The organism is Psychrobacter sp. AOP3-A1-26 (assembly GCF_052378235.1).
GTDB lineage: Bacteria > Pseudomonadota > Gammaproteobacteria > Pseudomonadales > Moraxellaceae > Psychrobacter.
In genome coordinates this window covers 1-55,579 of record NZ_JBQSXN010000002.1, presented here as the reverse complement: position 1 = coordinate 55,579, position 55,579 = coordinate 1, and the positions used below count along the sequence as shown (strand labels likewise).

The window sequence follows — 55,579 nt, the reverse complement described above, 5'->3', positions numbered from 1 at the left end:
GTGCTATCCAGCTCTTTTAAACGCTGCTGATATGCCTCAAACTGCATTTGCCAAAATATGGCGCTATGTACCTCAACCTCATGCGTATTTTGATGCGGCACGAAGTCCAGCCATTTGGTCAAGACGTTAGGGCAGGCAAGCACATACGCCAAATCACGCACATAAGGTCGCTGGTAAGCTTCCCAAGGTGCGGCATCTATAAGGTGAGTAGAGAGGGGTTGCGCAATAGGCTCGGACATAGGTGAACCAGCATAAAGTAATAGAGTAAAGTATAAGTCATTTACCCTAGCGGCTTGTGTGGTAAAAGTCTATAGGCAATCTTAATCTAGATAATATTAGAAATAATCAATCCAAAAAAAAGCCAACCATTGAAAACAATGATTGGCTTTTCTGTATTACTACTATGTTTGGTCGGAACGGCAGGATTTGAACCTGCGACCACTACACCCCCAGTGTAGTGCGCTACCAGACTGCGCTACGCCCCGAATGACTGACTATTTTACGCAAAATTATGTATATTGCAAGGGCTATTTATTATAGCCAAAATCTACAATAGTATTTTACCTATAATAGTCAGCATAACCAATCAGCAATTGACCTTAACCCAATAGCTCTTTTAGGATTTGGTTGACTTGCTGAGGGTTGGCACTACCGCGACTGGCTTTCATCACTTGTCCGACTAGACCGTTAAAGGCTTTTTCTTTACCGCCGCGATACTCATCGACCATCGTTTGATTATTAGCGATGACTTCTTCAACGATAGCTTTAATCGCGCCAGTATCGGTTTCTTGTTTCAGTCCTTTTTCTTCGATGATTTTATCTGCCGCGTTATCAGCATCGCCGCCTTCGCGCTCATATAGCGCGCTAAAGACTTTTTTGGCTAACTTCCCAGACAGGGTATCATCTTTAATTCGCGCTAGCATGCCAGCCAGTTGCTTGGCACTGATAGGCGAGTCAACGATATCGGTATCGTCTTTATTCAGCGCACCAAGTAGGTCGCCCATGACCCAATTACCAGCCATTTTAGCATCTGCTTGCCCAACTTCTGCAACCACATCTTTAAAATAATCGGCAAGCTGACGGCTACCGGTCAAGATACGGGCGTCGTATTCTGATAGACCCAGCTCCTCTTCAAAACGAGCGCGGCGAGCAACCGGTAGCTCAGGCATCGCCGCTTTAATCTCATCAACCGTATGCTGCTCGATACGCACTGGCAGCAAGTCAGGGTCAGGGAAGTAGCGATAGTCGTTGGCGTCTTCTTTAGTACGCATAACACGAGTTTCGTCTTTATCAGGATCATAAAGCATGGTTGCTTGGATGACTTTACCACCGTCCTCGATGATATCGATTTGACGCTCGATTTCGCGATTGATGGCGCGTTCGATAAAGCGGAATGAGTTGAGGTTTTTTAGCTCAGTACGTGTACCCAGCTCGCTTCCAGGCTCACGTACAGAGACGTTACAATCACAGCGGAATGACCCTTCTGCCATCACCGCATCTGAGATGCCGAGCCAAGTAACCAGCTGATGAATAGCCTTGATGTAAGCAAGTGCTTCATGAGCGGAGCGCATATCAGGCTCGGAGACGATTTCGATTAGCGGCGTACCAGCACGGTTCAAATCCACGCCAGTCATACCATCGACAGCATCATGAACCGATTTACCAGCGTCTTCTTCTAAATGCGCGCGGGTGATACCCATACGTTTGGGGTATTCGTTTTTCTCACCTTCATTGACCACGACATCGATATAGCCTTCGCCTACGATAGGGTTGGCCATCTGGGTAATTTGATAGCCTTTAGGCAAATCAGGATAGAAGTAGTTTTTACGATCAAAGGTATTGAATAAACCCAGTTCGGCATTGACGCCGATACCGAACTTTAGCGCACGCTCTACCACGCCACTATTCAGCACTGGCAACACGCCAGGCAAACCCAAGTCAACGATACTGGCTTGGCTGTTTGGCTCGTGTCCAAAGTCAGTCGGTGCGCTGGAGAATATTTTACTTTCTGTATTAAGCTGGCAGTGAATCTCGATACCGATGACCACTTCATAACCATCGACGAACAGCTCTTTACGAACAGCGTGCTGGCGGACGGCATTGTTATCAGTAGTAGTTGCTGTGTTCATTATACCGTCTCCTTCGCGATGGTAGAGTGTTGCAAGTGGTGATCTGTCTGTTGCTGAAATAGGTGCGCGGTCGATAATAGCTTGCTTTCTTGCCAATATTGACCAATTAATTGCAAGCCAATAGGTAGACCTTCTGATGTTAAACCAACAGGCTGACTGAGCGCAGGTAGACCTGCTAAGTTAACCGCGATGGTATAAACGTCACCCAAATACATAGTCGCGGGGTCAAGATTCTCACTCAGCTTATAAGCAGCTGTTGGTGCCGTTGGACTAGCAATCACATCACAATTGGCAAAGGCTTCCTCGAAGTCTTTAATGATTAAGCGGCGTATTTTTTGTGCTTTGGTATAATAGGCATCGAAGTAACCCGCAGATAGCGCATAAGTACCTGTCAAGATACGGCGCTGTACTTCAGGGCCAAAGCCTTCAGAGCGTGAGCGGGTGTACAAGTCGATTAAGTCTTTTGGGTCTTCACAGCGATAGCCAAAACGCACGCCATCGAAGCGAGATAGGTTCGAAGAGGCTTCTGCTGGTGCCAACATATAGTAAGTGGCAAGGGTAATCTCAGGGTCGGTGATATTGACTTCTACAATCGTCGCACCAAGCTCTTCGTATTTTTTCAAAGCAGCACGTACGGCTTGTTCTACCTCAGCATCAAGCCCAATGCTAAAGTACTCTTTGGCAACACCAATACGTAAGCCAGCAAATGGCTTATCGCCAGCCGCCGCTTCTGCATCGTTTAGGTCTTGTACATAATCAGGCATATCATGGTTGATAGAGGTTGCATCACGTGGGTCATGACCGATCATTGGCTGCAACAGATAAGCGCAGTCTTTGGCGCTACGGCCCATACTGCCAGCCTGGTCAAGGCTTGACGCATAAGCAATCATACCAAAGCGAGAGACGCGACCATAAGTTGGCTTAATGCCGGTTAAGCCACAAAATGAGGCAGGTTGACGAATAGAGCCACCTGTATCACTACCCGTTGCAACTGGTATGAACCCTGCAGCGACGGCTGCTGCACTACCACCTGATGAGCCACCGGGGACGCGTTCTAGATTCCAAGGGTTCTGTACCGTGCCATAGTAAGAGCTGCTATTGTCTGAACCCATCGCAAACTCATCCATATTGAGTTTACCAAGACTAATCATGCCCGCTTTTTCGATGTTAGAGACGATAGTAGCGTTATAGGGTGAGACAAAATTGTGCAGCATTTTGGAGCCACAAGTCGTCAACACACCTTGGGTACAAAAAATATCTTTGTGCGCCATGGGGACACCAAGTAATGGGCGTTTATCGCCTTGCGCGCGCATCTCGTCTGCCGCTTGTGCTTGTGCTAATGCCGTCTCAGAAGTGTGAGTGATAAAGCTGTTAACTTTGCTGTCTAGCGCGTTGATACGCTTGATGTAGTGTTCGGTTAATTCCGCGCTGCTAAATTGTTGGTCTTGCAAGCCTGTAATAAGCTGCTGGGTACTCAATAAATGAAGTTCAGACATAAGGTGTCGTCCGTCAAAATGTTAATAGCATAAAATAAAATAAAGTTAAAAGATAGCGTCGGCAGCCTATTCAATCACTTGTGGTACTAGATACAGTCCTTCTTCAACAGCAGGCGCGACTGATTGATTGCGCTCACGATTGATATCGTGCTTGGCAATATCAGCCCGCAATTCTTGGCAAGCTTCATGAATATTGGCTAACGGTTTGATATCGGTGGTATCCACATTGCCAAGGGTATGCATCAGTTTTAATACTTTACTGATGTCATCGGCATAGCTATCGGCAGTGCTTTCATCGACACCCAAACGCGCAAGGTTGGCAACTTCTAGGATTTCTTCGCGGCTGACATTGCTGTCAGACGTTGATGGTTGCTGAGACATGATTTCTCCAGTGCAGGACAGTTTTTGTTAGAGTGGAATATGGTCAAAATAGGCAAATATTAAAATAAACCAAAATAAGATGTGTATACAGTGGCTTTATTATAAAGCATCTCACTGAAGATTACAGAGCATGACGCTGGATTGCTGCACAATCTTTACTCGAAGCGGCTTTGCAAAGTTGACCAGACAGTTATGGGTTAACCATCAATTGCGCCCCGTTGAGTGACAAAATACGTTACAGTGGGCATTCGCTGCTAAGCAAAAATATCGCCTGGCTGTAACGCCTTGTTAGTTGTTGAATTAAATGATGTTTCGTTAAATGAATTGAGATTGTTTACCATTTTAAATTTTGTAACAACTTTTAGCGCTTAAGCGTAAAATTCTAGCTAACTGGTGCAAATATCTGTGTTTTTTTTGAGCCAAATCGGTATAATTTAGCTCAGTTTTTTCATTTCATCATTATTGCTTCGGTTTGACTTGTTGCGATGATAAACTCTCGCCACAGGTAATGTCTAACGACGACCTGCTCAACACTGATGAGTAACCCCTCAGTCACTCTCATTCGCCTCATTCGTAAGACGCTGGATATATTAGTCATGAACCTGTTTGGATTTTTATCAAATAATATCGCAATCGACCTCGGTACTGCGAACACCCTTATTTTTATTCCTGGTAAAGGCGTGGTGCTCGACGAGCCTACGGTGGTCGCGCTACGAAGCAATCGTACCCAGAACCCTACCGTTGCAGCTGTAGGTGTGGATGCCAAGCAAATGCTAGGCCGTACACCTGCCAATATCACCGCTATTCGTCCCTTAAAAGACGGCGTGATTGCGGACTTTGAAGTGACGCAAAAAATGCTGAAACACTTCATTGCTAAGGTAAAAGCCAAGCGTTTTATGGCGCAGCCTAACGTGGTGGTTTGTGTGCCTTGCAAGTCTACTTTGGTTGAGCGCAAAGCGATTCGTGAAGCGGTGTCGTCAGCAGGCGCAAGCAAAGTACTACTATTAGAGGAACCGATGGCAGCAGCGATTGGTGCTGGCATGCCCGTTCATGAAGCCAGCGGCTCGATGGTGGTTGATATCGGTGGTGGTACGACTGAAATAGCGGTTATTGCGTTGTCAGGTTGCGTTTATGCCGAGTCGATTCGTATCGGTGGCGATATGTTTGACGAAGCCATCATTACTCATGTCCGCCGTACCCATGGTTGCGTGATTGGTGAAACCACCGCTGAACGTATCAAACAAGAAGTCGGTTCTGCATTAAATGAGGACAGTCAATTAGAAGTCGAAGTTCGTGGTCGTAGTATGGCAGAAGGCGTGCCAAAAACCTTTATTGTCAATTCAGAAGAAGTGCAAAAAGCCTTGAGCGACCCACTAAGCGGTATTGTTAGTGCCGTAAAAGCCGCCCTTGAGCAGACGCCGCCAGAATTGTCATCAGACATCGCTGAGCGCGGTATCGTATTGACCGGCGGCGGGGCATTATTACGCGATTTAGACAAGCTGGTTTCAAGAGAAACGGGTTTGCCTGTGACTGTGGCAGAAGAGCCATTAACGTGCGTGAGCCGCGGCGGTGGTATTGCCCTTGATTTTATCAATAACAAGAGTTTGAACATGATTTTTGTTTAATTGATTTTGGTTAAGCATTTTCAATATGATGGTGCGTAATTATTATTGGCATCAACGATTAGGCGAAAAATATAAAATTAAAGGTAGCCGGTTGCGCTGCCTTTAATTGCCTTAATAAATGCCAAAATTTATTACTGGTTACCGCTTACTTTATCATCCCTGAGTTGACGACTTATGACCCCAAGTATTTTTGCGCGCCAACCATTAGCACTACGCAAGGCCGCTATTGTATTGATAGTAGCTTTGATACTGATGTGGTTCGATAGCAAAAACTCAGAGTGGTTTAACCCAATACGTAATACCAGTCATGCCGCCATGCAGCCTATTTATGAGCTGTCGTTGTTACCGAGTTACGCCACGCATTGGGCCAGTGGTAGCATGCAGTCCAAAGAAGCGCTACGCCGTGAAAACATGCAGCTAAAGTCGCAACTTATCCACGCTCAAGCCAAGCTGCAGCAGCAGGATTATATCTTGGCACAAAACGCCCGCCTACAAGGTATCTTATCAACGGCCAAGCCTGAACAGTTTGATTTAAATTTGGCACAGGTAATTGGTACAGATACCAACTTACTGAGACAGATTGTGGTGCTGAATAAAGGCGCACAAGATGGGGCACAGGTCGGACAGACGGTTATCGATGAGGACGGTATTTTAGGACAGATTATCAATGTTTATCCCAATACCAGTCGTTTATTATTGATTACCGATGAACAGCAATCCGTGGCCGTTACCGTCAAGCGTACGGGGCAGCGCGCTATTGTTACCGGTCAAGGTATTCCAACCTCACTTAGTCTCAATTATGTCTTTAAAACCTCAGACGTGCGCGTGGGTGATGAGCTGGTGTCATCGGGTTTGGGTGGACGCATACCAGCAGGCTATCGCGTTGGCCAAATCGCTCATATTGAGGACACTCAAGCCGATAACTTTAGAAGTATCGAAGTGACGCCTGCCGCGAACTTTATTGATAACGCTTATGTGCTGATACTACAAGATAAGCTAGTCAATAAAAACAACAGTGTTATCAATGAGCGTTGATGGTGTGGCAGCTCGCTTAAATTTATACTTATGAGCTAGCTGTTTATCAATGCCTTTTCCGCTACGATGTTCAATCTATCGAACCCCAATCAACACGTTAATAGCTCTCGCTAGACACTTCCTAAGGTAAGTACTCATGTCGCATCCTGATTCTGACAATATAACGGTACTGTTGGTTGTTGCGATTATTCTTAGCTTCGTCGCCGCCTCATCGCTCAATGTCTATCCATTAAGCCCTAGCATGGCAACACTACGCCCTATGGTTATGATAATGGTGCTGATTTTTTGGTTGCTATTTCAGCCACGCTACGTTGGTATCTTTACCGCATTCACCATTGGTCTTATTGCGGATCTACTGATGGATACCCATTTAGGGCAGCAAGCCTTTGCTGCAGTGGTCGTGGCACTGGTTATCAGGATAGCCAGTATCTATATTAAGCAATTAAATACGATTAGTGCATGGTTGATAGCGAGTTTAGGCCTGATAGTTTTTCAGTTGAATCTGTGGATATTACAGATGTTTGTTCAAAATGTCTTTTTTGCAAAATCCGCCTTATCATTAATAATGAGTATCATAAGCTGGCCACTGGTATTACTGGCTTTACGCAAGTTTGCACGTTAATAAAAAGTACCATTACCCGTCGTAGATTCAATCTCAAGAAGATATTAGGCAGTTCTACATAAAACTGATACGTTCGTAGCACTTGTATCGGTTTTAAAGAGAGTCAATTATAGTACGATTGCTTATAAAAGCTCTCAAAGAGAAGCACACTATAAATTTACACAATAAGAGAGTAACGATGGATATCCTTTTAGCCTCTGGTTCACCGCGTCGTCGTGAATTGCTAACAAGAGCGCAGTTAGATTTTAGTACCCTAAGCGTAGACATCGATGAAACGCCACACGACAACGAATCGCCCAAAAACTATATTGAACGTATGGTCGCTGCCAAAGCAGATGCGGCAGTACAACACATCAACCAAACCCTCAAAACTGACCAAGACAATTTTGCCCAACCGCTTATCATTTTGACCTCTGATACCATTGGCGTGCTACCAGATGGTAAGACTGTATTGGTCAAGCCGATCGACCGCGAGCATGCGTATAGCATGTGGCAGCAAATGTCTGATAGTGTCCATGAAGTATGGACGGCAGTGCAGGCCACGCAAGTATCATTATTCCCTAAGCCTTCTAATAACTCAACGCTGGCTAACGGCTCAAATGATGAGCAAGCGTTTCAAGTGGTTAATCAGCAGCAAATTACTGAGCGCACAGAAGTGACCTTTATCCCATTAACTATGGAGATGATGAGTGATTATTGGGATAGCGGCGAGCCTGCTGATAAAGCGGGCGGTTACGGTATCCAAGGCTTAGGTGCTGCATGGGTCAGCCGTATCAATGGCAGTTATACCAATGTCGTTGGTTTACCGCTTTCGCAAACACTAGCACTCATTAAAAAAGTCACAGAAAATAGGGCGTGTTGAACATTGCTTAAGGGTTACTGGCTACGTTATTGCACATTAAGTTGCTGCACATAATGACACGGTAGGGTGATGGGCAAGAGCAAGTCGCATTTGTTACACTGTCATAATAATAGACAATGACCGTCTAACCAAAAAAGCTGAGAGATAAGAGAAAAATATTATGTCCGAAGAGCTGCTGATTAATATTAGTCCAATGGAATCCCGTGTTGCAGTTTTAGACAATGGTATCTTGGGTGAGATTTATATTGAACGTCACCATAAATTGGGGCTGGTTGGTAATATCTACTTAGGTACAGTCGTACGTGTCCTTCCTGGGATGCAGGCCGCCTTCGTTGATATCGGTCAATCGCGTACCGCATTCTTACACGTCAATGATATGCAGCGCCAGCCTCGTCCAGTCGCAGAAAACAAAACCGTGGCAAATACCAGTAAAGAAGCAGATGCAGATAACCATAAAGCGGGCACTATTATAGAAGATAGTTTGGCAGTGACGCCACCCGTTATCAGTACCCAGAGTACGGACGTTATCCCTGTTTCTAAGACCCTCATTCAACACCGCTTGCACGAGAGCCAACGCATTTTGGTGCAGGTTACCAAGGATCAGTTGGGTAGCAAAGGGGCGCGCTTAACCACCAATATATCGCTGCCATCTCGCTATTTGGTTTATTTGCCATCCAGTGAGCATATCGGTATCTCGCAGCGTATTGATGGCGACGAGGAACGTACTCGTTTAAAAAGTGAGCTTAGTAGCTTGATGCAAACCGTTAACCTAAAAGGTGGGCTTATTGCCCGTACCGCTGCTGAGCGTGTCCCTGTGAATAAGCTGGAAGAAGATATTTATTATCTATTGCAGCTGTGGCGTACCATTTGCGCGCGCCGCCAAGAGATTAACCACCATCAAAGCTCAGAGCTTATTTATCAAGAGTTATCACTACCACTGCGCTCTATTCGTGACTTGGTGCATGCCGATACCGAAAAAGTCGTGATCGATAATACCCAAATCTATGAGCAAGTCAGATATTTCGCCAAAGAATTTGTCCCTTTTATCTATGATCGCATCGTGCATTACACCGCTGAGCAATCCTTGTTTGATGTACACCGCGTCGAGGACGATTTACGTGATGCCCTAAAACGCCGTGTAGATTTAAAATCAGGGGGTTACCTGATTATTGATCAAACTGAGGCGATGACGACTATTGATGTCAACACAGGCTCTTTCGTCGGGGGGCGTTCATTAGAGGATACGGTTTATAAGACCAATCTTGAGGCCACTCATGCCATCGCCCGTCAGTTACGTCTGCGCAATCTGGGTGGCATTATTATCCTAGATTTTATTGATATGCTGGAGCAGCAGCATAAAGATGATGTGCTCGAGAGCCTGCAATCGCAGCTGACCCAAGATTATGCTAAGACTAAGATTACCCAAGTCAGTGAGCTGGGCTTGGTAGAGATGACCCGCAAACGTACACGTGAATCGCTCGGGCAGCAACTTTGTGAGCCGTGCTCAACTTGCCAAGGACGCGGTTTCGTCAAAACAGCTGAAACGGTTTGCTTTGAGATATTCCGTGAAATCATGCGCTGCGCCCGTACTTATAACTCTCCCAAGAAATTTACCGTCGTCGCTCATGCAGCGGTCATTGATTTACTGTTGACGACAGAATCGGATACGGTGGCAGACTTAGAGTACTTATTAGGTAGGGTGATTACTTTTGATGTAGAAAACTTATATACCCAAGAGCAGTACGACATTGTTTTGGATTAATGTTGTTTTAGACTGATGTTCTCATTATTATTTATGGCTATAGACTCAGTTATCGCAAATAACACAAATAAATAGCGTCATTCAACCATGATGTTTATAAAGAGTAATATCTTGAATCACCATAGATATTACTCTTGCAATGAATGAAATTCTATGTATAATATACACCACTGAATTATATATGCGCAGCCAATCAAACAGCTGGCGCTATGACAGCTAGAGCATCGTTTCTAGCACTATTTCATTATGCCTTTGCTGACATCCTATAATGGAAGGGTCGGCGGGGCTTTAAACTATTTTGCTTTTGGCACGCTATAAGTTCCGATAAAGAACTCATTCTGGTTAAGAACAGAAGGCCGCTTAAAGTGAATATTTAACCAAACGGCTTTTGCTCATATCTTTGCGAAGCAAAGATGACAAAGGCCCATATTAGGAGCTTGCTGGCATGGCTAACCAGAGAATCCGTATCCGTCTTAAGTCTTTTGATCATCGTCTAATCGATCAATCTGCACAAGAGATCGTTGATACTGCAAAGCGCACTGGTGCGCAAATTTGTGGTCCTGTACCGTTGCCGACTCGCATTGAGCGCTTCAACGTTCTAACCTCACCACACGTTAATAAAGACGCTCGTGACCAGTACGAAATCCGTACTCACAAGCGTATGGTTGATATCGTTCAGCCTACTGACAAGACTGTGGATGCGCTAATGAAGCTAGATTTAGCGGCGGGTGTTGACGTTCAAATTGCTTTGGGTTAATGCACATCACACACCCAACCCATTAATATAAGATATAAAGAGGTCTAAAATGGCGATCGGTTTAGTCGGTAAAAAATGCGGCATGACCCGTGTCTTCACTGAAACAGGCGCATCTATCCCTGTAACAGTGGTTGAGGTCGATGCAAACCGCATTACTCAAGTAAAAAATACTGATGTAGATGGTTATCAAGCCATCCAAATTACCACAGGCACCCGTCGTGACAGCCGCGTAACAGCCGCACAAAAAGGTCACTTCGCTAAAGCTGGCGTTGCCGCTGGTCGTGGTGTTTGGGAATTTCGTGCCAATGAAAGCGATCTTGAAGGTCGTGAGATTGGTGGTGAAATCCTAGCTGACTTGTTCGAACAAGGTCAGATAGTTGATGTCACAGGACAAAGTAAAGGTAAAGGCTTTCAAGGCGGCGTAAAGCGTCACAACTTTAGCATGCAAGATGCCACCCATGGTAACTCAGTATCTCACCGTGCCCTTGGTTCAACTGGTCAGAACCAGTCACCAGGTAAAGTCTTCAAAGGCAAAAAAATGCCAGGTCAGATGGGTAACAAACGCGTTACCGTTCAAGGCCTAGAAGTGATATCGGTTGATGTTGAAAAAGGGTTAATTGTCATCAAGGGTGCTATCCCAGGTGCCACCGGTGGCGATGTCATCGTACGTCCGTCAGTCAAAGCCTAAGCAAGGGGATTAACGTGGATTTAAAAACAGTTACAGGTGCGGCGGTTGAGCTTTCTGATACGGCTTTCGGTCGTGAATTCAACGAAGCATTAGTGCATCAAGTCGTCACCGCATATCTTGCTGGTGCTCGCCAAGGTACACGTGCGCAAAAAACCCGTGCCGAAGTTTCTGGCGGTGGCATCAAGCCATGGCGCCAAAAAGGTACTGGTCGCGCTCGTGCAGGCTCTATTCGTAGCCCAATCTGGCGTTCTGGTGGTCGTGCATTCGCTGCAAAACCACAGGATTGGTCACAGAAAGTTAACCGCAAGATGTATCGCGGTGCAATGCAGTGTATCCTCGCCGAATTGATTCGCCAAGAGCGTTTGGTTTTGGTTGAAGAGTTGAGCGTTTCTGGACCAAAGACTAAAGAGCTGATTGCAAAGCTAAATGAGCTTAATGCACCTCGTGCACTAATCGTCACCAAAGAAGTTGACGAAAACTTATACTTAGCCGCTCGCAACATTCCACACGTCAATGTACTTGGTACAAACGAAGTGGATCCAGTGAGTTTGATCGCATATGATAAAGTGATCATGTCAGTTGAAGCTGCGAAACAATTTGAGGAAGCACTAGCATGAATAACGCAAGACTTTATCAGGTCTTAAGAGGACCTGTATTCTCAGAAAAATCTCAAATGCTTGGCGACTCACTTGGTGTGCAGGTATTTAAAATTGATTCTAATGCTACTAAGCTTGAAGTCAAAAAAGCAGTTGAGTTGATGTTTGAAGGTGTTGAAGTCATTAAAGTGAACACTTTGAATGTTAAAGGTAAGACAAAGCGTTTTGGTAAAAGCATCGGCCGTCGTAACGACTATAAGAAAGCCTATGTTACCTTAAAAGCTGGTCAAGATGTACAAATGGCTGATGCTGGTGAAGACGTAGTGAACACTACGGATTCTACTAGTGAAACAGCGAACAACGAATAAGGATTACACTCATGCCTATCGTAAAAGCAAAGCCAACATCACCAGGCCGTCGTTTTGTTGAAAAAGTGGTGCATCCACACCTTTACAAAGGTCGTCCTTATGCAGCGCTTCTCGAATCAAAAAGTAAGTCAGGTGGTCGTAACAATAATGGTCGCATAACTACCCGTCATGTTGGTGGTGGTCATAAGCATCATTATCGTATCATCGATTTTAAACGTACTAAAGACAATATCCCAGCAACGGTAGAGCGTATCGAATACGATCCTAACCGTACCGCTCATATTGCGTTACTTAAGTACGCTGACGGCGAGCGTCGCTATATCATTGCTGCTAAAAAGCAAGCAGTTGGCGATACCGTAATGTCAGGTGAAACCTCACCAATCCGTCCAGGTAACTGTTTACCGCTTAAAAACATCCCATTGGGTACTGTGATTCACAATATCGAGCTTAAAATCGGTAAAGGTGCACAGATGGCTCGTTCTGCGGGTGCTAGCGTTCAGTTGTTAGGTCGTGAAGGTATTTATGCTATTCTACGTTTGCGCTCTGGCGAAACTCGCCGCGTACACGTAAATTGCCGAGCTGTTATTGGTGAAGTATCTAATACTGAAAACAACTTGAAATCACTTGGTAAAGCCGGTGCTTCACGTTGGCGCGGTATTCGTCCTTCTGTTCGTGGTGTCGCTATGAACCCGATTGATCACCCACATGGTGGTGGTGAAGGTCGTAACAAAGGTCGCCATCCAACCAGCCCTTGGGGTCAGAAGTCTAAAGGACTTAAAACGCGTCATAATAAGCGTACTGACAGTATGATTATCCGTCGCCGTCGCGCCAAGAAGAAATAAAGGAAGAATTTCATGCCTCGTTCATTGAAAAAAGGTCCATTCATAGACGCGCATTTGTTTGCCAAAGTTGAGAATGCATTAGACACCAACTCACGCAAGCCCATTAAAACTTGGTCGCGCCGCTCGATGATTCTGCCCCAAATGGTTGGCCTAACTTTGTCTGTTCACAACGGCCGTACTCATGTACCGGTTATCGTAAGTGAGCAGATGGTTGGTCATAAACTAGGTGAATTTGCCCCGACTCGTACGTATCGTGGTCATGGCATTGACAGAAAAGCTAAGAGATAAGGTGCTTACCATGGAAGTAACTGCAAAATTACGCGGTGCCGCCATTTCGGCACAAAAAGTTAGACTCGTCGCTGATGAAGTTCGTGGCAAATCTATTGAGCGTGCTTTGGATATCCTAACGTATAGTAATAAAAAAGGCGCTGTATTTGTTAAGAAATGCCTTAACTCAGCCATCGCCAATGCCGAACATAACGACGGTTTAGATATTGATACCCTTAAAGTATCAACCATCTACGTTGATGAAGGCATTACGCTAAAACGTATCCTACCACGTGCCAAAGGTCGCGCTGATCGTATCAGCAAGCGTACTTGTCACATCACTATAAAGGTAGGAGAATAAGTTATGGGACAAAAAGTACATCCAATCGGAATTCGTCTTGGTGTTGTCAAAAAGCATAACGCAAACTGGTATGCTAACCCTAAACAATACTCAGAATACCTCATCAACGACATTCAAGTTCGTGAGTATCTACGCAAAAAACTAGATAAAGCTATGATCAGCAACATCATGATCGAGCGTCCTACTGGTGCTGCTAAGATTACCATCGCCACTGCGCGTCCTGGTATTGTTATCGGTAAAAAAGGCGAAGATATCGAAAGACTTCAAAAAGAATTGACCAAAATTATGGGCGTACCTGCTCAGGTCAACATTGAAGAAATCACGTCACCGGATCTTGATGCACGTTTAGTAGCAGACGGTATCGGTAGCCAGCTTGAGCGTCGTGTTATGTTCCGTCGTGCGATGAAGCGCGCGGTACAGAACAGCATGCGTTCTGGTGCTAAAGGTATCAAAGTTGAGCTGTCTGGCCGTCTTGGCGGTGCTGAGATTGCTCGTACTGAATGGTACCGTGAAGGTCGTGTGCCATTGCATACACTCCGCGCTGATATTGACTATGCGTCAATACGTGCAGAGACAACTTACGGCACTATCGGTGTAAAAGTTTGGATTTTCCGTGGCGAAATCCTTGACGGTATGAACAGTGTTTATAATCCCGTGAAGGAAGATAAGCCTCGTGCGCCAAAACGCCGTGGTCGTGGAAACGGAAACCGTCGAAACTCAGATAGAGGTTAAACTATGTTACAGCCAAAACGTACCAAGTTTCGTAAAATGCACAAAGGTCGTAACACTGGGCTAGCTCATCGTGGAAGCACCGTTGCATTCGGACAAATTGGTCTAAAATCGTTGACTCGTGGTCGTATGACTGCCCGTCAAATTGAAGCAGCACGTCGTACCATCACTCGTAAAATTAAGCGTGGCGGTAAGATTTGGATTCGTGTATTCCCAGACAAACCAATTACTAATAAACCACTCGAAGTACGTATGGGTAAAGGTAAAGGTCCTGTAGAATATTGGGTATGCGAAGTCAAACCTGGTAAAGTGCTATATGAAATCGAAGGGGTCTCAGAAGAGCTTGCTCGCGAAGCCTTAACGCTTGCTGCAGCAAAACTGCCCTTTAAAACTACCATTGTTAAGCGGACGATAATGTAATGAAGATCAGTGAATTACGTGATAAATCATTAGAAGAACTGACTCAGTTACTTGATGAAAAGCAACTTGATGCTTTCCGTATTCGTATGGCTAAAGCAACTGGTCAGTTGGGTAATACCCATGAAGTACGTGGCAATCGTCGTACGATTGCTCAGCTTCAGACTTTGATTAACGAGAAACAACGAGGCGACTCATGAGCGATAACAATCAAACAGCTAATGCTAGCGTATTGACAGGACGAGTTGTCAGCGACAAGATGGACAAGTCCATCACAGTTTTGATTGAGCGTCTGGTTCGTCATCCTTTGTATGGCAAGCAGCTTCGTCGTTCTACAAAAATCAAAGCTCATGATGAGAATAATGTTTGCCAACAAGGCGACCTTGTCCGCATCAAAGAAACGCGTCCAATCTCAAAAACCAAGTCTTGGACTTTGGTTGATGTGGTTGAAAAAGTAGAAAAAATCTAAGTAAATTGCATTAAAAGCCAGAAGCTGTTAAAATAGCCGCCTTTTTAAGGATGCTGATTGCGCCGAGCGTATATCACTCACATTAAGAGTTAGGTGCGGTTATTTATATTAAAATGCCGTCTACTCATACTGTGCTAGCGGCAGCAACTGGTTTTTATTGCTCATACGTGTGGAGTAACGCTATGATTCAGGTTGAGTCAATGCTGGAAGTTGCAGATAATAGCGGTGCAAGGCGAGTTCAGTGCATTAAAGTACTGGGTGGTTCTCATCGTCGTTATGCATCAGTTGGCGACATTATTAAAGTAACGGTTAAAGAAGCCATTCCGCGTGGTCGTGTTAAAAAAGGCGACGTGATGAATGCAGTAGTTGTACGTACCAAAAAAGGCGTTCGTCGCCCTGATGGTTCGGTATTACGTTTTGATGACAATGCTGCGGTATTGTTGAACCAAAACAAAGCACCGATTGCAACTCGTATTTTTGGACCGGTAACTCGTGAACTACGTGGTGATCAGTTTATGAAAATTGTATCACTAGCACCAGAAGTATTGTGAGGTAATCCATGTCAAAATTACGTAAAGGCGATACAGTTATCGTGATTGCTGGTAAAGATAAAGGCAAACAAGGTACTGTGCAAGCTGTAAAAAACGATCGTATTAAAGTAGAAGGCATTAACATTGTTACTAAACATCAGAAGCCAAATCAGGCGACTGGCGTTGAAGGTGGCATTATTAAGCAAGAAGCTTTTCTGCATATCTCAAATGTCGCAATCTTAAATGCGCAAACCCAAAAAGCAGACCGTATTACTTATCAATTCGGCGAAGACGGCAACAAACAACGCGTCTATCGTTCGAACGGTGAAGTAGTGGCGACTGCGTAAGACACTAAGGGTGTAATGGTAATGGCAAGATTAAAATCTTTATATAACGATGAACTAAAGCAGCAAATCAAAGAAGAGCTTGGTTTGGCGAATGTGATGCAAGTGCCTAAAATCACTAAAGTCACACTTAATATGGGTGTAGGCGGTGCGTCTCAAGACAAGAAATTGCTTGAAGGTGCAGTGGCTGATATGACTGCAATTGCTGGTCAAAAACCTGTCGTCACCAAAGCGCGTAAATCAGTTGCTGGTTTTAAGATTCGTGAAGAATGGCCAATTGGCTGTAAAGTAACGCTACGCGGTGAGCAAATGTACGAATTTTTAGATCGTCTCATTGCCATTGCAATTCCTCGTATTCGTGATTTCCGCGGTTTTTCACCTAAAGCCTTTGACGGACGTGGTAACTACTCATTGGGTATCAAAGAACAAATCGTATTCCCAGAAGTAGATTTTGACAAGATTGATCGTATCCGCGGTATGGATGTGACGATCACCACGTCAGCTGGTACTGATGAAGAAGGTCGTGCGTTGCTTAAAGCATTCGGCTTCCCATTTAAATAAGGTAAAGACGTTATGGCAAAGAAGAGCATGATTAACCGCGAATTAAAACGCGAAAAAATGGTTGCTAAATATGCTGAAAAGCGTATCAAGCTAAAAGAAACTATCAGTGATATGACTGCAAGTGACGAAACACGTATGGAAGCGATGCTAGAGCTACAAGCCCTACCACGCAACTCATCGCCAGTACGTCTGCGCAATCGTTGTGCTATCACAGGTCGTCCTCACGGTTACTTCCGCAAGTTTGGCTTATCACGCAATATGCTGCGTGAGCGTGTCATGCAAGGCGATGTGCCTGGTGTTCGTAAAGCAAGCTGGTAAGGAGTAACTATATGAGTATGCAAGATACCGTTGGGGATATGCTAACCCGTATTCGTAACGCACAAATGGCTAATAAAGTATCGGTAGCAATGCCGAGCTCTAAACTACGTAAATCAATCGCTGACTTATTGGTTAGTGAAGGTTATGTGGCTAGCGCTGTTGTGACTGAAGAAGACAACAACAAAGCAACCTTATCTATCGAACTAAAATACTTCGAAGGCAAAGCTGTCATCGAAACGATCCAACGTTTTAGCCGTCCTGGTTTACGCCAGCATCGCGGTAAAGACGCTATCCCTACTGTTAAGCAAGGTATGGGTGTTGCTATTGTATCAACCAGTCAAGGCATCATGAGTGATCGTGCTGCACGCGCTGCTGGTATCGGTGGTGAAATCGTCGCATTCGTTGCCTAATATCCGCAGTTATTGCGTTAGGTAATGAGACGATAAAGTCTATTTGAACCCCTTTGAGCTTAATTAAATCTATTATGATTTATAGTCAGTTCAAAGAAAGTTAAACACCTGAGATTGATTAGATTGGATGGTGTTTATTGGGGACAATTATGCTAAACTAGCAGGCTTTTTAGCCTGTTAGTTTTTTCGCTAATAAAAGCAAGTTAATTTTTTAAGGAATACTCCTATGTCTCGTGTGGCTAAAGCCCCAGTGACGCTGCCAAACGGCGTAAGCGTTACTTTGAACGATCGGCAGGTCGAAGTTAAAGGCAAGAATGGCAATATGTCTTTACGCCTGCATGAATTGGTCGAGCTGAAACAGGAAGATGATGCAATCGTTTTCTCACCTACAGTCGATTCAAAAGATGCCATGATGCACACTGGCACCATGCGCGCCCTGCTTAACAATTATGTTATCGGCGTGAGTGAAGGCTTTGAAAAACGTCTTCAGTTAATTGGTGTTGGTTATCGCGCTCAAGCTACTGGTAATAAAGTAACGTTGAACGTTGGTTACTCACATCCAGTAGAATATACGCTACCTGAAGGTGTATCAGCTGAAACCCCAACGCAAACTGAAATTGTTTTGAAATCAAACAATAAACAGCAGCTTGGTCAAGCAGCGGCTAATATCCGTGGTTTCCGCCCACCTGAGCCTTATAAAGGTAAAGGTATTCGTTATAGTGACGAGCATGTGATTCGCAAAGAAGCCAAGAAAAAATAAGGTGAGTTGAAATGTTTGATAAAAAAGCAGCTCGTCTACGTCGAGCTAAGAAAACCCGTGCACACATCCGTGTTTTAGGCGCTAATCGTCTAACGGTTAACCGCACACCGAAACACATCTATGCCCAGATTATCTCTCCGAACGGTGGTGAAGTGATTGCTCAGGCATCTACCTTAGACAGCAGCTTGCGCTCAGGCGCGACTGGTAACGCTGATGCAGCGACGTCTGTGGGCCAATTGATCGCAGAACGCGCAAAAGCAGCTGGTATTACAAAAGTTGCCTTTGACCGTAGTGGTTTTAAATATCATGGTCGAGTGAAAGCTTTAGCTGAAGCTGCTCGCGAAAACGGATTGGAGTTTTAATCATGGCTAGAAATGATAAAAATGATAAAAATGAACAGACTGACGGTCTAGTAGAACGCTTAGTTACCGTTGATCGCGTTGCAAAAGTTGTTAAAGGTGGTCGTATTTTCTCTTTCACTGCGTTGACCGTAGTGGGCGATGGCAATGGTCGTGTTGGTTTTGGTCGTGGTAAAGCGCGCGAAGTGCCAGCTGCTATCCAAAAAGCACTAGAAGCTGCCAAACGTAATATGATTACTGTTGAGCTAAATGATGCAACTTTGTATCATCCGATCAAAGCACGTCATGGTGCTAGTAAAGTTCTTATGCAGCCTGCATCTGAAGGTACTGGCGTAATCGCCGGTGGCGCAATGCGTGCGGTATTAGAAGTTGCTGGTGTCAAAGATGTTTTGACTAAATGTTATGGTTCTACCAATACTGCTAACGTTGTTCGTGCAACGTTTAACGGTTTACGTGATATGTCAACTCCAGAGAAGATGGCAGCGAAACGTGGTAAATCTGTAGACGAAATCTTGGGTTAACTTAAACTAGGTGAGTTACGATGAAAAAAATGAAAGTCACTCAATTTAAATCAGGTGCCCATCGCCTAAAGAGCCACAAAGCGAGCTTGAAAGGATTGGGTTTACGCCGTATTAATCATACTGTTGAAGTAGAAGATACTCCTTCAACCCGTGGTATGGTCAATCGCGTCAACTACATGGTAAAAGTGGAGGAAGCGTAATGGGACTTAGATTAAATGAATTATCACCAGGTGTTGGCGCAAAGAAAACTGCCCAACGTCGTGGTCGTGGTATCGGTTCAGGTCTTGGTAAGACTGGTGGTCGTGGTGTAAAAGGTCAGAAATCTCGTTCAGGTTCTAGCGTTCGCTCAGGATTTGAAGGCGGTCAAATGCCTTTATATCGTCGTCTACCAAAATTTGGTTTTACCAGTAAAATGGCGATGAAGACTGCTGAAGTCCGTTTGTCTGAACTGAATAAAATTGAAGGCGACGTGGTTAGCATTGAAACACTTAAAGCTGCCAATCTTATCCGTCATGATATGAAGCGTGCGCGTGTTATGCTATCTGGCGAAGTCACTAAAGCTTATACCTTTAAAGGTATCAAAGTGACTAAAGGTGCCAAGCAAGCAATCGAAGCTGCTGGTGGTAGCATCGAGGAGTAGTAACGTGTCAAAACAATCAATGTCATCGACTGGTATACCGCTCAATCCATTTGCATTCATCCGTAAATACGATGAATTATGGACGCGTTTATTATTTTTAATCGGCGCATTGATTGTTTATCGTTTAGGGTCACATATTCCAGTACCGGGTATCAATCCGGTTAACTTGGCTGATCTGTTTTCGCGCAACGAAAACACCATTCTAAGCATGTTTAACATGTTTTCGGGTGGTGCACTAGAGCGTATGTCCATCATGGCGCTTGGCATCATGCCATATATATCAGCATCCATTATCGTACAGATGATGTCTGCGGTATTACCATCGCTTGAAGCACTCAAAAAAGAGGGCGAAGCGGGACGACGTAAGCTAAATAAATATACCCGTCAAGGGACACTTGGTTTAGCGCTAGTGCAGTCATTAGGAATGTGTGCTGGCCTAATCAGCCAAAACCTTACTTTATCTTCTGGTCTTACCTTTTATATTCCAGCTGTTACTTCATTAGTAGCAGGTGCTATGTTCTTAATGTGGCTTGGTGAGCAAATTACAGAACGTGGTGTAGGTAATGGTATCTCAATGCTTATTTTTGCAAGCATTGTGGCTGGTACGCCAGGTATGATTTCGCAGTCTATCGAGCAGGTCAATCAAGGTCAGATGAACTTGATTGTATTGTTTATTTTTGTGCTACTAGGTATCGCGGTTACCGCAGGCATTGTTTATATTGAACGTGCTCAGCGCCGTGTCCCCGTAAACTATGCGCAAAAACAACAACAAGGTCGCAAAATATATGCTCAGCAGCAGTCACATCTGCCGTTGAAGCTGAACATGGCAGGGGTTATCCCAGCCATTTTTGCCAGCTCGTTATTGTTGTTTCCAGCAAGTTTAGGGCAGTGGGTTGGTCAATCAACTGATCCTACCTTTACACAGAAAATCTTACAAAATATGGCGTTGGTACTGTCACCAGGGCAACCGCTATATTTAGTACTGTTTGGCGCAATGATTATTTTCTTCTGTTACTTTTATACGGCATTGGTATTTAGTCCGCGCGAAGTAGCTGAGAACCTTAAACGTAGTGGTGCGTATATCCCAGGTATCCGCCCCGGACAACAAACTCAGCGTTACCTCGATCATGTATTAAACCGACTGACCTTTATTGGCGCGATGTATATGACGGTTATTTGTTTAATGCCAATGGTCGTCCAGTCATCGTTTGGTGTACCGTTTCAACTTGGTGGTACGTCGTTACTGATTATGGTGGTTGTGGTGATGGACTTCATCTCGCAAATTCAAGCGCATTTGATGACCCATCAATATCATGATCAGACGTTAATTCAATCGCCCACTCAACCTTAAATGAGCGGTACGATATCTCAAAGGAGTATGCTATGAAAGTTCAAGCATCAGTTAAAAAGATTTGTGGTAGCTGTAAAGTTGTGCGCCGTAAAGGCCGTGTACATATTATTTGTACTGCAGAACCTCGCCACAAGCAACGTCAAGGTTAATATTTAGTATCAAAAAATCTTAAGGTTTTTACTGCTATCTAATTTAACACTTGAAAAATGACGGCGGATGCGATATCATCCGCCACTTGCCGTAGTTTATACAAAATATTTTATAATAGCGTCAACGAATAGGCTTGCTACCAAGTCAAAGCAGAGATTTCAATTATAAAAGCTTTAGTATTGACAGCAACAAATCTGAAAAATAATGCCTTATCGATAGATAACGCTTATTTTTCTTTAATGGAGAGAAATCAATGGCTCGTATTGCCGGCGTAAACATTCCGGATAATAAGCATGCTGTTATTTCACTAACTTACATCTTTGGTGTAGGTCGTACCACTGCTCAGAAAATCTTAGAAGCAGTTGGCATTGCCCCTACTACTAAAGTTAGTCAGTTAGATGACACACAGTTAGATGCTATCCGTGCACAAGTTGCAAATTACATGACTGAGGGTGACCTTCGTCGTGAAGTATCAATGAATATTAAGCGTTTGGTTGATCTTGGTTGTTACCGTGGCATCCGCCATCGTCGTAACCTACCGGTTAGAGGTCAGAATACCAAGAACAACGCTCGTACTCGTAAGGGTCCGACACGCCCTCTCAAAAGATAATTAACTTAGGAAGCTAAAAGATGGCTAAAGACACTCGTAGTCGCAAGAAAGTGACTCGTCGTTCAGTATCGGAGGGCGTTGCCCATATCCATGCGTCTTTTAATAACACCATTGTTACGATTACCGATCGTCAAGGTAATGCACTGGCTTGGGCCACTTCAGGTGGACAAGGCTTCCGTGGTTCACGTAAATCTACACCATTTGCAGCTCAGGTTGCAGCTGAAGTCGCTGGTAAAGCGGCTCAAGAATATGGTGTTAAGAATATCGATGTTTTGGTCAAAGGACCAGGACCGGGTCGTGAGTCTGCGGTAAGAGCACTAGGTGCATTGGGTTATAAAGTTAACAGCATCTCTGATGTAACCCCAATCCCACACAATGGTTGCCGTGCGCCGAAAAAGCGCCGCGTCTAATATTAAAGACGAAGCTTTTTATCCCAAAAGCTTATAGGAGACATAACAATGGCCCGCTATATTGGACCAAAACTCAAATTATCACGTCGTGAAGGTACAGACTTAGGCCTTAAGTCTGGTGTTAAACCATATGACGTAAAAACGAAAAAAGCGGCTCGTCCACCTGGTCAACATGGTGTCAGTCGTAATAAAAGCTCAGAGTACTCTCTACAGTTACGCGAAAAACAAAAAGTTAAGCGTATCTATGGTGTATTAGAGCGTCAATTTGCCAACTACTATAAAGAAGCTGCTCGTAAGCGTGGTGCTACTGGTGAGAACTTGTTAGCAATGCTTGAGAGTCGTCTTGATAACGTAGTATATCGTATGGGCTTTGGCTCAACTCGTGCTGAAGCACGCCAGTTGGTTAGTCATCGTACCGTTATGGTAAAAAAAGCTGGCCGTGACGAGTTTGTTCGTGTGAACATTCCATCAATCCAGTTGCAAGATGGTGATGTCATCGCTATCCAAGAGAAGTCTCGCGAACAACTACGTATTAAAAACGCTATTGAACTAGCGTCACAACGTGGTATTCCAGAATGGCTAGATGTTGATCACAGCAAACTACAAGGCACGTTCAAACAAGCGCCTGATCGTATTGATCTACCTGCTGAAATCAACGAAAGCTTGATCGTTGAGCTATACTCTAAGTAATGACGTACTGCTCGATGCCATGGAAGTGGCATTGAGCAATCAACGTTAATTAAACCAGTTTAATAAATCGAGGTGACATCATGATGCTAAATGCAACTGAGTTTCTAACGCCGAACGCCATTAATGTGGATACGGTTAATGAAACGATTGCGAAAGTCACGCTCGAACCGTTAGAACGCGGCTTTGGGCATACCCTTGGTAATGCCTTACGTCGCATCTTGTTATCTTCATTACCTGGTGCTGCAGTCATTGAAGCTGAGATTGATGGTGTTGACCATGAATACTCAACGCTTGAGGGATTGCAAGAAGATGTGCTTGATTTGCTTTTGAATCTAAAAGGCTTAGCAATCACGCTTCATGACCAAAATGAAGTATTTTTGACCTTGGATAAACAAGGTCCAGGCACTATTACTGCTGCAGACATCGCGTTACCGCACAATGTGGATATTATCAATCCAGAATTGGTATTGGGTACATTGAGTGACCGTGGTCATCTTAAGATGCGTTTGCGTGTAGTAATGGGTCGTGGATATGAGCCAGCAAACCAGCGCCGTGAAGATGGTGATACCAAAGCAATTGGACGCTTAAAGCTTGATGCAAGTTTTAGTCCTGTGCTTCGTGTTGCTTATCAAGTTGAGAACGCTCGTGTAGAGCAGCGTACTGACCTTGATCGTCTTATCGTTGAGCTTGAAACTAATGGCACTATAGATCCAGAAGAAGCAATTCGTAAAGCAGCCACTATATTACAACAACAGATTTCTATCTTTGTTGACCTAGAAGCTGAAGAAGCGCCTGAGCCTGTGAAAGAAAAAGAAGAGGTTGACCCGGTGCTATTACGCCCTGTGGACGATCTTGAACTAACGGTTCGCTCAGCCAACTGCTTGAAAGCTGAAAACATTTACTATATCGGTGATTTGGTACAGCGTTCAGAGACTGAACTACTAAAAACCCCAAATCTTGGTAAGAAATCATTAACGGAAATCAAAGACGTATTAGCGTCTAAAGATTTAGAGCTCGGTATGCGCCTAGATAACTGGCCGCCAGCTGATTTACGTGTTGATGATCGCTTTTCTTATCGTAGCCGTTAAACTTTAAGGATTTTTGACTATGCGCCATCGTAAGAGTGGAGTCAAGCTGGGTCGTACCGGCAGTCATCGTAAGGCAATGTTTCAGAACATGACCAACTCATTATTTGAGCATGAACTGATCAAAACAACTTTACCAAAAGCTAAAGAATTACGTCGCGTTGCCGAGCCGTTGATCACTATGGCTAAAGAAGACAGCGTTGCTAATCGTCGTTTAGCATTCAGCCGTATGCGTAGCAAAGCTATGGTAGGCAAATTGTTTGGCACGTTAGGTCCTCGTTACCAAACGCGTCCAGGTGGTTATTTGCGTATCGTAAAATGTGGTCATCGTGATGGTGACAATGCGCCAATGGCTTATGTAGAATTGGTTGATCGCGACTAATTTTATATTGATGATATAATTTATAAAAAAAGCTCCAATTAATTGGAGCTTTTTTTATGCGTAATGTTTTTTGGCACTTACAATAATAACGATTCGACATCAGCAGCACCCTGCCTAATAATTTCAGGTTGGCTGCTGGTCATATCTACAATAGTGGTCAGTTTGGTGGTCTTAATTCCAGCGTTGATTAATCCATCTATTTGATTGGTTAATAAATCTTCAATTTCAAACGGGTCATCAAGGATGTCATCGCGGTTCGGCAATATCAATGAGCTGGTTAGGATAGGTTCATCCATGGCCTCTAACAGTGCCTGAGCGATAGGGTTGCTTGGTACTCGAATGCCAATCGTCTTTTTCTTTGCGTGAGCCAACTTCTTAGGCACATCTTTGGTGGCATTTAAAATAAAAGTAATAGGTGCTGGCGTATGCGCTTTTATCTGTTTGAACTGCACATTGTCCACGGTGGCGTAGCTGGCAATCTCACTTAGATCACGGCATAGTAAGGTGAACTGGTGTTTGTCATCAAGCTCACGAATTTGTTTGAGTTTTTCTAGCGCGTCTTTTGCCCCTAAACGGCAACCAAAAGCATAGCTGGTATCGGTAGGATAGATAATCAACTGATCTTTGCGTAATAGATCCGCTGCTTGCTCGATAAGACGTGGCTGCGGGTTGTCTGGATGAATGTAGAATACTTGCATAATAGATCCTTACTTTATAATTATTGGTTTATTCATTAGTATAGCGTAAAGCAAATATAAGTTTAGTAGCAAGGCGTTACGATCCGTAGAAAAAGGTTAATAGAAAATGATAATAACGTTTGATTGATACTTTATCGCCAGATTACTTAACGAGTAGAGCAAATCCTGAGCAGGGTTGTCAATAAAGTCTTCGCATCCCGTGGTAAAGTACACGGCTTAGCAATATATTCTGCAACTTGCAAATAAACATCATGAGCAAAGGTGCTGCTGCTGGTATCAAAATCAGCAAATAAATTGTCTTGTGAGACCTGAAAAGGTCGCCTGCATGCCAGAGTGAATAAACATTCTAGTGCTTGCGGCTTAATCTCAACGCGCTCAAAAGACTGCTGTTGAGCCTCTGATCGGCCGTCTGCTGCATACCAGTAGCCAAAGTCAGCCAACTGTCTACGGCGCTCACCTGCAATACACCAATGACTCAATTCATGTAAGGCACTTTGGAAAAATCCATGAGCAAACTCAATACGTGCTGGTTGGTTATTGTTAGCAGGAAAATATTCTGGCTCGCTATCACCGCGTACTAGTATGACTTGTTGATTGGCGAACAGTGTATTAAACAGTTTTATGAGCCAGTTGGTTATTGCTTGTTCGCTGTCATCAACCAAGATATTTTTGGTTTGAGAAGTAAAAAATCTTTGCCATTGTATCGATAGCTGCTCCAACGGCTCACTTTTTTCAACCATTAGTCTATCATCAGGGTTTTTTATTCTGTTATTTTCTAATTCCTGTAGATGTTTGAGTAATACCTCTGCATCAATGGCAGACAATAAGTTGGAAAAATCAGGATTAACAGCAGGCGATATCATAATTAAAATATTAACCCATTAAAAGATAAGTGACTGATGTGCTGTATAGATATAAGTAAATGATAAAATATAAGCACAAAATATAGTAACAAATAAGCGCCAAAAATAGTAACATACTCGCGCTAGTACCGCTCGGCGCTTTCCGTTAGTATGGCAGGCAATATTATACACCGTTTTGATGAATGAGGCCGCGCATGTCAAGCACTCCAGAAAATAAACCGTCAGCACTCGATGTTGATAATAAAATAGCGCCTATCTCTACCAGCATGCCTGAGTCTATTTCTTTAGATAAATGGGCAGACACTGGTTATCAATGGGTAGGAGAGGTGGAACCGCGCTCTTTTCAACGTCTCGCTGCTATATTGACCACAGAACATGAGCAAGAAAAAATATCGCTCAATGCTGATTTGTATCGCCGCAACAATGTGTTGCACTTAGCGTTTACATTGACGGGTGATGTTTGGTTAACTTGTCAACGCTGTTTGCAACCAGTGGCAGTCGACTTGTCTGACGATTATGATATTGCGCTGTTAGAGGATGATAGCCAAGCGCGCTTAATCGATGATGAACAAGATTACTTATTACTCGATGAAATCATAACTGATCCGGCTCCAGAACGTCTATTGCCATTTAAAAAGTTGGTAGAGGACGAGATATTGCTCAAAACGCCAATGGCACCGAAGCACGATGATTGTGAAATGAGTGTTGAGCAATTTGGCGAGATTTCAGAAGAAGAAGAAAGCGAAAATCCTTTTGCCGCTTTAGCTGCACTCAAAGGCAAGCTATAATATAACAAGCTACAGCGTAATAGACACGCTATGGAGTATATTTATAGTGTCTTTTATCAGCTTTGTGCAGAAGAGTGAAGGCAGGGCTTTATTAATGCATGAAACATGCGTATAATGTCCGATTTATTGCATTCTAGCAACAAGTTACTTGCTGATAGAAGCTGACTGAGCAAATCTTTATAGGTTTTAGACATGGTCAGTACTTTATGTAGGTGGCAATCTATTTAACTAATGATGCTTAAGACTTAGGTTGTTGTGATTTATAGCCTCTGTCAGTATCGATGAAAGCTGAATTTTAAGCTTATCCCTTTTAAGTATAGGAGCTATATCATGGCTGTTCAAAAAAGTCGTAAAAGCCGTTCTCGTCGTGACATGCGCCGTTCACACCATCGTATGGAAGTGGCTGAGCTAAGCGTAGATGCTACCACTGGTGAAAAACATCGTCGTCATCATATGACTAAAGATGGTTTCTACCGTGGCCGCCAGTTATTCAAGGTCAGTCAAGACGCTTAAGTTACTGGCTAGATAATGGCTGATGTAAAATAATGATAGTACTGGTGACTATCGTTATTTTTGCATCGCTGTTATTAGACGGTGAGCTTTGAGTTAAAAAAAGCCAAGTTATTTCGCTATCATATATTATGTGGCTGGATAACTTGGCTTTTTGTTATTGGCTTTTATGGTAGATATTGCCATCACTTTTAACGCTCGTTTTTAGTCGCTATAAAAGTGAGGCGATATGACTTCTTGATTTATGCATCGCTTTAACGCGAATAGCGTTTTACTATAGGTGTTTAAGTTTCAGGCGCTATGATAATGCTGTGTGTCAGTGTATAGTTTACTGACCGTCCGTTTCTATAGATAATCTATTTCTTTAGATGAATAATCAAAGTCACGGTTTTACCTATTATCTAGCATTAATTGCACTTAATACTCATCGTATTTAACAACTATTGTATCTAACAATATAATAAACCCCATTATTTTAGGGATATTTCCAATTAAATAAGGAATATTGGTTATGGCCTCTGCACCCGATATGGCAAAAAAACAGCCTACACGTATTGCAGTAATTTTTCCTGGACAAGGCTCTCAAGTAGTCGGGATGACTAGCGAGCTTGCCGAAATTTATCCAGAGATTCGCGATACTTTTACTGAAGCCAGCGCGGCACTTGGTGAAGACTTATGGGCAATCTGTCAGGACGAAGAGAAACTCAATCAAACAAAATATACTCAGCCTGCATTACTGACGGCGAGCATTGCAATTTGGCGTGTTTTAAAACAAAAAATAGATAATACGCCTTGTTATTTGGCTGGTCATTCTTTGGGTGAGTATAGCGCCCTGTGTGCGGCTGGGGTGATATCGCTTGCTGATGCCGTCACCTTGGTACATAAGCGCGGTCAGTTGATGCAAGAAGCCGTTGTGGGCGTGGATACCGCTATGGCTGCAGTACTAGGACTTGAAGATCAGCGGGTTGAAAACCTCTGTGAGCAAGCGGCTGAACACGTGGATGATGCAGTGGTGGGTGCCGCCAACTTTAATAGCCCAGGACAAGTGGTCATATCCGGTAATGCGGCTGGGGTGAATGCGGTCATTGATAAAGTCCAAAATACGGGTAAAAAGTCTATTCCACTCAAGGTAAGTGTACCGTCACACTGTGCGCTTATGGCGCCTGCTAGCGATGCATTGGCTGAGATACTGGCTGAGATTCAGTTCGATCAAGCGACCATTCCTGTGATTCAAAATCGCCATGCGCGTGTTGAGACCAGTGCGGTAGGTATCAAACAGGCGTTGACCGAGCAATTAAGTGAGCCAGTATTATGGTCAAAAACCATGCAAGAGCTGGCTGACAAACAAGTTAATATTTTAATCGAATGTGGCAGTGGTAATGTATTAAGCAATTTGGCAAAGCGTCAAGCACAGCCAATTACTAGCTATCCTACTGATAAGCCTGCCCGTCTTGATAAGTTAATAGAGGTGTTATCATGAGCCGTACGATTACATTAGTGAGCGGTGCTAGCCGTGGCATCGGTAAAGCCGTCGCCAAACGTTTTGCTAAAGAAGGACATTTTGTCATTGGCACAGCGACCACTGAAAAAGGTGCTGAACTTATCGAAGACTATCTCCACGATAGCGGGGGTATCGGGCGCGTTTTAGATGTACGTGATACCGCACAGATTGATAAGTTGTTCGAAGAGATTGAGAGTGTCTACGGGGCGGTGCAAGTATTGGTCAATAATGCTGGTATCACCCAAGACGGCCTACTAATGCGCATGAAAGATGACGATTGGGATAATGTCATTGATACCAATTTGACGTCGGTTTATCGCATGAGTAAGCGCGCTGTACGCGGTATGATGAAAGCGCGCCGCGGTCGCATCATTAGCATCACCTCTGTGGTTGCTCAAATGGGCAATGCAGGTCAATCTAACTATGCGGCGACCAAAGCAGGTATAGAAGGGTTCAGTCGCACTTTGGCCCGTGAAATTGGCTCACGACAAGTGACCATCAACTGTGTAGCGCCAGGCTTGATTGAGACTGATATGACAGATGAGCTCGATGAGCGCCTCCTAAATTCTATGTTAGATGCCGTACCAATCAGCCGCCTTGGTCAACCAGAAGACATTGCCGCAGCCGTACATTTTTTAGCCAGCGATGAAGCCAGTTACATCACTGGTGCCGTTATTCCAGTCAATGGTGGCATGTATATGTAAGTAACAAATCAGCGTTACATACTTATAATAAAAAACTGTGTGAACGAGTGTAAACTATAATAAAGGGTGCTATAATGACGGACACTTTTATGTCAAAGCCCTGTATGATAGCGAGGCTTTACTAGACATTAGTCAAAACGTATGACTGGTTATGAAGCACTCAAACGGCATGCTAATCTGAAAATCCCATTTTATATACTATGCCATAGCGTCTAATGACAGGGCTATGGTAATTCGTAAAATAATAGATCAAAAAGGAGAAATCTACATGAGTAATGATACCGAGCTAAGAGTTAAAGCTGCAGTAGCTGAGCAATTAGGTATGAATGTTGAAGACATCAACAACGACGCTTCATTTATGGAAGACTTAGGCGCTGATTCATTAGACCTAGTTGAATTGGTAATGTCATTCGAGAGCGATTTTGGCATCACTATTCCTGATGAAGATTCAGCAGAGCTGACCACGGTTCAAAAAGCAATCGACTATGTACAAGCGCAGCTATAAATAGCAACTTGCTCGACAGGTTCGATATAACCGCTTATCTTAGTAGATAGGCGGTTTTTTTATACCTATTTTTAACCAGGATAACGTATATAGTTAAAATACTTTAAAAACGTTACGATACTGCGGGTATAGTTTTTTGCAGCCTCTGTCTGCGTAGGCACAGCAAGCAAGAAAAAACGGTACCTGCAATACGTGATGTAGCGATATTACTTCTCACTGATTATATTTATACGATTAATAATTGCGTTAACAGAAGCTACGCCAAGTCAACATTACTCAACATACTATTACTATCTACCTTATCTGCCTTTGTTTATACTAATAATGGTCAGTAAAAACAACGATGGTAAGTACGGTAAATAAAGACAATTACCATCGTATAATAATGATTGATAATAAATAACAATAGTTTAAGGAGCAATTATATGGGTATGTTTAGCTTTGCAAAAGACATCGGTGAGAAAATTTTCAATCGTGATGATGCCAAACATGATGCAAAATCAGAGACGAAAGCAGATGCCAATACGCCAGCACAAAGTAGTGAGCCTTCAGCGCAGTCAGTAGCCAATATCTTACTTCGCCGCATTCAGCAGCAAAATTTGGATATTAGTGAGCTAAAAATCAAATACAACGGCTCAACAGATACCGCAGAAATTAGCGGTAAGGCTAAAACCCAGGCAGATCGCGAAAAAGCGATTATCGCAATTGGTAACGTGCAGAACGTTGCTAAAGTAATTGATAATATCGATATTGAAGAAGATGCACCTGAATCTACCATGTATACAGTAAAGTCTGGTGACAATTTGTCTAAGATCGCTCAGGAAGTTTATGGGTCAGCAAATGATTATACAAAAATATTTGAGGCCAATAAACCAATGCTATCAAGCCCTGATAAGATCTATCCTGGTCAAGTATTACGTATTCCTAAACCATAGGATTACTTTTGAACGTATAGAGATATAAACCTCTAAACACCTCATTATTTAAAATATGCATTGATAAAAAAGCCTCTTATATATAAGAGGCTTTTTTATTTTATAAACATCATGCTATGACTTAAGAATCTTTAGTTTATCGAGCTGCTCAGTTATTGCCCAGTTAATATGCTCATCAAGCATCTCGTTATGTATGCCTAGTTTTAATCGCAGTTGGTCAATTGTTTCCTCACTAGCACTGGCGTTACCAAGTCCAATGGCAATATTGCGTAAAAAATTTACATAACCGGTTCGTCTGAGTGGGCTGCCTTCGGTCTTTTTCATAAATTCGGCTTCTTGCCATTGCCATAATTCTAGCAGACTGCTGTTATCAAGGTTATGCCGTGGGGAAAAGTCTTCTACAGGCGTGATATTGGCATAGCGATTCCACGGACAGATGAGTTGGCAGTCGTCACAACCAAAGATACGATTGCCAATCGCACGGCGGTATTTGGTATCAATACTGCCATCGTGTTCGATAGTGAGGTAAGAGATACAGGCCGACGCATCGAGCTCATAGGGTGCGATAATTGCTTGAGTAGGGCAGATATCGATACAAGCGCTGCAACTGCCACAATGTTCCTTAACGGGCTCATCATCTGGTAGCTCAAGACTCATAAATAGCTCGCCAAGGACAAAAAATGAACCCGCTTGCTTGTTTATTAGCAATGTGTGCTTTCCTGTCCAGCCAAGACCAGCCGCATCAGCAATAGGCCGCTCAAAGATAGGCGCTGAGTCACTGAACGGTCTAAAGATAAAGTCCGTTTCAGTGCCAATATCTAGATGTTGCCACTTAGGGAGCATGGATTCGATTGTTAATGCCAGTTTCTTCAGGCGACTGCGCATGGTTTTATGATAATCACGCCCTCTGGCATATCGCGCAATGATGCCTTGGTTAGGGTAATCATTATCTGTAACAGCGCGGGGTGTTGGTGCTTGGGTTAAATAGTCCATACGTACGCTGATGATAGTTTTTGCGCCTTCTACCAGCTGTGCAGGGTTGGCGCGCAGATGGTGATTGTTGTGCATAAATTGCAATTGCCCTTCATAACCTTTGGCTAACCATTTTTTTAAGTGTTCGGTTTGCTTAATAAATAAAGGGTGATGTACGGATAAGAAACCACAGTCAGCAAACCCTAAGGCTTGTGCTTGGCTCTTAATCCATTGCTTGACGTCTGCTGTGGTTGCAAACGTTAGGATGCCATTGACGGCAATCTTATTTTGATGCACGCCGTCTGGTGAATTGGGTAAGTTTGTTTGAGAATTATTATTCATGTATGACAGTAAGCGTTAATGAGAATACCGTTATGATAAGCCAGTGAGCCAAGAGCGCAAGGGTCAAATCCAATAAAACTGCATTCATATTGATACATAAGTCAAAGTAAGCTTTTGCTAAGCTAATATGATTGAGAAATAATCAGATTTTAAAATTATATATAACACGCCAATAAAAATACTAAAGGATTAGCCATGCAAGTACCAGCCTATTTATTAGCGAAACCAACCATGCCTGTCGCGCTGTATAGCAGCGAGCAGCTCTATATGATGGAGCAGGCGTGGTTTGCTCAAGGTAATGACAGCTTTAGCTTAATGAAGCAAGCGGCTTGGCACATGTCGCTATATATTGAGCAGTTTTCTGAGCAACCACACGCCAATGCCTCTTTTAAAAACAACGTTTATCGTCGTCATATTTGTCAACGTCGAGCTAGTGTTTGGGTTGCTAAAGGTAATAATGGCGGTGATGGTTGGCTGATTGCTTATTATTTGCAGCAAATGGGCTGGCAGGTGGAAATAGTTACTGTCGGTTTTGATAATCGCGATTTTGAGATAGGTAATAGCACGAATGATGCTCATAAAAACGGGCCTACATCTGATGCAGAAAAGGCTTTACAAGTAGCGCTATCTGCTGACTGCGACTATCAACGTTTTGAAGATAGTGCTTATAGTCAGGACAAACAAGTAGATAACTACTCGCAAGTTGATATCTATATCGATGCATTATTCGGTATTGGACTAGATCGCGCCCCTGTTGGTATTTATAAATTAGCAATTTGCGCGTTTAATAAGGTATCTCAACAACGTCATTCATTGGCCATTGCCGTTGATATTCCGAGTGGGTTGGTTGCTTCAACTGGAGAGGTGTTCGATCGTGTGGCAATACAGGCTGACGTGACTTTGTGCTTGATTGCTCGTAAATTCGGACTGCATACGAAGGATGGCATGGATTATAGCGGTGCGGTGATTGATATACCGCTGATACCTTATCAGGTAAATAGTAAGCCGTTACTACCAGTTGCTACCCTGATTAATACAGCGCATGGTTTAAACACGCGTCGCCAAAACAGCTATAAAGGCAGCTATGGTCATGTGTTGGTCATCGGGGGCAATCGTGTCGATGGCTCACAAGGTATGGGCGGCGCAGCGATACTCTCTGCATCAAGTGCGATGGCAGCAGGAGCGGGTAAAATCACCGTTGCTTGCCATGAAGCTTTTCATGGAGCGCTATTAACTTCACTACCGGATGCAATGACCATCAATTTACATGACCAGGATGGCGTAAAAGATTTGATTAGGGAAGCCAGTGTGGTGGCTATCGGCATGGGGCTTGGTCGCGACAAAAAAGCAGAAGCATTATTTATCAGCTATGTACAAACTGTTATAGCGGAGAAAAAACCAATAGTGATCGATGCCGATGGTCTCTATCATTTGGCGTCATTGCAGAGGGCTGGTCATAAACTAATAGCACAGCTAAAAGAATACAGTGCTGAGCATCAGGTTCGTTTGACACCGCATAGTGGTGAGGCTGCTAGGTTGCTCGATAAAAAAGTACAAGAGGTGGAAGCCGATAGGTTGGTCTCTATAGAGCAGTGTGCGACTACTTACGGCGGCGATTGGGTATTAAAGGGTGCAGGGTCGCTAATTTTGGAGCAGAAAACAGCACAGCCTCACATCTATGTATGCGGAGTGGGCAATGCTGGCATGGCGACGGCTGGCATGGGCGACGTGTTATCGGGTGTGGTTGCTGGCTTATTGGCTCAGCAGGATTTAGAACAACAACCGCGCAGTTTGCACCAAGCGGTTGTTGTTCATGGATTGGCTGGAGATACGCTAGTCAATCAAATCAATAATAGCGACAATGACACGCTTTTAATCGGTCAACGCGGGCTACAAGCTCAGGATATGCCAGTAGCCATACGTCATGTGTTGCAACTAATCACTGATGACGGTTAGGTCGGGCTAGGTCGTAGTGCCATTACAGTATTGATTGATGGCTTGCTGCACACGCTCACGCTTAAGCTCAATTTCGCGGCCATCCAGATACTCACGTTTGCCATTGGCATCCATTTCATAGATACGGCCACCAACATTCAAGTTGGTCAGGTTATTACGTAGTGACTGGCAACGTTGGGCGTTTGCTTGTGTTTCTTGATCTTTAATACGTGCTTCTAGCTGTGCGACCCGCTGTTCTTCGGCACTTGGCGCATTGCTGTTTTGATTGGGGTCGGTTTTACCCGCCAGTTGTCCTGCGCTGCTCTGTCTGCCATCACTACGGAATTCTATCAGCTCAATATTTCTGCCATTTTGCGGAGAATGTTGGCTATATTTCACTTCGCCGTGCGCACCGATAGACTTATAAACTTGAACAGCATGGCTGGCATTCATTGATAGCATTAGCATACACGCAGTACCCATACTAATAAGTAATTTGGCAGCGGTGTTTATTGTAGACGCATATGCCATGGTAAAAATCCTCTTAATGAGTAAAAAAATATGTGTATAAATAGGTTAAGGATAATGGTTAATGCACTCGATTACAATATAAATACATTGTTGTTTGATTCTAGCAAATAAACCTTATGAATGCATATTGTTTAATAACCAATAGTTAGGGGTGGGCTTTAGAAGTTTTTCTTGACAATAGCTCACAAACCATCGAATATAATAGCAGTTGATTGGTCAGTGAGCGGCTTTTATGATATTGCCGTGGCACTTGAAAATGAGGACTACGGGTTGCTTATCAGTAGCTTGCTTAGTTTTATTTTCTTTGTGACAATAATCTAGATTAAATAGTCATTACTACGTTAGCTATAAAATCTGCATTTATTGTCTCCGGACTTATCCGTCTACAATGACTAATATAAACTTATTATTAATGTGTTTCGTAAGACTTTGCTGTTATAAGATAGAGTGTCATGGGTGTTGGTAACATTTGCTCGTTAAGCAGGTTATGTGATTTTGCGATCAAATAACGTGATATTAGCTTTGAGATTTTGTTTTAACATTCTGTGCTTTTCTATTTATTTTATTATAGCCGCAAGCTGGTATTCACTACAAATAATAAGCTTCTTTTAAAGATGCATTCGCATCTTGTCACTGTATATCGATAAACTCCTGTCACAAAGCTGACCTTGCATATATTTGCTATGTTTGAGTGGTATGCTGTCTGATAAAGCAGCACGGCTCAGATATAGTGGGCACACATTCTTGATAGGGACAAGGATTAGCAGTCATTTTGATGAGACAAACAACTATGCATGAATACCGTTGTTTTCTTTTATCAAATAGTGCGATCTCTTGCCATAAAAAAAGGTGATGACAGTGACGCAAACCACGCAAAGTCCAAACATGACTGGACATACCCAAACGGGTAATGCCGCCAAAAATTTTGAAGAAAAGCAACAACGCCTTGCTGAAGGTAATGAGCAACCGGTGATGCTATCGGGTGCTGAGATGTTGGTGCAATCACTGACTGATGAAGGGGTCAAATATATTTTTGGCTACCCAGGCGGTGCCGTTCTTCATATCTATGATGCTTTGTTTCAGCAAGAAAATATTGAGCACATTCTCGTGCGCCACGAACAAGCTGCGGGTCATATGGCAGATGCTTATTCGCGCGTGACGGGTAATACCGGTGTTGTTTTGGCAACATCAGGTCCTGGAGCAACCAATACCGTGACTGCTATCGCCACGGCATTTATGGACTCAGTACCGATGGTGGTAATCTCGGGTCAGGTGCCGAGTAGCCTAATCGGTGAAGATGCTTTCCAAGAAACGGATATGGTCGGCGTATCACGGCCTATCGTTAAACACAGTTTTCAAGTTCGCCATGCCAGCGAAATCCCTGCAATCGTCAAAAAAGCCTTCTCCATTGCCCAATCTGGACGCCCAGGCCCTGTGGTTATCGATATACCAAAAGATATGACTGCGCCAAGCGAAAAATTCGCTTATGAGTATCCTGAAGAGGTGTTTATACGCTCATATCAGCCATCATTAAAAGGTCATAGCGGTCAAATTAAAAAAGCAGTGGAAACTTTATTGGCCGCTCAGCGTCCTGTCATCTACGCTGGTGGCGGTGTGATTTGGAGTAAGGCGCATGAAGAGCTTACTGAGCTTGCCCATCGCTTGAACTTGCCAGTGACCAACACCCTAATGGGATTAGGTACCTTCCCTGGTTCTGATGGCCAGTTCTTGGGTATGCTCGGTATGCATGGCACCTATGAAGCCAATATGAGTATGCACCATGCCGACGTTATTTTGGCAGTCGGTGCGCGTTTTGATGACCGCGTGACCAATAACGTCAAAAAATTCTGTCCTAATGCGACCATTATCCATATCGATATTGACCCTACCTCTATCTCAAAAACTGTTTTTGCCCATATTCCTATCGTAGGCGATGTGAAATCAGTATTGACAGACATGTTAGATATTATCAGTACCGATAAAGCGCTCGATCAACATGCATTGCTTGATTGGTGGTCGCAGATTGAAGAGTGGCGTAAGCGTCATGGCCTGCGTTATGATACCAGTACCGACAATGGCATCAAGCCACAAGCGGTCGTACAAGCCTTAGATAAAGTGACTAATAGTAATGCTATCATCACCAGCGACGTCGGTCAGCATCAGATGTTTGCCGCTCTTTATTATACTTATAATGAGCCGGGTCAATGGTTGAACTCAGGTGGTTTGGGCACTATGGGTGTTGGCTTGCCGTATGCAATGGCAGCAAAACTTGCCAATCCTGAGCGCGATGTGGTTTGTATTACCGGTGAAGGCTCTATTCAGATGAATATTCAAGAGCTGTCAACGTGCTTGCAATATAATTTGCCTGTCAAGATTTTGAACCTCAACAACGCGCAGTTGGGTATGGTCAAGCAGTGGCAAGATATGCTGTATGAAGGTCGTCACGCCCAGTCTTATATGAATTCTTTACCAGACTTTGTGAAATTGGCCGAAAGCTATGGTCATGTTGGCATCAAGATTACTGATCCTGCAACCATGGAAGCACAGTTGGCTGAAGCCATGGCGATGAAAGATAAGCTAGTATTTATCGATGTTTATGTCGATCGTAACGAGCATGTGTATCCAATGCAAATCGCTGGACAAGCAATGCGTGATATGTGGTTAACAAAAGGGGAGCGTACCTAATGCAACAACAACATCTGATTTCGGTATTGATGGAAAACGAAGCGGGTTCGTTGTCGCGGCTAGTCGGCTTGTTCTCACAGCGTGGCTACAATATCGAAACCTTAAACGTCGCACCTACCGATGATCCAAGCATTTCACGTTTGACGGTAACCACCATTACCTCGCCTGAAAGGATTGAACAAATCACCAAGCAATTGCATAAATTGATTGAAGTGGTTAAAGTGCTAAACCTAACAGAGAACGTACACGTCGAGCGTGAACTGATGCTTATAAAAGTACGGGCTACCGGTGGCGTACGTGAAGAGATTAAACGTAGTGCAGATATTTTCCGTGCACAAATCGTTGACGTAAATTCTAATTTATATACCATCCAAATCGTTGGTGACAAAGCCAAGCTTGATGGATTTATCGATGTGATTGGTCGTGAACGTATTATGGAAGTAGTACGCTCAGGCGTGATTGGTATCGCCCGCGGTGATAAAACGCTAAGCTTATAACAGCGTTCATTACACAGTTATTTGTATATCAAGTATTTGCACATATTGTATTCAAAGCTATTTATTCAACACTTAACATAGCGCTTATTTTGCCAGTCACTTTAGTACAGTGACTGTGATCTGAGTGTTTATTTATCCATGGCACGCCATGATTCAGGAAAAGGACTCTATTTATGAACGTTTTTTATGATAAAGATTGTGATCTATCAATTATCCAAGGCAAAAAAGTTGCTATTATCGGTTATGGTTCACAAGGCCATGCGCACGCGCTGAACCTACAAGATTCAGACGTCGACGTCACCGTTGGTCTACGTGCCAACTCAGGCTCATGGAAGAAAGCTGAAAACGCTGGTCTAAAAGTTGCTGAAGTAGAAGAAGCGGTAAAAGCCGCTGATGTCATCATGATTTTAACGCCTGATGAGTTCCAAAAAGAGCTTTATAGTGACGTGATTGAGCCGAATATCAAGCAAGGTGCTACCTTGGCTTTCGCTCATGGTTTTGCCATTCACTACAACCAAGTAGAGCCGCGTAGCGACCTTGACGTCATCATGGTTGCCCCAAAAGCACCGGGTCACACGGTTCGCTCAGAGTTCACTAAAGGCGGTGGTATTCCAGATTTGATCGCCATCTATCAAGATGCATCAGGTCAAGCCAAGCAATTGGCGCTATCGTATGCGGCTGGTGTTGGTGGTGGTCGTTCAGGTATTATCGAAACTACCTTTAAAGATGAAACAGAAACGGATCTATTTGGTGAGCAAGCAGTTCTTTGTGGCGGCGCAGTAGAGCTGGTAAAAATGGGCTTTGAGACGCTAACAGAAGCAGGCTATGCCCCAGAAATGGCTTACTTTGAGTGCCTACATGAGCTAAAGCTTATTGTTGACTTGATGTATGAAGGCGGTATCGCTGACATGAACTACTCAATCAGTAACAACGCTGAGTACGGCGAATATGTGACTGGTCCTGAGGTCATCAACGAGCAGTCACGCGAAGCCATGCGCAATGCCCTAAAACGTATTCAATCTGGTGAGTACGCGAAGATGTTCATCTCTGAAGGCGCAACCAACTATCCATCAATGACGGCGCGTCGTCGTAACAACGCTGAGCATGACATCGAACTGACTGGTGCCAAGCTACGTGGCATGATGCCTTGGATTGGTGGTAACAAAATCATCGATAAAGACAAAAACTAAGTCGATATTGAACCATATAAACTTAGTTAGTCCAAAAAAATCCCGCGTTATCATACGATAGCGTGGGATTTTTCATGGACGATATTTGATAAGTGTTTTCGTCATTGGCTGTCTATTCGGGTTGAAAATCAATAATAGCTACCCAATATAGGCAGGCGTCATTGTATTCATTAACGGTTTACGCAAAAAAGCAGTTGGCGTTATTCTCGCGTATTTTTAAACCATCAGTACAAATGATGCTCCCATCTTCTTTTTTTAGATTACAGGTTGTGTGTTGTGCAAATATCTTATCCTGACTGGCTAACGCCGCAATTCGTGTATATTACTCTTAGCGCTGTGGTGGCCGTTTTAATATGGATAGAAGGGGAGATGCTCAAAAAAACCGATGGCAAACTACCCCAATCTAAATTCTTCAAAGTCAGCTCTCTTCTAGATACGCTCTGGTTCTTTATTTCTGTCGTCATGTTATATGTGCTTGACCTGACACCGCTGGCGGTCACAGTACCTGCTGCCTATGGTATTTATACCACTTTTGGCTGGATATATGGCACGCGACTGTTAAAACGCAAAGGTATTCCAGATTCTCCTAAAGATTTGGTGATACCTCCTAAATACATTGCTTATAGCCAGTCATTTTCGTTGATATTTTTTGCGCTGTGTTTATTGGTATTAAGTGCACCGTGGTTACCAATCGCTCAATAAGCAGTTTGTAAGTAATAGCTAATTAGAGTTATTTAGTAGCATTGTTTATTAGCTAGACCCTTCTCTTTATATTTAGAAAAAATCTAAGCTGATAAAAACATCTTTTATATCAATGTATTGACGGCCTACTTGTTTACTTTGTCCACTTATAAAAATACTTTTAACTGTTTACAAAAATCATCAATTTACCCTGTTGCACTTATCAAAAGCTGCTATAATCAGCTTGTACCCGAAAGATTTAGGTCAAAATATTAAGGATTCCGCAAGGTAATTTAACAATTTTGATTGTTGCTTTTAGCAGAAGTTTATTTGGGTATATATCAATTAATCGGTGATGACACACGTCTCGCCAACAGTTAAAGAGTTAGGAAAATTTATGTCAGATAAAGTTGAAGGCACTGTAAAGTGGTTTAATGAAGCTAAAGGTTTTGGTTTTATCGCTCAAGACAATGGCGGACAAGACGTATTTGCTCACTACAGCGCTATCCAAGGTAACGGTTTCAAAACCCTAGCCGAAGGCCAAAAAGTGTCTTTCATCTTAGGTGATGGCAAAAAAGGCCCACAAGCTGAGCAAATCGAAGCTATCTAATCTCACTTAATATTAAGGAAGCTGATTTTTCAGTTAACTTAATAATAGTCAGATTATTAATACGCATTGATTACTTTGTTTGTTAAAACAATAAAAATACTGTTTCGACTTTAAAAAAAAGCAACCTCTCATCAGGTTGCTTTTTTTATGCCCTTTCATCTTTCGTTGAGAGAAGGAAGCATATAATACCATTCACAAAAATTAGAGTGGCAAGGAAAACGAGTGTAAGTACTACGCTTTGTAGACTAAACGAGTTTGACGCAGCTAATCTTACTTTTTGGGTTTGGTATAAGTTTATTCATTCAATAAAGACGTAGCAAAGTAAGGTCACTTTATGCAGTGGGAGACATGGTTTTCGATTGATTCGCAGCAAGTGCTAGGGATTTCTTTATCTGCCATAGGGTTTTATCTGGGTTTGATGGTGTTCACACGCCTGATGGGGTTGCGCAGCTTCTCTAAGCTCTCAAGTCATGACTTTGCGATGACTGTCGGTATTGGTAGCATACTGGCTTCCACGGTACTGTCAGATACCCCTTCCTTATCTCAAGGTTTATTTGCTGTTGCTGTGCTGTTTGTGATTCAGGGTGTTATTTCGATTATTAGACGTAAAGTTAAGCCATTTAAGTCTTTGATAGACAATCAGGCCATAATACTGATGGCACACGGTGAGTATCTTTGGGATAATTTAAAAGAGGCTAATTTGAGTACCAGTGATGTGTAAGAAGTGCTGCGCAAGAACGGTATCAAATCTAAAGCTGAAGTGTTTGCCGTAATTATGGAAACCACTGGTGATATGAGCGTTCTAAAAAGTGACGGCGTAACGCCAGACTGGTCTTTATTCGATGATATACGGGATAGCGAGCTGCTGATTACGCCCAATAACAGCGCATCATAGTATTATAATATGGCTCAAACACTTTACTTAAATATACTCAAAGAGATAAATAATAACAAGGTATTAAGTGCGCAAAGGGCTAAGCGTGCTATAAAAGAGTAGAAGGTCAGTAATAATAGTAAGCGTAAAGTGCAAAATTGCGCGCTTATAAACTATTTATTATGGAATGGTGACAAATTTATGACGCATTATTCACGGCGTTGTCTTGACCTTATGTCTGTGCTCACGCAAGATATATGGGTCTGATAATAACGGTTGGCTTAGCTTTAGCAGGTAGTATTAATAGAGCATATAATATCACTATGTTTTTGGTGTTATTTTATTTTGCTTGATATTAACGATTTTCTGCTGCTGCAGTAACAACCCTAAGTAGCATTTTGAACGACAATTTGAACCACAACTTGAGAAACAATAAACCTTTGGTTCTTAATCGATAATTTCTTAACTGACAATTTTTAATTCATAACATTAATAAACGAGGAACGTATGAAAGCATTAGTAGCGGTCAAGCGTGTCATTGATTACAACGTAAAAGTTCGTGTAAAAGCTGATAACTCTGGCGTAGACTTATCTAACACTAAAATGTCAATCAACCCTTTTGATGAGATCGCCGTAGAAGAAGCGGTTCGTCTAAAAGAGGCGGGCGTGATTGATGAAATCATCGTCGCATCAATTGGTCCAAAAGAGTCGCAAGAACAAATTCGTGCGGCGTTAGCATTGGGCGCTGATCGCGGTGTATTAGTATTGACTGACGATAAGCCTTATCCATTACAAGTCGCTAAAATACTTAAGAATGTCGCTGAAGCTGAGTCTACCGATATTATCTTATTAGGTAAGCAAGCGATTGATGACGATAATAACCAAACCGGTCAAATGCTAGCAGCATTGATGGGTATCGGTCAGGGCACGTTTGCATCAGAAGTGAAAGTTGAAGGCGATAAAGTCAATGTGACTCGCGAAATCGATGGCGGCTTACAAACTGTTGCCCTTGATTTACCAGCGGTTATCACGACTGATTTACGTCTGAATGAGCCACGTTATGCTAAATTGCCTAACATCATGAAAGCGAAGAAGAAACCGCTTGATGAAAAAACGCCAGCTGATTTTGGTGTTGATATGGCCTCTAAGCAAGAGATTATTAAAGTTATGCCACCTGCTGAACGCAAAGCTGGTATTACAGTAGGTTCAGTGGACGAGTTGGTTGATAAGCTAAAGAACGAAGCAAAAGTAATCTAATACTTCGCTATGGCATATCATGTACAAGGTTATATATCTCAGTCGGTTGATTCAATGTTGGCTGAAAAATTGACCTTGTACACAAACAACCGCATGAATAGATAATACGAACAAATAAAGGATTAAAACAATGGCAATTTTGGTATATGCAGAACACGACAATGCCAGTCTAAAAAAGGCAACTTTGAACACCATCGCTGCTGCGAAACAAATGGGTGATGACGTCCATGTGTTAGTCGCTGGTAGTGGTAACCAAGCAGTCGCTGATGAAGCAGCAAAAGCGGAAGGCGTGAGCAAAGTACTGTTAGCAGACAATGCTGCTTATGAGCATCAGTTGGCAGGCAACGTGGCATTATTGGTCGCTGATATTGCGGGTGACTATAGCCATATCATCGCTGCCGCAACGACCACTGGTAAAAACTTTATGCCACGTGTCGCCGCTTTGCTTGATGTCAGTATGCTGTCAGAAATCTCTGCTGTAGTAGACACTCAAACGTTTGAGCGTCCTATCTATGCGGGTAATGCGACCGCAACGGTAAAAACATCAGAAGATAAAGTGGTACTAACCGTACGTACTACTGCTTTTGATCCAGTAGCAAGCGAGGGTGGTTCAGCCACTGTCGAAACAATCGACAATGTGCAAGAGCTTGGCAAATCAAGCTTTGTTAATGAAGAGATGGCCAAATCTGACCGTCCTGAATTAACCTCAGCGTCAATCGTTATATCTGGTGGCCGCGCTTTAGCAAACGGTGAGAACTTTACTAAATATATCGATCCACTAGCTGATAAATTGGGTGCAGCAGTTGGTGCATCACGCGCGGCAGTGGATGCTGGCTATGTGCCAAACGATATGCAAGTCGGACAAACAGGTAAGATCGTAGCGCCAGATTTGTATATCGCTGCTGGTATCTCAGGTGCCATTCAGCATTTAGCGGGCATGAAAGATTCTAAAGTCATCGTTGCTATCAACAATGACCCAGAAGCACCAATCGCTAGTGTTGCGGATTACTTCTTAGAAGCTGATTTGTTTGAAGCGCTGCCTGAGCTAACCAGCAAGGTTTAATTGCTTTTATTAAAATGAAATAGAAAAAGCCCGCTATTGTTGATAGCGGGCTTTTTTATATAAAAATAGTGCTGATTTAGTTGGCGGTATTAGCTATATAGTTAAAATACTTTAAAAACGCTACGATACTGCGGGTATAGTTTTTTTGCAGCCTCTGTCTGCATAGGCACAACAAGCAAGAAAAAACGGTACCTGCAGTACGTGATGTAGCGATATTACTTCTCACTGACTATAGCTTCTTTGGCGTAGCGTCTCATATAAGCATAGCGAGCCTGCAATCGCGACATTAAGGCTTTCTTGACCATTTGGTTGTGGCAGGGCGATAGGGGTAGCGCATTGCATTAGCTCGTCACAAACTCCTTGACCTTCATGACCCATAATCCAAGCGACTGGCTGCTTCAGATCATGCTGATAAATGACCGTATCGGTATGTGAGCTGGTCGCAAATAGCGGCGTTTGCACATGGTTTAAAATATCTTGTACCTCTAAACCTTCATATATAGTTAACGCAAACTGCGCTCCCATGCCCGCACGCAATGTCTTCGGTGACCAAGCTTGCGCCGTGGCACTGGTACAAAGTATGTTTTGGATACCAACGGCTGCGGCGGTACGTAATAGCGTACCGACATTGCCACTGTCTTGCACATCATTGAGAATCAGGCAGTCATTATTTATCATTGATAAACTAGGCGTTGGCACCTTAAGGATTGCCATGATATCAATACCAGTTCCCAAACTACGGATGCTTGCATAAAGCGCGTCGGTCAAAATCAAAATCGGTGTATAAGTTGGCAGGCGAGATAAGATTTGCTGAACTTCGGGATGCTGCTGAGCTGCCTCTGCAAGCAGTATCTGCACGAACGGATAATCACTACGTAGCGCTGCATCGATAAGATGGACGCCCTCGATTACCGTTTGTTCGTGTTTTTTGCGCTGGCGGGCTTGCGTCAATAGTGCTTTGACTAGCTTGACCGTTGTATTCTTATCTGAGGTAATAAGCTCGGTGGGATTTGCTACCATAATGGATCGCTTAGAGAAAAATATTAAGAATTTAAATGACCCACATAAAGTGTATTATATACTTGGCTTTGTGCGGGTCATTATCACAGTAGATAGGAGGGTTTATTTTTCAGCGTGAGCTAAATGTAGTTTTTTAACATAATCGACTTCGTTTCTGCTACCCAGCACCACAGGCACACGTTGATGAATATCGGTTGGCTCTATATCTAAGATACGATTGACCGCATCCGTTGCGCCGCCGCTCGCGCGCTCGATGAGTAAACTCATGGGGTTGGCTTCATACATCAGGCGAAGCTTGCCCGCTTTATTGGCATACTTGGTATCAAACGGATAAGTGAAGAGGCCACCGCGACATAAAATGCGATGCACGTCACCGACCATTGCAGCTACCCAGCGAGTATTGAAGTCTCGACCACGCACCCCTGTCTCGCCTGCGATGAGCTCGTCGATATACTGTTGCATTGGCGCGCGCCAGTAGCGATAATTTGAGGCATTGATGGCATATTCGCTGGTATCGGCGTCGATTTGCACATTGTCTTTTATCAGCACATACTCGTTCGTATCTGGGTCTAAGCTGAACATAACCACGCTATCAGTGATGGTCAGTGCTAGTACGGTAGAGGTGCCGTATAATAAATAGCCCGCTGCTTGTTGTTGATTGCCCGCCTGTAAAAAATCACTGTTTTCACTAACTTGACCTTGGCGCTGATACGGTAGAATGGAGAAGATAGTGCCAACGGCCATGTTGATATCGATATTGGATGAGCCATCAAGGGGATCAAATAACACCAAGAGACTGCCATCAGCATTGGCTGGGGTCGCATTATCGAGTTCTTCTGAAGCAACACCTGCACAATGCGTATTGTTTGCTAAAGCCTCTAATAGTAAGTCATTAGACAGCACGTCTAGTTTTTTTTGGTCTTCACCTTGTACATTTTGATTGCCCGCTTCGCCAAGGATATCTGCTAGAGCCCCTTTTCTGAGTAGTTGTGAGATGGTTTTACCGACGTCAGTAACGGTCGTAATGATATCGTTGAGCGCAGGACTGGTTGCATGGCTATTTAGATAATTTGCTAAGGTCGTCATAGTGCTTCCTAATAAATGACATGGATAGATAAATGGTACTGAAAGTAGAGGAATAGGTAATAATCAGAGAAAAGAGCATTAAACCATCTTAAACGGGCAAATTTTTAAATAGCCTGTATGGCATCTTTGTCCTGACCATAAAATCAGCTACACTATCGCTATTATTATTCATTGATGTTTTAAAGGGCTGATTTTTGATGGTGGTGCTCAAAATGGATGGGTATTATCCAACAGGACTACCGAGTCTATTTGGCATGGGGTAAATTGTAGCAAATAAGCGCCAAAATGTCCTCGTATCTGTGCGCATCTGCTATAAATGCTCGAATAAAGATGAATAAATGATTAATATAGACTCATACAAACTTAAAATACAGACAGGTCATTATGTCAAAACCTATCGATAGCCGTTCAACAGATACAATCTCACCGACTGATTATACAAAACTTGATCCCAATGTTATTCATCAAAAGCTCGATACATCGTTAAGTCGTCCACAGCTCAATAATGATGGTACGATTCGTCATTTTCTGGGCGTAGAAGGCCTTAACAAAGCACAGCTGCAAGCGATTATTGCCAAAGCCGAGACATTTTTTGATGAGAATGGCCAGCTTATCAACCGCCCTGAACTTGAAGGCTACACGGTGATGAATTTGTTTTTTGAGCCGTCGACTCGTACGCGTACCACATTCGAAGTAGCAGAAAAGCGTTTGGGCGCCAATGTACTCAATATCGATATCGAACGCTCCAGTACCAAAAAAGGGGAGAGCTTGCGCGATACGTTATGGAATTTGCAAGCCATGACCGCAGATATTTTTGTGGTGCGGCATTCCGCATCAGGCGCGGCTCATTTTATGGCAACAGAAGTGACGCCAGATATCGCCATTATTAATGGCGGTGATGGCTGGCACGCACATCCGACTCAGGGTATGCTGGATATGCTGACCATTCACCGTGAAGCACCGCGTCCTTTTGAGGAGTTATCGGTAGCTATCATTGGCGATATCAAGCACTCTCGGGTAGCTCGTTCTGATATCAGTGCGCTGCAAACATTAGGGGTTAAAGACATTCGTGTCTGTGCGCCGCGCACGTTATTACCTAAAGGTATTGAGCGCTTTGGTGTGCAAGTTTATGAAAATATGAATGAATGTGTGACTGACTGTGATGTCATTATGGGGTTAAGAATACAAAACGAGCGTATCGGCTCACCACTATTGGCATCATCGAGTGAATATTATAAACACTATGGCATTACGCCAGAGCGCGTGGCATTGGCGAAGCCTGATGCGCTAATTATGCATCCAGGGCCGATGAACCGTGGGGTTGAGATTGCCTCCAGCGTTGCCGATGGCACCCAATCTGTGATTTTAAAACAAGTAAACAACGGCATTGCTATTCGTATGGCGGTGCTGGCACTGGCAATGGAAGGTCAACGCGCGCATCAAGCGACTGGTAGTTAATATTTGCCTAATATCTGGCCACCTTGTTTTATTCTTATTCACTCCATTTTATTAATACGGTAACAACGCTCATGACCACTATGATAAACACTGACGCTACGCTACTTAACTGCTTACCAAAAACCTTTCAAAGTGCATTGCCAAGTACAGTAACTGACAAACTGGCTAATCTCGAAGCAGGGCGAGAGATGTGGTTGCTGCCCCCATTGGTTGACTTGTGCGCCCGCTTGCGTGAACCGGGACAACAGCAGCATGGTACGTTGGAGTCAGAAGGGCGTGCTGCTCGTGCCAATGGCTTTTTGCATGTGGTGACGCCACCTGACACCAATCCTATCTTGGAAAATGGCTCATTATTAAAAGGCTTGCGTGAGCGCGCGCTTGATGATGGCGGCATTTATCTGCATATTTTAGGCGCATTGACTGCTGGGCTAGAAGGCGGACGTCCCTCTAATATTGCAGGGCTTAAAAAAGGCGGCTGTATCGCTGTCTCTAACGCTCGTAGACCTTTTAAGAATGATTTGGTACTCCTGCGCACACTAGAGTATGCCGCGACTTTTGGCATGAAAGTATTCTTTTATCCTGATGAGCCAAGTTTGTCTGGCGATGGCGTGGCGCACGAAGGCTATATTGCCTCCTATCATGGCTTGCAAGGTATTCCTTGGATTGCCGAAACGGTCGCTTTATCTACCCAGTTGTTAATGGTAGAAGAGACGGGTATCGCTGCTCATTTTAGTCAATTATCGTGCAAGTCTTCAATCGAGCTGATGCGCTGGGCCAAAGATAAAGGTTTGCCCGTGACTTGTGATGTGGCGATGCATCAGTTGTATTTGACCGATGACAACCTAGAAGGCTTTGATGCCCAAGCTTATGTGTTACCGCCACTACGTAGTAATACTGATCAGCAAGCGATTCGCCGTGGTCTAAAAGACGGCACTATCGATGCGATTTGTAGTCATCATGAGCCACTAAATAGCACGGCTAAAAAAGCACCGTTTGCTGAGAGTACTCCCGGTATCTCAAACTTTGATACCTTTATGGCGCTGGCGTGTCAGCTGGTGCAAGATGAGGTATTAACCTTAGAGCAGCTGGTTGATAAAATCTGCCTTAACCCTGCAAAAATCGCTGGTATTGACGAGCAATACGAAAGTATCGGTGGTGCAATATTGGTTGATCCCAACCTTGAATGGCAGGTGACCACCGAAACAATGCTGTCGAATGGCAAAAACACGCCGTTCTTTAACCAGCAACTACAGGGTCGCGTTGTGGAGACGTTCTTTGGCTAAATTGCCCAAACAGGATGACAGTCTGCCGTCAGATATGCAGGATAATAGTGCTGACATAAGCCAAAAAGACAAGCCGCACAGTACTTCCAGTGAGTCTATCAAAGCGGTAGCAATCTATGAGGTGGTCAAAGGGCTAGGCGCGGTATTAGGGGCAGTGGCTTTGTGGTCGTGGCATGGTGATCTTGAGCACTGGATCGCTACTGCCACCGCCTCTTGGCAACAATACTTCGGTCAGCTGTTGGCAGCGCAAGTTGATAGCGCAGTACGCATCGCCCAGCAGGCAAGCAGAAACTGGCCAGTATTTTTATTATTAATATGCGCTTATGCCAGTCTACGCTTTCTTGAAGCCTATGGCTTGTGGCAAGATAAAACATGGGCCTATTGGTTTGGTGTGCTGGGTTATGGGGTGTTTATCCCTATCGAGCTCTATTATCTTTTTGCTAGCCCGTTTGACTGGTTTAAACTTGGAATACTGGTCTCGAACATTTTTATCGTCATTGTGGTTTATCGTAATATGAAACGGAAGGGTCTGATATAACGATTATTAAAAGAATTGAATATACATGAAAAAGCCAGCGTAAGAATACTATCTTATGCAGGCTTTTCTTTTAGGGCGTGTTGAATATTCGATCAATCAGCAGTGCCTATTTGTGAATATTCAACACGCCCTAATAAAACGACTTAATTTAAACTATTTATAGGTTATAGCTTTGCTGTGTTTTCATCAGTGCGAATACTTTTGGCCACTTTGCCAACACTTAAACCTTGTACCAAGATAGAGAATATTACCACAGCATAAGTCAATGCCAATAAAATATCGCGCTCGGTGCCTATTGGTAATTGTAATACCAGGGCAACCGAGATGCCACCGCGTAATCCGCCCCATGTCAGCACTTTCCATGCGCCTGTTGGCAAATCAAGCTGGCGATGGAAGGTTTTGGTGGTCATACCGACGACAATAAATCGAGCGAGTAAGGCGATAACAATCGTTAAGCCAGCGGCGATAAATAAATTGCCTGAGTAAGCAATCATCACCACTTCTAGGCCGATTAATACAAATAAAATGGCGTTTAAGATTTCATCGATTAATTCCCAAAATAAATCAATATAGTGGCGAGTTTTATCGCTCATCGCCAGCTCCCGCCCGCGATTACCTACCATCAAGCCCATCATCACCATCGCCAGTGGACCTGATAAATGCCAATGGCTGGCCAGCGCATAACCACCTATCACGCCTGCTAGGGTTAAGAGTACCTCTTCTTGATAACTGTCGATACTTTTTAGCATGTAATATAAAATCGCACCGAGTACAAAACCAAAAACAATGCCGCCACCGGCTTCGACCGCTAGCGTATGCGCCACATAATTGGCAGTTGGGATATCACCACTCGATAAAATACCAAGTAAGATTACAAAAATAACCACACCGATACCATCGTTGAATAAAGACTCCCCGGCGATGACGGTTTCGATACTTTTTGGGGCACCTGCGGATGAGAGAATGCCCATCACAGCAATGGGGTCAGTCGGTGATATCAGAGCCCCAAACAATAAACACCACAGAAATGGCAAACCAAAGCCGAACAATGGCAGCATAAAATAAAGTGCGGTCGCGATAAGTAACGCAGAGACAATGGTGCCAATGCAGGCAAGAATACCTATGGGCAGCTGATAACGTTTTAAATCACCAATGTTGACGTGTAAAGCACCAGCAAACAGCAACATAGAAAGCATGCCGTCTAATAATACTTCAGTGAAATCAAGCTGCGCCAACAAGCTCATCTCATAATCAATAAGCTCATCGAACCCTAAAAAACCCAGAAATATGGCGCCAATAGACAATAAAATGGAGATAACCATTACGCCAATCGTGGTCGGTAGACCAATAAAACGATGGTTAATATAAGTCAGTAAGGCAGTGATAGATAAAAATATGGCGCTGATTTCGAGTATAGTCAGGCTGCTTGTAGGGGTCATGAAAAGGGTCTCAGGTGAGTATGGGAAATTGCTCTAAGCTTAGCGCTTATAGAGACTAAATAGGTTTGATTTTAGTTATTTTTTGGTCTTTATAAGATCTACCTATATCAAATAATGGGTGTAATAGGGTTTATGTTTATTGGGTTTGTAATGCTTGAGCGATATGAGCGTCAAACTCACTAACGTAATTAAAATATCGATGCTGAGCGTCATTACTGAGAATAAATTCCTGTGCTTGTTGACACATGGCTACTAAATCATCGACCAATTCTTGATAGCTTAGATTGTCTTCCCCAGCACGCTCAATCAGTTTTAATTCATGCAACAGCGTTTGCTGCTGTGCACTATTTATGTGGGCATAATTGAGATCGACTATTGCCTGACATAAAGCCTTTAACACCATCAAATCAGCCGCTGCATAACGACGTATTTCGCCAAGTGAGGTGTTGAGGAAATCAGATATTTTAGGTGTGTGGGTGACCACGGCCAATATAGCCAGTCGCTGCTGTTTCGACTCAAGTTTGGGTGTAACATCATTATCTTGTGCTGGTATATAGAAATGATAGGGGCTGGGAGGCTGACGACGCATCATGATACTTAAGCAGCTGGTCAGTGACTGTACGCAGTTGACCGCTGTTTTTGGGTCATTAATACCAGGAGACAAGGCTCGCACGGCAATCTCAGTCATTTGTCCTAAGCTATAGGCAATATCATCAGAATGCGCCAATCGTTGCTCGATACGTATGCAGCCAGCAAAGCGCTGCCAAAACATGCCATCAGGTGCGCGTGGTATCACAGCTAAATGTGGCGTGGCTGTTTTTTGCTGATTGGTTGGATGAACTACTGGGCGCTGGTAAAAATAACCAATGACGTTTTTGTCCGTAACGTAGTTACCGAGGTTGATACGCATCTGCACCACACCGCCATAATCTTGTGTCAGTGTCGCCAGAGATTCGAGATAAATTTGCTGTAAGTAGCCTGATTTTGGGGGATAAATGGGCGTCGCAGGCCAATTCTGAAACTGCTCGATATCATGATGTTCAATATCACGTTGATGTTGAATATCGCAATGATCCTTATACCAGTAGTGAATGTTTTTGATAGCATCATTGCTGGCACCTTGAATCACATGTGATGCCTGTATGGCATGCACCATATGCTGTACAAAGTAGACCAGCAAAAGCGCACAGACAATGGCCATTATAATAGCAAAAGTCACTGCGAGCTGCGGTACACCGAAAGCGACGTCATATTTATGGATGGATTTTAAAACCAATAAACTATAGCTAAAAGTACCAATGAACGCGCCCAATACAAATTGGTTTGGGGTGTCGGTCAAAAAATTGCGCAATAATCGTGGGCCAAATTGTGAGGAGGCCATCGACAGTACAGCGATAGTAATAGAAAAGGTGGTACCAGCGACGCCGAGTACTGCGCCTGCAATCGAGGTCATAATGGCGCGGGCAGCCTCGTCATCACCCGTAAAAGCAAAGGTAATCTCTCTGACTGTTTCACGGTCAAAGTGTTGATCGATAGTGACCAATAAAGGCGCGAGCAATATACCGGCGATGACACAAGTTGTTGGAATAAACCAATAAGAACCAATGAGCTGCTGCCACAAATTCCTCAGACGGTCGGGCAGGTCTGTCAGTGTCTGTAGCGACCATAACTGAATAAACTGCTTCATTCCTTGCGCAATGACTGTAAGTAGTCGTTTAATTAAGCCATTTTCAGGGGAATTATCCAACGTTATGTGCTCCAAAAATAACCTAAGTTTTATTATATGGTTCTATAGTTAAAATACTTTAAAAACGCTACGATACTGCGGGTATAGTTTTTTTGCAGCCTCTGTCTGCACAGGCACAGCAAGCAAGAAAAAACGGTACCTGCAGTACGTGATGTAGCGATATTACTTCTCACTGACTATAGTGAACTGATAATGAAAAGCATCGATGCGCTTTGACTAATAAAGCCCTTAATAGTAAATTACCTTAGCATATAATTTGCAGCGATTAAAAATTTAGCAAAAAATAAGCCCCTATTAATAGGGGCTTATTTATACAGTTGTTTTTTTATAGTAGATTGTCAGATAACTATTTTGCCAAGATTTTATTAAAATAGTAAGTAATCAAGCTTCCGCGACTATCTGTTAACTGACCAGATCCTCAATCCAAGTACTTATCGCGGTGCTTACTTTCTCTAGTACTGACGGCTCTTCTGTACTGTCCATACTTAATGACCGCGTTTGCAAATTATCCATCGTTACTGGTTCTTTTTGCAGACTATCCACAATTAAAGGTAGATTGTTACCAGCAGTTGCTAAGATAAAGCTTGGATTTTTAGTCAGCGTCGTCCATTTCTGATTCCAACCACCGTTACAGTTGTAAGTAATCAAGCTTCCGCGGTTATTGACTAAATGACCCGTTCGCAAATCAAAGCATTTGCCGCCTTGTTTTATTTGGTCGGCACCGTGCATCTCCCAAACTTGCGCTGGTGAGTCCATACTACAAGCACCCAAAACCACCCAAGCGCTCTGCTGCGTTAAGCACTGATCCAATGCCATTTTACTATGGATTTTACCTTTAACATCATAAACCCACTGTTCAGAGTCATCACCAGTACAACCACTTGGACCGCTAATAAAGCTATTTAGCTTGCCATCTTCTAGTTTTTCAACTTTAAGACAGTTGTTGCCGTTACGTATAGTAGTAACATTTTCTAAAGGTTTGTCATCTTGTAGCTCTAACCATTTAACAAACTGCTGAAATTCGTTGAGTGCTTCAGGCTCTTTCTTGATTAAATCAGTACGATACACATTGACCCAACGGTTTAAGCGATTTAGAGTTTCTTGCTGCTGCTCATAACGCTCTAATGTTTCCAATGCTTGCGGGCTGAGCTCATCACGATACTCTTTATAAGAATCATATAACAATTTACCTTTGGCATCCAAAACAACCGTCGGATTCTCTGCTTGGGTGATAAGTTGCTGCTCTAATTCTGGTAACTCCACCTTTCTTAGTGCCGTATAGCCATAATCTTTACCAAAGGTAACTGCTGGTCTAATAGGATCGCTATATTGACGAATATCAATTGTCGATAGCTGTACTTGTGCTTCATTGGCTTTTTTACAGTACAAATCCACCTTTTTTGGGTCTTCAGCAATCGCTAAATTGACATGGAATTTATTAGCATTGCCATTCATCCGATTAGGAGCTAAAGCAATGTTGTCAACTTTGTTACTATAAGTGACGTTTAACCAGCAGCTTGCCGCTTCTAGCGAGTTATTTGGCGTCGGTAAATCAAAAACATTACCCCAGTTACCACGTGCCTCAGGATAAATAATCCCTTTTTGCGCCACAGGGTCATACCCGCCTAGGATGGTGAAAACCGGCACACCTGGTAAGCGCGCTTTTAAGTAATTACCATCGGCACTGTTATACCAAACATTACCAGACCTCGGTACTTTAGGCTGGAACACTTCCATTTTTCTGAGTTCAGCATTCCATTTTTTATAGCCCGTCGGTGAATCAGCGTCGAATACTGCCCGATCAAATGCTGGCTGTATTTTTATCTTGGTACTGTAGCCGGTGTAATGGGTGTAGTCTGAATAAGCGCCACTCTGTGAGCCGCCAGACATCGCGTCGCGGCCATAGCCATAGGTGGCCAAGAAAAGAGGTTTGCCACTGAGGCCATCACCTTCAACTTGTCGTGGCCAGTCTAAATTGCCACGCATTTTATTTCTTAGGCTGTTATAACCCCAGCCACTATCGGCATGATGCTCGGCCCAGAAATGATCATCGCCTACTGCACCAGGATAATGACCTAAGCCATAGTGATGGCCGATTTCGTGACTAAACTCATTACCCACAGAATCGATAATAGTCAGCATACCATTACCACCACTTAAGCCGTGGTTAGCTTCGCCATTGGCATATTTACCGCGTGCATGATGCGCGTTGACGTTTTGAGTCAGCTGTGGCTGCTCCTGGCTGTGTAGCGATGCGCTAGTCACGCCCCAATTGGCCAAGTTCATACCGACACCAAAGGTCGCTTTTGCGGTGTTTTCACGCATATCGCCATCATAAACGCCACCGTTCGAGTTACTCACCGAATCATAGATGGTGCCATTGCCCACCATCACTCGATCAAGCTCCATGTCGTCATATACAGCAACGGTCATTTGTGCCGCTGGAATGGTTTGGAAGTAATCTGAACCCGCTCTTTCTGGGTCGCGTAACATGTAATGACCCCAAGATTGAGGTGCATCCGTTAGCATACCCAGACGAATATTAGTCAATACCAACTCGCCTGGTGCGGCAAAGTCTATTTTATCTTCTAACAATTCACCGCTACGCTTCTGCTCATCCACAATGCGGATTTTGAGGCCACCTTCTACCTCGTCCCAGTTGAGCTTGGTCGACCATGCGCGATTACTGTAAGCAACGCGAGGGCGTTGATCGGTATTGGTCTGATCGGTGGCTGGTATTTGAGTCGGATCAGCTAAGTTGACGCTGCGTAATAAAGCTCCATCTTTATAGATTTCTGCCACGAGCTTAGTAACGTCACCCATCTCAGGAGTAGGCGTCACTAATAACAGCGCTTCTTTTTCTGCCGTCAGGCGCGGCATGTTTTTTGCTTCGTTGCCTTGTGGGTCAACGGTATGGTTCTGGCCAAACTGAATCATAGCTTGGAAAGTACCCACTAGGTCTGGACGGATGTCTCGAATCGCTCCTGCTCTGCCCGCGTGGTCAAAGAACCCTAATAAATACGCATCAGCGATATCTTTCTTTGGCTCTGGATATTTGAGCTGTGTACTCGGTCCAATTGACGTCGAAGGAATACTTGGTTTGCTTGGTCCGATTGGTGTCGAAGGAATACTTGGTTTGCTCGGCTCAATTGGCGTAGCAGGAATGCTCGGTTTGCTTGGTCCGATTGGTGTCGAGGGAATACTCGGTTTGCTCGGCTCAATTGGTGTAGCAGGAATACTCGGTTTGCTTGGTCCGATTGGTGTTGAAGGAATGCTCGGTTTGCTCGGCTCAATTGGTGTCGAAGGAATACTTGGTTTGCTTTGTCCGATTGGTGTTGAA

The 55,579-nt window shown here is 43.6% G+C and carries 65 protein-coding genes, 1 tRNA gene and 1 pseudogene (1 of these 67 cut by a window edge); 53 read left to right on the top strand and 14 right to left on the bottom strand.

Annotation, left to right across the window (positions count from 1 at the left end):
• From ACT3TU_RS00865 to gatC, 5 genes are all read right to left on the bottom strand, one after another.
• On the bottom strand, positions 1-239 hold the start of the coding sequence (locus tag ACT3TU_RS00865; protein ID WP_444783923.1) for a DUF1853 family protein. Its footprint begins 730 nt before the window's first position; 239 of the gene's 969 nt are visible here — the first part of the coding sequence; its start codon is at positions 237-239; its stop codon lies off the left edge, out of view.
• Positions 240-408: 169 nt separating this feature from the next.
• Positions 409-485 (bottom strand) — tRNA-Pro (locus ACT3TU_RS00860).
• 114 nt (positions 486-599) lie between these two features.
• A complete protein-coding gene (gene gatB / locus ACT3TU_RS00855; RefSeq protein WP_444783922.1) occupies positions 600-2,129 on the bottom strand; it encodes an Asp-tRNA(Asn)/Glu-tRNA(Gln) amidotransferase subunit GatB in 1,530 nt (509 codons plus the stop codon).
• On the bottom strand, positions 2,129-3,625 hold the full coding sequence (gene gatA, locus ACT3TU_RS00850; protein WP_192523455.1) for an Asp-tRNA(Asn)/Glu-tRNA(Gln) amidotransferase subunit GatA: 1,497 nt from the start codon (positions 3,623-3,625) through the stop codon (positions 2,129-2,131). Before gatA ends, gatB begins: the two co-directional genes overlap by 1 nt.
• A gap of 66 nt (positions 3,626-3,691) precedes the next feature.
• The gene (gene gatC / locus ACT3TU_RS00845; protein WP_192523456.1) at positions 3,692-4,006 is read right to left on the bottom strand and encodes an Asp-tRNA(Asn)/Glu-tRNA(Gln) amidotransferase subunit GatC; all 315 of its coding nucleotides are present in this window, start codon (positions 4,004-4,006) and stop codon (positions 3,692-3,694) included.
• Positions 4,007-4,593: 587 nt separating this feature from the next.
• On the opposite strand from gatC, the gene ACT3TU_RS00840 reads away from it, so the two are divergent.
• The 33 genes from ACT3TU_RS00840 (at position 4,594) to rplQ (ending at position 24,527) form a co-directional block, all read left to right on the top strand.
• The gene (locus tag ACT3TU_RS00840) at positions 4,594-5,631 is read left to right on the top strand and encodes a rod shape-determining protein (protein ID WP_444783945.1); all 1,038 of its coding nucleotides are present in this window, start codon (positions 4,594-4,596) and stop codon (positions 5,629-5,631) included.
• Positions 5,632-5,805: 174 nt separating this feature from the next.
• Entirely contained in the window at positions 5,806-6,666 is an 861-nt protein-coding gene (mreC, locus tag ACT3TU_RS00835; RefSeq protein ID WP_444783921.1) for a rod shape-determining protein MreC, read from the top strand.
• Positions 6,667-6,802: 136 nt separating this feature from the next.
• On the top strand, positions 6,803-7,288 hold the full coding sequence (mreD, locus tag ACT3TU_RS00830; protein ID WP_444783920.1) for a rod shape-determining protein MreD: 486 nt from the start codon (positions 6,803-6,805) through the stop codon (positions 7,286-7,288).
• A 178-nt stretch (positions 7,289-7,466) separates the two neighbouring features.
• On the top strand, positions 7,467-8,150 hold the full coding sequence (locus tag ACT3TU_RS00825) for a Maf family protein (RefSeq protein WP_444783919.1): 684 nt from the start codon (positions 7,467-7,469) through the stop codon (positions 8,148-8,150).
• A 160-nt stretch (positions 8,151-8,310) separates the two neighbouring features.
• Positions 8,311-9,912, top strand: coding sequence for an Rne/Rng family ribonuclease (locus tag ACT3TU_RS00820; protein ID WP_192523460.1), 1,602 nt, complete (start codon positions 8,311-8,313; stop codon positions 9,910-9,912).
• 445 nt (positions 9,913-10,357) lie between these two features.
• Complete coding sequence (gene rpsJ / locus ACT3TU_RS00815) at positions 10,358-10,669, top strand: 30S ribosomal protein S10 (protein ID WP_169393475.1); 312 nt, start codon at positions 10,358-10,360, stop codon at positions 10,667-10,669.
• 49 nt (positions 10,670-10,718) lie between these two features.
• The gene (rplC, locus tag ACT3TU_RS00810; RefSeq protein ID WP_192523461.1) at positions 10,719-11,357 is read left to right on the top strand and encodes a 50S ribosomal protein L3; all 639 of its coding nucleotides are present in this window, start codon (positions 10,719-10,721) and stop codon (positions 11,355-11,357) included.
• A 14-nt stretch (positions 11,358-11,371) separates the two neighbouring features.
• A complete protein-coding gene (gene rplD / locus ACT3TU_RS00805) occupies positions 11,372-11,974 on the top strand; it encodes a 50S ribosomal protein L4 (RefSeq protein WP_192523462.1) in 603 nt (200 codons plus the stop codon).
• A complete protein-coding gene (gene rplW, locus ACT3TU_RS00800) occupies positions 11,971-12,321 on the top strand; it encodes a 50S ribosomal protein L23 (RefSeq protein WP_192523463.1) in 351 nt (116 codons plus the stop codon). The genes rplD and rplW overlap by 4 nt, the downstream gene beginning before the upstream one ends.
• Before the next feature lie 11 nt (positions 12,322-12,332).
• On the top strand, positions 12,333-13,163 hold the full coding sequence (gene rplB, locus ACT3TU_RS00795; RefSeq protein WP_192523464.1) for a 50S ribosomal protein L2: 831 nt from the start codon (positions 12,333-12,335) through the stop codon (positions 13,161-13,163).
• A gap of 12 nt (positions 13,164-13,175) precedes the next feature.
• Positions 13,176-13,451: a 30S ribosomal protein S19 gene (rpsS, locus tag ACT3TU_RS00790; RefSeq protein WP_192523465.1), complete on the top strand. Its 276-nt coding sequence runs from the start codon at positions 13,176-13,178 to the stop codon at positions 13,449-13,451.
• A gap of 10 nt (positions 13,452-13,461) precedes the next feature.
• A complete protein-coding gene (gene rplV, locus ACT3TU_RS00785) occupies positions 13,462-13,791 on the top strand; it encodes a 50S ribosomal protein L22 (protein ID WP_192523466.1) in 330 nt (109 codons plus the stop codon).
• A gap of 3 nt (positions 13,792-13,794) precedes the next feature.
• Positions 13,795-14,523, top strand: coding sequence for a 30S ribosomal protein S3 (gene rpsC, locus ACT3TU_RS00780; RefSeq protein WP_192523467.1), 729 nt, complete (start codon positions 13,795-13,797; stop codon positions 14,521-14,523).
• Between the two features lie 3 nt (positions 14,524-14,526).
• Complete coding sequence (gene rplP, locus ACT3TU_RS00775; protein WP_192523468.1) at positions 14,527-14,940, top strand: 50S ribosomal protein L16; 414 nt, start codon at positions 14,527-14,529, stop codon at positions 14,938-14,940.
• Positions 14,940-15,137 carry a 50S ribosomal protein L29 gene (gene rpmC, locus ACT3TU_RS00770; RefSeq protein WP_110923946.1) on the top strand — a complete coding sequence of 66 codons (198 nt, stop codon included), beginning with the start codon at positions 14,940-14,942 and terminating at the stop codon, positions 15,135-15,137. The genes rplP and rpmC overlap by 1 nt, the downstream gene beginning before the upstream one ends.
• Positions 15,134-15,406, top strand: a complete 273-nt coding sequence (rpsQ, locus tag ACT3TU_RS00765) for a 30S ribosomal protein S17 (RefSeq protein ID WP_010196699.1) — start codon at positions 15,134-15,136, stop codon at positions 15,404-15,406. Before rpmC ends, rpsQ begins: the two co-directional genes overlap by 4 nt.
• 182 nt (positions 15,407-15,588) lie before the next feature.
• Positions 15,589-15,957, top strand: a complete 369-nt coding sequence (gene rplN, locus ACT3TU_RS00760) for a 50S ribosomal protein L14 (RefSeq protein ID WP_010196702.1) — start codon at positions 15,589-15,591, stop codon at positions 15,955-15,957.
• Between the two features lie 8 nt (positions 15,958-15,965).
• Positions 15,966-16,283, top strand: a complete 318-nt coding sequence (gene rplX, locus ACT3TU_RS00755; RefSeq protein ID WP_192523469.1) for a 50S ribosomal protein L24 — start codon at positions 15,966-15,968, stop codon at positions 16,281-16,283.
• 21 nt (positions 16,284-16,304) lie between these two features.
• The gene (rplE, locus tag ACT3TU_RS00750; RefSeq protein ID WP_192523470.1) at positions 16,305-16,841 is read left to right on the top strand and encodes a 50S ribosomal protein L5; all 537 of its coding nucleotides are present in this window, start codon (positions 16,305-16,307) and stop codon (positions 16,839-16,841) included.
• A 12-nt stretch (positions 16,842-16,853) separates the two neighbouring features.
• Positions 16,854-17,159, top strand: coding sequence for a 30S ribosomal protein S14 (gene rpsN / locus ACT3TU_RS00745; protein WP_010196705.1), 306 nt, complete (start codon positions 16,854-16,856; stop codon positions 17,157-17,159).
• Positions 17,160-17,170: 11 nt separating this feature from the next.
• Positions 17,171-17,569: a 30S ribosomal protein S8 gene (gene rpsH / locus ACT3TU_RS00740; RefSeq protein WP_192523471.1), complete on the top strand. Its 399-nt coding sequence runs from the start codon at positions 17,171-17,173 to the stop codon at positions 17,567-17,569.
• A gap of 226 nt (positions 17,570-17,795) precedes the next feature.
• Positions 17,796-18,329 carry a 50S ribosomal protein L6 gene (gene rplF / locus ACT3TU_RS00735; RefSeq protein WP_192523472.1) on the top strand — a complete coding sequence of 178 codons (534 nt, stop codon included), beginning with the start codon at positions 17,796-17,798 and terminating at the stop codon, positions 18,327-18,329.
• Between the two features lie 11 nt (positions 18,330-18,340).
• Positions 18,341-18,691 (top strand): 50S ribosomal protein L18, encoded by a 351-nt coding sequence (gene rplR, locus ACT3TU_RS00730; protein ID WP_192523473.1) that lies wholly within the window; start codon positions 18,341-18,343, stop codon positions 18,689-18,691.
• Positions 18,692-18,693: 2 nt separating this feature from the next.
• On the top strand, positions 18,694-19,209 hold the full coding sequence (gene rpsE / locus ACT3TU_RS00725) for a 30S ribosomal protein S5 (protein WP_192523474.1): 516 nt from the start codon (positions 18,694-18,696) through the stop codon (positions 19,207-19,209).
• Between the two features lie 20 nt (positions 19,210-19,229).
• Positions 19,230-19,409 carry a 50S ribosomal protein L30 gene (gene rpmD, locus ACT3TU_RS00720; protein WP_010196714.1) on the top strand — a complete coding sequence of 60 codons (180 nt, stop codon included), beginning with the start codon at positions 19,230-19,232 and terminating at the stop codon, positions 19,407-19,409.
• Positions 19,409-19,849 carry a 50S ribosomal protein L15 gene (rplO, locus tag ACT3TU_RS00715; RefSeq protein WP_192523475.1) on the top strand — a complete coding sequence of 147 codons (441 nt, stop codon included), beginning with the start codon at positions 19,409-19,411 and terminating at the stop codon, positions 19,847-19,849. The genes rpmD and rplO overlap by 1 nt, the downstream gene beginning before the upstream one ends.
• Positions 19,850-19,868: 19 nt before the next feature.
• Positions 19,869-21,200 (top strand): preprotein translocase subunit SecY, encoded by a 1,332-nt coding sequence (gene secY, locus ACT3TU_RS00710; protein WP_192523479.1) that lies wholly within the window; start codon positions 19,869-19,871, stop codon positions 21,198-21,200.
• Positions 21,201-21,232: 32 nt separating this feature from the next.
• Positions 21,233-21,349, top strand: coding sequence for a 50S ribosomal protein L36 (gene rpmJ / locus ACT3TU_RS00705; RefSeq protein ID WP_010196721.1), 117 nt, complete (start codon positions 21,233-21,235; stop codon positions 21,347-21,349).
• Between the two features lie 254 nt (positions 21,350-21,603).
• Positions 21,604-21,960: a 30S ribosomal protein S13 gene (gene rpsM / locus ACT3TU_RS00700; RefSeq protein ID WP_021813384.1), complete on the top strand. Its 357-nt coding sequence runs from the start codon at positions 21,604-21,606 to the stop codon at positions 21,958-21,960.
• A gap of 20 nt (positions 21,961-21,980) precedes the next feature.
• Positions 21,981-22,370 carry a 30S ribosomal protein S11 gene (gene rpsK / locus ACT3TU_RS00695; protein WP_058368279.1) on the top strand — a complete coding sequence of 130 codons (390 nt, stop codon included), beginning with the start codon at positions 21,981-21,983 and terminating at the stop codon, positions 22,368-22,370.
• A 48-nt stretch (positions 22,371-22,418) separates the two neighbouring features.
• Complete coding sequence (rpsD, locus tag ACT3TU_RS00690) at positions 22,419-23,060, top strand: 30S ribosomal protein S4 (protein ID WP_192523476.1); 642 nt, start codon at positions 22,419-22,421, stop codon at positions 23,058-23,060.
• Positions 23,061-23,140: 80 nt separating this feature from the next.
• The gene (locus ACT3TU_RS00685; protein WP_087040762.1) at positions 23,141-24,148 is read left to right on the top strand and encodes a DNA-directed RNA polymerase subunit alpha; all 1,008 of its coding nucleotides are present in this window, start codon (positions 23,141-23,143) and stop codon (positions 24,146-24,148) included.
• 19 nt (positions 24,149-24,167) lie between these two features.
• Entirely contained in the window at positions 24,168-24,527 is a 360-nt protein-coding gene (rplQ, locus tag ACT3TU_RS00680; RefSeq protein ID WP_010196736.1) for a 50S ribosomal protein L17, read from the top strand.
• Positions 24,528-24,604: 77 nt separating this feature from the next.
• Here rplQ and ACT3TU_RS00675 read toward each other — a convergent pair whose 3' ends face one another.
• Positions 24,605-25,225 (bottom strand): L-threonylcarbamoyladenylate synthase, encoded by a 621-nt coding sequence (locus tag ACT3TU_RS00675; RefSeq protein WP_444783918.1) that lies wholly within the window; start codon positions 25,223-25,225, stop codon positions 24,605-24,607.
• A 146-nt stretch (positions 25,226-25,371) separates the two neighbouring features.
• On the bottom strand, positions 25,372-26,088 hold the full coding sequence (locus tag ACT3TU_RS00670; protein ID WP_444783917.1) for an elongation factor P hydroxylase: 717 nt from the start codon (positions 26,086-26,088) through the stop codon (positions 25,372-25,374).
• A gap of 194 nt (positions 26,089-26,282) precedes the next feature.
• On the opposite strand from ACT3TU_RS00670, the gene ACT3TU_RS00665 reads away from it, so the two are divergent.
• From ACT3TU_RS00665 to lysM, 6 genes are all read left to right on the top strand, one after another.
• The gene (locus ACT3TU_RS00665; protein WP_444783916.1) at positions 26,283-26,876 is read left to right on the top strand and encodes a YceD family protein; all 594 of its coding nucleotides are present in this window, start codon (positions 26,283-26,285) and stop codon (positions 26,874-26,876) included.
• Positions 26,877-27,206: 330 nt separating this feature from the next.
• Positions 27,207-27,389, top strand: a complete 183-nt coding sequence (gene rpmF / locus ACT3TU_RS00660; RefSeq protein ID WP_010196743.1) for a 50S ribosomal protein L32 — start codon at positions 27,207-27,209, stop codon at positions 27,387-27,389.
• Positions 27,390-27,897: 508 nt separating this feature from the next.
• Entirely contained in the window at positions 27,898-28,866 is a 969-nt protein-coding gene (gene fabD, locus ACT3TU_RS00655) for an ACP S-malonyltransferase (protein ID WP_192528821.1), read from the top strand.
• Positions 28,863-29,591 (top strand): 3-oxoacyl-ACP reductase FabG, encoded by a 729-nt coding sequence (gene fabG / locus ACT3TU_RS00650; RefSeq protein WP_192523675.1) that lies wholly within the window; start codon positions 28,863-28,865, stop codon positions 29,589-29,591. Before fabD ends, fabG begins: the two co-directional genes overlap by 4 nt.
• A gap of 268 nt (positions 29,592-29,859) precedes the next feature.
• Positions 29,860-30,096, top strand: a complete 237-nt coding sequence (gene acpP, locus ACT3TU_RS00645; protein ID WP_025652201.1) for an acyl carrier protein — start codon at positions 29,860-29,862, stop codon at positions 30,094-30,096.
• Between the two features lie 425 nt (positions 30,097-30,521).
• Positions 30,522-31,031, top strand: coding sequence for a peptidoglycan-binding protein LysM (lysM, locus tag ACT3TU_RS00640; RefSeq protein WP_444783915.1), 510 nt, complete (start codon positions 30,522-30,524; stop codon positions 31,029-31,031).
• 114 nt (positions 31,032-31,145) lie between these two features.
• On the opposite strand, the gene queG is transcribed toward lysM, so the two are convergent.
• Positions 31,146-32,345 (bottom strand): tRNA epoxyqueuosine(34) reductase QueG, encoded by a 1,200-nt coding sequence (gene queG / locus ACT3TU_RS00635; protein WP_444783914.1) that lies wholly within the window; start codon positions 32,343-32,345, stop codon positions 31,146-31,148.
• A gap of 195 nt (positions 32,346-32,540) precedes the next feature.
• Between queG and ACT3TU_RS00630 the strand changes: the two genes are divergently transcribed.
• On the top strand, positions 32,541-34,301 hold the full coding sequence (locus ACT3TU_RS00630) for an NAD(P)H-hydrate dehydratase (protein WP_444783913.1): 1,761 nt from the start codon (positions 32,541-32,543) through the stop codon (positions 34,299-34,301).
• A gap of 6 nt (positions 34,302-34,307) precedes the next feature.
• On the opposite strand, the gene ACT3TU_RS00625 is transcribed toward ACT3TU_RS00630, so the two are convergent.
• Positions 34,308-34,811: a DUF4124 domain-containing protein gene (locus ACT3TU_RS00625; RefSeq protein WP_192523679.1), complete on the bottom strand. Its 504-nt coding sequence runs from the start codon at positions 34,809-34,811 to the stop codon at positions 34,308-34,310.
• 972 nt (positions 34,812-35,783) lie between these two features.
• Between ACT3TU_RS00625 and ACT3TU_RS00620 the strand changes: the two genes are divergently transcribed.
• From ACT3TU_RS00620 to ACT3TU_RS00580, 9 genes are all read left to right on the top strand, one after another.
• Positions 35,784-37,496, top strand: coding sequence for an acetolactate synthase 3 large subunit (locus ACT3TU_RS00620; protein WP_225735175.1), 1,713 nt, complete (start codon positions 35,784-35,786; stop codon positions 37,494-37,496).
• Positions 37,496-37,993, top strand: a complete 498-nt coding sequence (gene ilvN, locus ACT3TU_RS00615; RefSeq protein WP_192523681.1) for an acetolactate synthase small subunit — start codon at positions 37,496-37,498, stop codon at positions 37,991-37,993. The genes ACT3TU_RS00620 and ilvN overlap by 1 nt, the downstream gene beginning before the upstream one ends.
• Before the next feature lie 173 nt (positions 37,994-38,166).
• Positions 38,167-39,183, top strand: a complete 1,017-nt coding sequence (gene ilvC / locus ACT3TU_RS00610) for a ketol-acid reductoisomerase (RefSeq protein ID WP_192523682.1) — start codon at positions 38,167-38,169, stop codon at positions 39,181-39,183.
• Between the two features lie 276 nt (positions 39,184-39,459).
• A complete protein-coding gene (locus ACT3TU_RS00605) occupies positions 39,460-39,885 on the top strand; it encodes a hypothetical protein (protein ID WP_192523683.1) in 426 nt (141 codons plus the stop codon).
• 376 nt (positions 39,886-40,261) lie between these two features.
• Positions 40,262-40,474, top strand: a complete 213-nt coding sequence (locus ACT3TU_RS00600; RefSeq protein WP_057758834.1) for a cold-shock protein — start codon at positions 40,262-40,264, stop codon at positions 40,472-40,474.
• Between the two features lie 334 nt (positions 40,475-40,808).
• Positions 40,809-41,195 carry a DUF421 domain-containing protein gene (locus tag ACT3TU_RS00595; RefSeq protein WP_444783912.1) on the top strand — a complete coding sequence of 129 codons (387 nt, stop codon included), beginning with the start codon at positions 40,809-40,811 and terminating at the stop codon, positions 41,193-41,195.
• A gap of 3 nt (positions 41,196-41,198) precedes the next feature.
• Positions 41,199-41,369 carry a hypothetical protein gene (locus ACT3TU_RS00590; RefSeq protein WP_444783911.1) on the top strand — a complete coding sequence of 57 codons (171 nt, stop codon included), beginning with the start codon at positions 41,199-41,201 and terminating at the stop codon, positions 41,367-41,369.
• A gap of 486 nt (positions 41,370-41,855) precedes the next feature.
• Positions 41,856-42,605 carry an electron transfer flavoprotein subunit beta/FixA family protein gene (locus tag ACT3TU_RS00585; RefSeq protein WP_192523685.1) on the top strand — a complete coding sequence of 250 codons (750 nt, stop codon included), beginning with the start codon at positions 41,856-41,858 and terminating at the stop codon, positions 42,603-42,605.
• A 130-nt stretch (positions 42,606-42,735) separates the two neighbouring features.
• Positions 42,736-43,668: an electron transfer flavoprotein subunit alpha/FixB family protein gene (locus ACT3TU_RS00580; RefSeq protein WP_192523686.1), complete on the top strand. Its 933-nt coding sequence runs from the start codon at positions 42,736-42,738 to the stop codon at positions 43,666-43,668.
• A gap of 222 nt (positions 43,669-43,890) precedes the next feature.
• Here the strand turns inward: ACT3TU_RS00580 and ACT3TU_RS00575 are convergent, their stop codons facing one another.
• Both ACT3TU_RS00575 and ACT3TU_RS00570 read right to left on the bottom strand, forming a co-directional pair.
• Positions 43,891-44,688: a TrmH family RNA methyltransferase gene (locus ACT3TU_RS00575; protein ID WP_192523687.1), complete on the bottom strand. Its 798-nt coding sequence runs from the start codon at positions 44,686-44,688 to the stop codon at positions 43,891-43,893.
• 102 nt (positions 44,689-44,790) lie between these two features.
• On the bottom strand, positions 44,791-45,774 hold the full coding sequence (locus ACT3TU_RS00570; RefSeq protein WP_192523688.1) for a class 1 fructose-bisphosphatase: 984 nt from the start codon (positions 45,772-45,774) through the stop codon (positions 44,791-44,793).
• Between the two features lie 384 nt (positions 45,775-46,158).
• Here ACT3TU_RS00570 and ACT3TU_RS00565 point away from each other — a divergent pair, with 384 nt between their 5' ends.
• The 3 genes from ACT3TU_RS00565 to ACT3TU_RS00555 all read left to right on the top strand — a co-directional run bounded on the left by ACT3TU_RS00565 (position 46,159) and on the right by ACT3TU_RS00555 (position 49,053).
• Positions 46,159-47,232 (top strand): aspartate carbamoyltransferase catalytic subunit, encoded by a 1,074-nt coding sequence (locus ACT3TU_RS00565; RefSeq protein WP_192523689.1) that lies wholly within the window; start codon positions 46,159-46,161, stop codon positions 47,230-47,232.
• A gap of 71 nt (positions 47,233-47,303) precedes the next feature.
• On the top strand, positions 47,304-48,515 hold the full coding sequence (locus tag ACT3TU_RS00560) for a dihydroorotase (RefSeq protein ID WP_444783910.1): 1,212 nt from the start codon (positions 47,304-47,306) through the stop codon (positions 48,513-48,515).
• Positions 48,508-49,053, top strand: a complete 546-nt coding sequence (locus tag ACT3TU_RS00555; protein WP_225736924.1) for a DUF2127 domain-containing protein — start codon at positions 48,508-48,510, stop codon at positions 49,051-49,053. Before ACT3TU_RS00560 ends, ACT3TU_RS00555 begins: the two co-directional genes overlap by 8 nt.
• Positions 49,054-49,217: 164 nt before the next feature.
• On the opposite strand, the gene ACT3TU_RS00550 is transcribed toward ACT3TU_RS00555, so the two are convergent.
• From ACT3TU_RS00550 to ACT3TU_RS00540, 3 genes are all read right to left on the bottom strand, one after another.
• Positions 49,218-50,492 carry a cation:proton antiporter gene (locus ACT3TU_RS00550; protein ID WP_192523692.1) on the bottom strand — a complete coding sequence of 425 codons (1,275 nt, stop codon included), beginning with the start codon at positions 50,490-50,492 and terminating at the stop codon, positions 49,218-49,220.
• A gap of 136 nt (positions 50,493-50,628) precedes the next feature.
• A complete protein-coding gene (locus tag ACT3TU_RS00545; protein WP_444783909.1) occupies positions 50,629-52,239 on the bottom strand; it encodes a DUF2254 domain-containing protein in 1,611 nt (536 codons plus the stop codon).
• Positions 52,240-52,641: 402 nt separating this feature from the next.
• A complete protein-coding gene (locus ACT3TU_RS00540) occupies positions 52,642-55,176 on the bottom strand; it encodes a M66 family metalloprotease (protein WP_318779298.1) in 2,535 nt (844 codons plus the stop codon).
• A gap of 31 nt (positions 55,177-55,207) precedes the next feature.
• Here ACT3TU_RS00540 and ACT3TU_RS00535 point away from each other — a divergent pair.
• Positions 55,208-55,579 (top strand): annotated as a pseudogene (locus ACT3TU_RS00535) (hypothetical protein); the annotation flags it as partial.

What these genes read in the sequence shown, in the direction of transcription:
- gatB (WP_444783922.1), bottom strand. Translation starts at nt 2,129, where the DNA reads ATGAACACAGCAACTACTACTGATAACAATGCCGTCCGCCAGCACGCT.
- gatA (WP_192523455.1), bottom strand. Translation starts at nt 3,625, where the DNA reads ATGTCTGAACTTCATTTATTGAGTACCCAGCAGCTTATTACAGGCTTG.
- gatC (WP_192523456.1), bottom strand. Translation starts at nt 4,006, where the DNA reads ATGTCTCAGCAACCATCAACGTCTGACAGCAATGTCAGCCGCGAAGAA.
- mreC (WP_444783921.1), top strand. Translation starts at nt 5,806, where the DNA reads ATGACCCCAAGTATTTTTGCGCGCCAACCATTAGCACTACGCAAGGCC.
- mreD (WP_444783920.1), top strand. Translation starts at nt 6,803, where the DNA reads ATGTCGCATCCTGATTCTGACAATATAACGGTACTGTTGGTTGTTGCG.
- ACT3TU_RS00825 (WP_444783919.1), top strand. Translation starts at nt 7,467, where the DNA reads ATGGATATCCTTTTAGCCTCTGGTTCACCGCGTCGTCGTGAATTGCTA.
- ACT3TU_RS00820 (WP_192523460.1), top strand. Translation starts at nt 8,311, where the DNA reads ATGTCCGAAGAGCTGCTGATTAATATTAGTCCAATGGAATCCCGTGTT.
- rpsJ (WP_169393475.1), top strand. Translation starts at nt 10,358, where the DNA reads ATGGCTAACCAGAGAATCCGTATCCGTCTTAAGTCTTTTGATCATCGT.
- rplC (WP_192523461.1), top strand. Translation starts at nt 10,719, where the DNA reads ATGGCGATCGGTTTAGTCGGTAAAAAATGCGGCATGACCCGTGTCTTC.
- rplW (WP_192523463.1), top strand. Translation starts at nt 11,971, where the DNA reads ATGAATAACGCAAGACTTTATCAGGTCTTAAGAGGACCTGTATTCTCA.
- rplB (WP_192523464.1), top strand. Translation starts at nt 12,333, where the DNA reads ATGCCTATCGTAAAAGCAAAGCCAACATCACCAGGCCGTCGTTTTGTT.
- rpsS (WP_192523465.1), top strand. Translation starts at nt 13,176, where the DNA reads ATGCCTCGTTCATTGAAAAAAGGTCCATTCATAGACGCGCATTTGTTT.
- rplV (WP_192523466.1), top strand. Translation starts at nt 13,462, where the DNA reads ATGGAAGTAACTGCAAAATTACGCGGTGCCGCCATTTCGGCACAAAAA.
- rpsC (WP_192523467.1), top strand. Translation starts at nt 13,795, where the DNA reads ATGGGACAAAAAGTACATCCAATCGGAATTCGTCTTGGTGTTGTCAAA.
- rplP (WP_192523468.1), top strand. Translation starts at nt 14,527, where the DNA reads ATGTTACAGCCAAAACGTACCAAGTTTCGTAAAATGCACAAAGGTCGT.
- rpmC (WP_110923946.1), top strand. Translation starts at nt 14,940, where the DNA reads ATGAAGATCAGTGAATTACGTGATAAATCATTAGAAGAACTGACTCAG.
- rpsQ (WP_010196699.1), top strand. Translation starts at nt 15,134, where the DNA reads ATGAGCGATAACAATCAAACAGCTAATGCTAGCGTATTGACAGGACGA.
- rplN (WP_010196702.1), top strand. Translation starts at nt 15,589, where the DNA reads ATGATTCAGGTTGAGTCAATGCTGGAAGTTGCAGATAATAGCGGTGCA.
- rplX (WP_192523469.1), top strand. Translation starts at nt 15,966, where the DNA reads ATGTCAAAATTACGTAAAGGCGATACAGTTATCGTGATTGCTGGTAAA.
- rplE (WP_192523470.1), top strand. Translation starts at nt 16,305, where the DNA reads ATGGCAAGATTAAAATCTTTATATAACGATGAACTAAAGCAGCAAATC.
- rpsN (WP_010196705.1), top strand. Translation starts at nt 16,854, where the DNA reads ATGGCAAAGAAGAGCATGATTAACCGCGAATTAAAACGCGAAAAAATG.
- rpsH (WP_192523471.1), top strand. Translation starts at nt 17,171, where the DNA reads ATGAGTATGCAAGATACCGTTGGGGATATGCTAACCCGTATTCGTAAC.
- rplF (WP_192523472.1), top strand. Translation starts at nt 17,796, where the DNA reads ATGTCTCGTGTGGCTAAAGCCCCAGTGACGCTGCCAAACGGCGTAAGC.
- rplR (WP_192523473.1), top strand. Translation starts at nt 18,341, where the DNA reads ATGTTTGATAAAAAAGCAGCTCGTCTACGTCGAGCTAAGAAAACCCGT.
- rpsE (WP_192523474.1), top strand. Translation starts at nt 18,694, where the DNA reads ATGGCTAGAAATGATAAAAATGATAAAAATGAACAGACTGACGGTCTA.
- rpmD (WP_010196714.1), top strand. Translation starts at nt 19,230, where the DNA reads ATGAAAAAAATGAAAGTCACTCAATTTAAATCAGGTGCCCATCGCCTA.
- rplO (WP_192523475.1), top strand. Translation starts at nt 19,409, where the DNA reads ATGGGACTTAGATTAAATGAATTATCACCAGGTGTTGGCGCAAAGAAA.
- secY (WP_192523479.1), top strand. Translation starts at nt 19,869, where the DNA reads ATGTCATCGACTGGTATACCGCTCAATCCATTTGCATTCATCCGTAAA.
- rpmJ (WP_010196721.1), top strand. Translation starts at nt 21,233, where the DNA reads ATGAAAGTTCAAGCATCAGTTAAAAAGATTTGTGGTAGCTGTAAAGTT.
- rpsM (WP_021813384.1), top strand. Translation starts at nt 21,604, where the DNA reads ATGGCTCGTATTGCCGGCGTAAACATTCCGGATAATAAGCATGCTGTT.
- rpsK (WP_058368279.1), top strand. Translation starts at nt 21,981, where the DNA reads ATGGCTAAAGACACTCGTAGTCGCAAGAAAGTGACTCGTCGTTCAGTA.
- rpsD (WP_192523476.1), top strand. Translation starts at nt 22,419, where the DNA reads ATGGCCCGCTATATTGGACCAAAACTCAAATTATCACGTCGTGAAGGT.
- ACT3TU_RS00685 (WP_087040762.1), top strand. Translation starts at nt 23,141, where the DNA reads ATGATGCTAAATGCAACTGAGTTTCTAACGCCGAACGCCATTAATGTG.
- rplQ (WP_010196736.1), top strand. Translation starts at nt 24,168, where the DNA reads ATGCGCCATCGTAAGAGTGGAGTCAAGCTGGGTCGTACCGGCAGTCAT.
- ACT3TU_RS00675 (WP_444783918.1), bottom strand. Translation starts at nt 25,225, where the DNA reads ATGCAAGTATTCTACATTCATCCAGACAACCCGCAGCCACGTCTTATC.
- ACT3TU_RS00670 (WP_444783917.1), bottom strand. Translation starts at nt 26,088, where the DNA reads ATGATATCGCCTGCTGTTAATCCTGATTTTTCCAACTTATTGTCTGCC.
- ACT3TU_RS00665 (WP_444783916.1), top strand. Translation starts at nt 26,283, where the DNA reads ATGTCAAGCACTCCAGAAAATAAACCGTCAGCACTCGATGTTGATAAT.
- rpmF (WP_010196743.1), top strand. Translation starts at nt 27,207, where the DNA reads ATGGCTGTTCAAAAAAGTCGTAAAAGCCGTTCTCGTCGTGACATGCGC.
- fabD (WP_192528821.1), top strand. Translation starts at nt 27,898, where the DNA reads ATGGCCTCTGCACCCGATATGGCAAAAAAACAGCCTACACGTATTGCA.
- fabG (WP_192523675.1), top strand. Translation starts at nt 28,863, where the DNA reads ATGAGCCGTACGATTACATTAGTGAGCGGTGCTAGCCGTGGCATCGGT.
- acpP (WP_025652201.1), top strand. Translation starts at nt 29,860, where the DNA reads ATGAGTAATGATACCGAGCTAAGAGTTAAAGCTGCAGTAGCTGAGCAA.
- lysM (WP_444783915.1), top strand. Translation starts at nt 30,522, where the DNA reads ATGGGTATGTTTAGCTTTGCAAAAGACATCGGTGAGAAAATTTTCAAT.
- queG (WP_444783914.1), bottom strand. Translation starts at nt 32,345, where the DNA reads ATGAATAATAATTCTCAAACAAACTTACCCAATTCACCAGACGGCGTG.
- ACT3TU_RS00630 (WP_444783913.1), top strand. Translation starts at nt 32,541, where the DNA reads ATGCAAGTACCAGCCTATTTATTAGCGAAACCAACCATGCCTGTCGCG.
- ACT3TU_RS00625 (WP_192523679.1), bottom strand. Translation starts at nt 34,811, where the DNA reads ATGGCATATGCGTCTACAATAAACACCGCTGCCAAATTACTTATTAGT.
- ACT3TU_RS00620 (WP_225735175.1), top strand. Translation starts at nt 35,784, where the DNA reads ATGCTATCGGGTGCTGAGATGTTGGTGCAATCACTGACTGATGAAGGG.
- ilvN (WP_192523681.1), top strand. Translation starts at nt 37,496, where the DNA reads ATGCAACAACAACATCTGATTTCGGTATTGATGGAAAACGAAGCGGGT.
- ilvC (WP_192523682.1), top strand. Translation starts at nt 38,167, where the DNA reads ATGAACGTTTTTTATGATAAAGATTGTGATCTATCAATTATCCAAGGC.
- ACT3TU_RS00600 (WP_057758834.1), top strand. Translation starts at nt 40,262, where the DNA reads ATGTCAGATAAAGTTGAAGGCACTGTAAAGTGGTTTAATGAAGCTAAA.
- ACT3TU_RS00595 (WP_444783912.1), top strand. Translation starts at nt 40,809, where the DNA reads ATGCAGTGGGAGACATGGTTTTCGATTGATTCGCAGCAAGTGCTAGGG.
- ACT3TU_RS00585 (WP_192523685.1), top strand. Translation starts at nt 41,856, where the DNA reads ATGAAAGCATTAGTAGCGGTCAAGCGTGTCATTGATTACAACGTAAAA.
- ACT3TU_RS00580 (WP_192523686.1), top strand. Translation starts at nt 42,736, where the DNA reads ATGGCAATTTTGGTATATGCAGAACACGACAATGCCAGTCTAAAAAAG.
- ACT3TU_RS00575 (WP_192523687.1), bottom strand. Translation starts at nt 44,688, where the DNA reads ATGGTAGCAAATCCCACCGAGCTTATTACCTCAGATAAGAATACAACG.
- ACT3TU_RS00570 (WP_192523688.1), bottom strand. Translation starts at nt 45,774, where the DNA reads ATGACGACCTTAGCAAATTATCTAAATAGCCATGCAACCAGTCCTGCG.
- ACT3TU_RS00565 (WP_192523689.1), top strand. Translation starts at nt 46,159, where the DNA reads ATGTCAAAACCTATCGATAGCCGTTCAACAGATACAATCTCACCGACT.
- ACT3TU_RS00560 (WP_444783910.1), top strand. Translation starts at nt 47,304, where the DNA reads ATGACCACTATGATAAACACTGACGCTACGCTACTTAACTGCTTACCA.
- ACT3TU_RS00550 (WP_192523692.1), bottom strand. Translation starts at nt 50,492, where the DNA reads ATGACCCCTACAAGCAGCCTGACTATACTCGAAATCAGCGCCATATTT.
- ACT3TU_RS00540 (WP_318779298.1), bottom strand. Translation starts at nt 55,176, where the DNA reads ATGATTCAGTTTGGCCAGAACCATACCGTTGACCCACAAGGCAACGAA.